The organism is Lacibacter sp. (genome assembly GCF_057361365.1).
In genome coordinates this window covers 346,030-403,700 of the sequence record NZ_JBMQSG010000011.1, presented here as the reverse complement: position 1 = coordinate 403,700, position 57,671 = coordinate 346,030, and the positions used below count along the sequence as shown (strand labels likewise).

Annotated in this window: 59 protein-coding genes (2 of these 59 only partly in view); 39 read left to right on the top strand and 20 right to left on the bottom strand. The window is 39.9% G+C overall.

Annotated features, from left to right (window positions below; genetic code table 11):
* The 3 genes from ACO1QW_RS11185 to ACO1QW_RS11175 form a co-directional block, all read left to right on the top strand.
* Window positions 1-655 carry the 3' end of a SusD/RagB family nutrient-binding outer membrane lipoprotein gene (locus tag ACO1QW_RS11185; protein WP_486258517.1) on the top strand. Its footprint begins 917 nt before the window's first position, so the window shows 655 of its 1,572 coding nt (coding positions 918-1,572); its start codon lies off the left edge, out of view; the stop codon is at window positions 653-655.
* Between the two features lie 23 nt (window positions 656-678).
* Complete coding sequence (locus ACO1QW_RS11180) at window positions 679-1,443, top strand: DUF4397 domain-containing protein (protein ID WP_486258515.1); 765 nt, start codon at window positions 679-681, stop codon at window positions 1,441-1,443.
* A 99-nt stretch (window positions 1,444-1,542) separates the two neighbouring features.
* Window positions 1,543-2,529, top strand: coding sequence for a cation diffusion facilitator family transporter (locus tag ACO1QW_RS11175; RefSeq protein ID WP_486258513.1), 987 nt, complete (start codon window positions 1,543-1,545; stop codon window positions 2,527-2,529).
* A gap of 4 nt (window positions 2,530-2,533) precedes the next feature.
* Here the strand turns inward: ACO1QW_RS11175 and ACO1QW_RS11170 are convergent, their stop codons facing one another.
* On the bottom strand, window positions 2,534-3,658 hold the full coding sequence (locus tag ACO1QW_RS11170) for a serine hydrolase domain-containing protein (RefSeq protein WP_486258512.1): 1,125 nt from the start codon (window positions 3,656-3,658) through the stop codon (window positions 2,534-2,536).
* 169 nt (window positions 3,659-3,827) lie between these two features.
* On the opposite strand from ACO1QW_RS11170, the gene serA reads away from it, so the two are divergent.
* The 7 genes from serA to ACO1QW_RS11135 all read left to right on the top strand — a co-directional run bounded on the left by serA (window position 3,828) and on the right by ACO1QW_RS11135 (window position 13,393).
* Complete coding sequence (gene serA, locus ACO1QW_RS11165) at window positions 3,828-5,066, top strand: phosphoglycerate dehydrogenase (protein ID WP_486258510.1); 1,239 nt, start codon at window positions 3,828-3,830, stop codon at window positions 5,064-5,066.
* A 130-nt stretch (window positions 5,067-5,196) separates the two neighbouring features.
* On the top strand, window positions 5,197-6,465 hold the full coding sequence (locus ACO1QW_RS11160; protein ID WP_486258509.1) for an NAD(P)/FAD-dependent oxidoreductase: 1,269 nt from the start codon (window positions 5,197-5,199) through the stop codon (window positions 6,463-6,465).
* Window positions 6,466-6,525: 60 nt separating this feature from the next.
* Window positions 6,526-7,230, top strand: a complete 705-nt coding sequence (locus ACO1QW_RS11155; protein ID WP_486258507.1) for a YqjF family protein — start codon at window positions 6,526-6,528, stop codon at window positions 7,228-7,230.
* Between the two features lie 390 nt (window positions 7,231-7,620).
* Window positions 7,621-8,088 (top strand): hypothetical protein, encoded by a 468-nt coding sequence (locus ACO1QW_RS11150; protein WP_486258505.1) that lies wholly within the window; start codon window positions 7,621-7,623, stop codon window positions 8,086-8,088.
* A gap of 56 nt (window positions 8,089-8,144) precedes the next feature.
* The gene (locus tag ACO1QW_RS11145; RefSeq protein WP_486258503.1) at window positions 8,145-8,714 is read left to right on the top strand and encodes a dihydrofolate reductase family protein; all 570 of its coding nucleotides are present in this window, start codon (window positions 8,145-8,147) and stop codon (window positions 8,712-8,714) included.
* Between the two features lie 90 nt (window positions 8,715-8,804).
* Entirely contained in the window at window positions 8,805-12,752 is a 3,948-nt protein-coding gene (locus ACO1QW_RS11140) for an ATP-binding protein (protein WP_486258502.1), read from the top strand.
* 110 nt (window positions 12,753-12,862) lie between these two features.
* Window positions 12,863-13,393: a hypothetical protein gene (locus ACO1QW_RS11135; protein WP_486258500.1), complete on the top strand. Its 531-nt coding sequence runs from the start codon at window positions 12,863-12,865 to the stop codon at window positions 13,391-13,393.
* Between the two features lie 32 nt (window positions 13,394-13,425).
* Here the strand turns inward: ACO1QW_RS11135 and ACO1QW_RS11130 are convergent, their stop codons facing one another.
* The gene (locus ACO1QW_RS11130; protein ID WP_486258498.1) at window positions 13,426-13,995 is read right to left on the bottom strand and encodes a hypothetical protein; all 570 of its coding nucleotides are present in this window, start codon (window positions 13,993-13,995) and stop codon (window positions 13,426-13,428) included.
* A gap of 103 nt (window positions 13,996-14,098) precedes the next feature.
* On the opposite strand from ACO1QW_RS11130, the gene ACO1QW_RS11125 reads away from it, so the two are divergent.
* The 5 genes from ACO1QW_RS11125 to ACO1QW_RS11105 all read left to right on the top strand — a co-directional run bounded on the left by ACO1QW_RS11125 (window position 14,099) and on the right by ACO1QW_RS11105 (window position 17,899).
* On the top strand, window positions 14,099-14,317 hold the full coding sequence (locus tag ACO1QW_RS11125) for a hypothetical protein (RefSeq protein ID WP_486258496.1): 219 nt from the start codon (window positions 14,099-14,101) through the stop codon (window positions 14,315-14,317).
* A 5-nt stretch (window positions 14,318-14,322) separates the two neighbouring features.
* Window positions 14,323-15,363, top strand: a complete 1,041-nt coding sequence (locus ACO1QW_RS11120; RefSeq protein WP_486258495.1) for an acyltransferase family protein — start codon at window positions 14,323-14,325, stop codon at window positions 15,361-15,363.
* Window positions 15,364-15,410: 47 nt separating this feature from the next.
* On the top strand, window positions 15,411-15,809 hold the full coding sequence (locus ACO1QW_RS11115; RefSeq protein WP_486258493.1) for an OsmC family protein: 399 nt from the start codon (window positions 15,411-15,413) through the stop codon (window positions 15,807-15,809).
* 67 nt (window positions 15,810-15,876) lie between these two features.
* Window positions 15,877-16,380, top strand: a complete 504-nt coding sequence (locus ACO1QW_RS11110) for a GAF domain-containing protein (RefSeq protein WP_486258491.1) — start codon at window positions 15,877-15,879, stop codon at window positions 16,378-16,380.
* Between the two features lie 211 nt (window positions 16,381-16,591).
* The gene (locus ACO1QW_RS11105; protein WP_486258489.1) at window positions 16,592-17,899 is read left to right on the top strand and encodes a proline and serine-rich protein 1 family protein; all 1,308 of its coding nucleotides are present in this window, start codon (window positions 16,592-16,594) and stop codon (window positions 17,897-17,899) included.
* An 85-nt stretch (window positions 17,900-17,984) separates the two neighbouring features.
* Here ACO1QW_RS11105 and ACO1QW_RS11100 read toward each other — a convergent pair whose 3' ends face one another.
* The 3 genes from ACO1QW_RS11100 to ACO1QW_RS11090 all read right to left on the bottom strand — a co-directional run bounded on the left by ACO1QW_RS11100 (window position 17,985) and on the right by ACO1QW_RS11090 (window position 20,372).
* Window positions 17,985-18,500 carry a hypothetical protein gene (locus ACO1QW_RS11100; protein ID WP_486258488.1) on the bottom strand — a complete coding sequence of 172 codons (516 nt, stop codon included), beginning with the start codon at window positions 18,498-18,500 and terminating at the stop codon, window positions 17,985-17,987.
* 27 nt (window positions 18,501-18,527) lie between these two features.
* Entirely contained in the window at window positions 18,528-19,256 is a 729-nt protein-coding gene (locus ACO1QW_RS11095; RefSeq protein ID WP_486258486.1) for a copper homeostasis protein CutC, read from the bottom strand.
* Window positions 19,257-19,337: 81 nt separating this feature from the next.
* Complete coding sequence (locus ACO1QW_RS11090; RefSeq protein ID WP_486258484.1) at window positions 19,338-20,372, bottom strand: glycosylasparaginase; 1,035 nt, start codon at window positions 20,370-20,372, stop codon at window positions 19,338-19,340.
* A gap of 135 nt (window positions 20,373-20,507) precedes the next feature.
* Here ACO1QW_RS11090 and ACO1QW_RS11085 point away from each other — a divergent pair, with 135 nt between their 5' ends.
* On the top strand, window positions 20,508-20,900 hold the full coding sequence (locus ACO1QW_RS11085; protein ID WP_486258482.1) for a hypothetical protein: 393 nt from the start codon (window positions 20,508-20,510) through the stop codon (window positions 20,898-20,900).
* Window positions 20,901-21,004: 104 nt separating this feature from the next.
* On the opposite strand, the gene ACO1QW_RS11080 is transcribed toward ACO1QW_RS11085, so the two are convergent.
* Window positions 21,005-21,616, bottom strand: a complete 612-nt coding sequence (locus ACO1QW_RS11080) for a MiaE family protein (protein ID WP_486258481.1) — start codon at window positions 21,614-21,616, stop codon at window positions 21,005-21,007.
* Window positions 21,617-22,005: 389 nt separating this feature from the next.
* Between ACO1QW_RS11080 and ACO1QW_RS11075 the strand changes: the two genes are divergently transcribed.
* The 5 genes from ACO1QW_RS11075 to ACO1QW_RS11055 all read left to right on the top strand — a co-directional run bounded on the left by ACO1QW_RS11075 (window position 22,006) and on the right by ACO1QW_RS11055 (window position 29,424).
* Complete coding sequence (locus ACO1QW_RS11075) at window positions 22,006-24,402, top strand: penicillin acylase family protein (RefSeq protein WP_486258480.1); 2,397 nt, start codon at window positions 22,006-22,008, stop codon at window positions 24,400-24,402.
* Window positions 24,403-24,443: 41 nt separating this feature from the next.
* Window positions 24,444-24,800: a hypothetical protein gene (locus ACO1QW_RS11070; protein WP_486258478.1), complete on the top strand. Its 357-nt coding sequence runs from the start codon at window positions 24,444-24,446 to the stop codon at window positions 24,798-24,800.
* A 67-nt stretch (window positions 24,801-24,867) separates the two neighbouring features.
* Window positions 24,868-27,324: a DUF5686 and carboxypeptidase regulatory-like domain-containing protein gene (locus tag ACO1QW_RS11065; protein ID WP_486258476.1), complete on the top strand. Its 2,457-nt coding sequence runs from the start codon at window positions 24,868-24,870 to the stop codon at window positions 27,322-27,324.
* A gap of 237 nt (window positions 27,325-27,561) precedes the next feature.
* Complete coding sequence (gene trhO / locus ACO1QW_RS11060; protein WP_486258475.1) at window positions 27,562-28,596, top strand: oxygen-dependent tRNA uridine(34) hydroxylase TrhO; 1,035 nt, start codon at window positions 27,562-27,564, stop codon at window positions 28,594-28,596.
* Window positions 28,597-28,644: 48 nt separating this feature from the next.
* The gene (locus tag ACO1QW_RS11055) at window positions 28,645-29,424 is read left to right on the top strand and encodes a M90 family metallopeptidase (protein ID WP_486258472.1); all 780 of its coding nucleotides are present in this window, start codon (window positions 28,645-28,647) and stop codon (window positions 29,422-29,424) included.
* A 59-nt stretch (window positions 29,425-29,483) separates the two neighbouring features.
* Here the strand turns inward: ACO1QW_RS11055 and ACO1QW_RS11050 are convergent, their stop codons facing one another.
* Both ACO1QW_RS11050 and ACO1QW_RS11045 read right to left on the bottom strand, forming a co-directional pair.
* Complete coding sequence (locus tag ACO1QW_RS11050; RefSeq protein ID WP_486258471.1) at window positions 29,484-29,795, bottom strand: RNA recognition motif domain-containing protein; 312 nt, start codon at window positions 29,793-29,795, stop codon at window positions 29,484-29,486.
* A gap of 273 nt (window positions 29,796-30,068) precedes the next feature.
* Window positions 30,069-30,317: a hypothetical protein gene (locus tag ACO1QW_RS11045; protein ID WP_486258469.1), complete on the bottom strand. Its 249-nt coding sequence runs from the start codon at window positions 30,315-30,317 to the stop codon at window positions 30,069-30,071.
* A gap of 370 nt (window positions 30,318-30,687) precedes the next feature.
* On the opposite strand from ACO1QW_RS11045, the gene ACO1QW_RS11040 reads away from it, so the two are divergent.
* The 9 genes from ACO1QW_RS11040 to ACO1QW_RS11000 all read left to right on the top strand — a co-directional run bounded on the left by ACO1QW_RS11040 (window position 30,688) and on the right by ACO1QW_RS11000 (window position 36,923).
* Complete coding sequence (locus ACO1QW_RS11040; RefSeq protein WP_486258467.1) at window positions 30,688-31,452, top strand: hypothetical protein; 765 nt, start codon at window positions 30,688-30,690, stop codon at window positions 31,450-31,452.
* Window positions 31,453-31,498: 46 nt separating this feature from the next.
* Window positions 31,499-32,935 (top strand): family 43 glycosylhydrolase, encoded by a 1,437-nt coding sequence (locus ACO1QW_RS11035; protein ID WP_486258466.1) that lies wholly within the window; start codon window positions 31,499-31,501, stop codon window positions 32,933-32,935.
* A gap of 147 nt (window positions 32,936-33,082) precedes the next feature.
* Window positions 33,083-33,508, top strand: coding sequence for a hypothetical protein (locus tag ACO1QW_RS11030; RefSeq protein ID WP_486258464.1), 426 nt, complete (start codon window positions 33,083-33,085; stop codon window positions 33,506-33,508).
* Window positions 33,508-33,819 (top strand): NAD(+)--rifampin ADP-ribosyltransferase, encoded by a 312-nt coding sequence (gene arr, locus ACO1QW_RS11025; protein WP_486258462.1) that lies wholly within the window; start codon window positions 33,508-33,510, stop codon window positions 33,817-33,819. Before ACO1QW_RS11030 ends, arr begins: the two co-directional genes overlap by 1 nt.
* 16 nt (window positions 33,820-33,835) lie before the next feature.
* Window positions 33,836-34,105 carry a VOC family protein gene (locus tag ACO1QW_RS11020; RefSeq protein ID WP_486258460.1) on the top strand — a complete coding sequence of 90 codons (270 nt, stop codon included), beginning with the start codon at window positions 33,836-33,838 and terminating at the stop codon, window positions 34,103-34,105.
* A gap of 58 nt (window positions 34,106-34,163) precedes the next feature.
* Window positions 34,164-34,676 (top strand): RDD family protein, encoded by a 513-nt coding sequence (locus ACO1QW_RS11015; protein WP_486258458.1) that lies wholly within the window; start codon window positions 34,164-34,166, stop codon window positions 34,674-34,676.
* A 29-nt stretch (window positions 34,677-34,705) separates the two neighbouring features.
* Window positions 34,706-35,332 (top strand): hypothetical protein, encoded by a 627-nt coding sequence (locus ACO1QW_RS11010; protein WP_486258456.1) that lies wholly within the window; start codon window positions 34,706-34,708, stop codon window positions 35,330-35,332.
* A gap of 30 nt (window positions 35,333-35,362) precedes the next feature.
* On the top strand, window positions 35,363-36,457 hold the full coding sequence (locus tag ACO1QW_RS11005; protein ID WP_486258455.1) for a Gfo/Idh/MocA family protein: 1,095 nt from the start codon (window positions 35,363-35,365) through the stop codon (window positions 36,455-36,457).
* 52 nt (window positions 36,458-36,509) lie between these two features.
* Window positions 36,510-36,923 (top strand): hypothetical protein, encoded by a 414-nt coding sequence (locus ACO1QW_RS11000; RefSeq protein WP_486258453.1) that lies wholly within the window; start codon window positions 36,510-36,512, stop codon window positions 36,921-36,923.
* Window positions 36,924-36,948: 25 nt separating this feature from the next.
* Here ACO1QW_RS11000 and ACO1QW_RS10995 read toward each other — a convergent pair whose 3' ends face one another.
* The 6 genes from ACO1QW_RS10995 to ACO1QW_RS10970 form a co-directional block, all read right to left on the bottom strand.
* Entirely contained in the window at window positions 36,949-37,899 is a 951-nt protein-coding gene (locus ACO1QW_RS10995) for a pyridoxal-phosphate dependent enzyme (protein WP_486258452.1), read from the bottom strand.
* 2 nt (window positions 37,900-37,901) lie between these two features.
* A complete protein-coding gene (locus tag ACO1QW_RS10990; protein WP_486258450.1) occupies window positions 37,902-38,282 on the bottom strand; it encodes a RidA family protein in 381 nt (126 codons plus the stop codon).
* 8 nt (window positions 38,283-38,290) lie between these two features.
* The gene (locus ACO1QW_RS10985; protein WP_486258448.1) at window positions 38,291-39,397 is read right to left on the bottom strand and encodes a lactonase family protein; all 1,107 of its coding nucleotides are present in this window, start codon (window positions 39,395-39,397) and stop codon (window positions 38,291-38,293) included.
* A 44-nt stretch (window positions 39,398-39,441) separates the two neighbouring features.
* Complete coding sequence (locus tag ACO1QW_RS10980; RefSeq protein ID WP_486258446.1) at window positions 39,442-40,071, bottom strand: hypothetical protein; 630 nt, start codon at window positions 40,069-40,071, stop codon at window positions 39,442-39,444.
* 150 nt (window positions 40,072-40,221) lie between these two features.
* Entirely contained in the window at window positions 40,222-40,659 is a 438-nt protein-coding gene (locus tag ACO1QW_RS10975) for an ABA4-like family protein (RefSeq protein WP_486258444.1), read from the bottom strand.
* 66 nt (window positions 40,660-40,725) lie between these two features.
* Window positions 40,726-41,655 (bottom strand): phosphoribosylaminoimidazolesuccinocarboxamide synthase, encoded by a 930-nt coding sequence (locus ACO1QW_RS10970; RefSeq protein WP_486258442.1) that lies wholly within the window; start codon window positions 41,653-41,655, stop codon window positions 40,726-40,728.
* A gap of 144 nt (window positions 41,656-41,799) precedes the next feature.
* Here ACO1QW_RS10970 and ACO1QW_RS10965 point away from each other — a divergent pair, with 144 nt between their 5' ends.
* The 7 genes from ACO1QW_RS10965 to ACO1QW_RS10935 are packed head-to-tail and all read left to right on the top strand — an operon-like array spanning window position 41,800 to window position 50,821.
* The gene (locus ACO1QW_RS10965; RefSeq protein WP_486258441.1) at window positions 41,800-44,499 is read left to right on the top strand and encodes a TonB-dependent receptor; all 2,700 of its coding nucleotides are present in this window, start codon (window positions 41,800-41,802) and stop codon (window positions 44,497-44,499) included.
* A gap of 22 nt (window positions 44,500-44,521) precedes the next feature.
* A complete protein-coding gene (locus ACO1QW_RS10960) occupies window positions 44,522-45,727 on the top strand; it encodes a fasciclin domain-containing protein (protein WP_486258439.1) in 1,206 nt (401 codons plus the stop codon).
* A 23-nt stretch (window positions 45,728-45,750) separates the two neighbouring features.
* The gene (locus ACO1QW_RS10955; protein WP_486258437.1) at window positions 45,751-47,016 is read left to right on the top strand and encodes a putative sugar nucleotidyl transferase; all 1,266 of its coding nucleotides are present in this window, start codon (window positions 45,751-45,753) and stop codon (window positions 47,014-47,016) included.
* A gap of 25 nt (window positions 47,017-47,041) precedes the next feature.
* The gene (gene tpiA, locus ACO1QW_RS10950; protein ID WP_486258435.1) at window positions 47,042-47,803 is read left to right on the top strand and encodes a triose-phosphate isomerase; all 762 of its coding nucleotides are present in this window, start codon (window positions 47,042-47,044) and stop codon (window positions 47,801-47,803) included.
* Between the two features lie 6 nt (window positions 47,804-47,809).
* Complete coding sequence (locus tag ACO1QW_RS10945; RefSeq protein ID WP_486258433.1) at window positions 47,810-48,280, top strand: hemerythrin domain-containing protein; 471 nt, start codon at window positions 47,810-47,812, stop codon at window positions 48,278-48,280.
* Window positions 48,281-48,310: 30 nt separating this feature from the next.
* Window positions 48,311-48,919, top strand: coding sequence for a glutathione-regulated potassium-efflux system oxidoreductase KefF (gene kefF, locus ACO1QW_RS10940; protein WP_486258432.1), 609 nt, complete (start codon window positions 48,311-48,313; stop codon window positions 48,917-48,919).
* A 3-nt stretch (window positions 48,920-48,922) separates the two neighbouring features.
* Window positions 48,923-50,821: a monovalent cation:proton antiporter-2 (CPA2) family protein gene (locus ACO1QW_RS10935; RefSeq protein WP_486258431.1), complete on the top strand. Its 1,899-nt coding sequence runs from the start codon at window positions 48,923-48,925 to the stop codon at window positions 50,819-50,821.
* A 66-nt stretch (window positions 50,822-50,887) separates the two neighbouring features.
* Here the strand turns inward: ACO1QW_RS10935 and ACO1QW_RS10930 are convergent, their stop codons facing one another.
* Both ACO1QW_RS10930 and ACO1QW_RS10925 read right to left on the bottom strand, forming a co-directional pair.
* Window positions 50,888-51,862, bottom strand: a complete 975-nt coding sequence (locus ACO1QW_RS10930) for an L-threonylcarbamoyladenylate synthase (protein ID WP_486258430.1) — start codon at window positions 51,860-51,862, stop codon at window positions 50,888-50,890.
* 1 nt (window position 51,863) lies between these two features.
* Complete coding sequence (locus ACO1QW_RS10925) at window positions 51,864-52,838, bottom strand: ion channel (RefSeq protein WP_486258428.1); 975 nt, start codon at window positions 52,836-52,838, stop codon at window positions 51,864-51,866.
* A gap of 122 nt (window positions 52,839-52,960) precedes the next feature.
* Between ACO1QW_RS10925 and ACO1QW_RS10920 the strand changes: the two genes are divergently transcribed.
* Both ACO1QW_RS10920 and ACO1QW_RS10915 read left to right on the top strand, forming a co-directional pair.
* On the top strand, window positions 52,961-54,283 hold the full coding sequence (locus ACO1QW_RS10920) for a lipopolysaccharide biosynthesis protein (RefSeq protein WP_486258427.1): 1,323 nt from the start codon (window positions 52,961-52,963) through the stop codon (window positions 54,281-54,283).
* Window positions 54,280-55,446, top strand: a complete 1,167-nt coding sequence (locus ACO1QW_RS10915) for a glycosyltransferase (protein ID WP_486258425.1) — start codon at window positions 54,280-54,282, stop codon at window positions 55,444-55,446. The genes ACO1QW_RS10920 and ACO1QW_RS10915 overlap by 4 nt, the downstream gene beginning before the upstream one ends.
* Window position 55,447: 1 nt before the next feature.
* On the opposite strand, the gene ACO1QW_RS10910 is transcribed toward ACO1QW_RS10915, so the two are convergent.
* From ACO1QW_RS10910 to ACO1QW_RS10895, 4 genes are all read right to left on the bottom strand, one after another.
* Window positions 55,448-55,705 (bottom strand): acyl-CoA-binding protein, encoded by a 258-nt coding sequence (locus tag ACO1QW_RS10910; RefSeq protein ID WP_486258424.1) that lies wholly within the window; start codon window positions 55,703-55,705, stop codon window positions 55,448-55,450.
* A 34-nt stretch (window positions 55,706-55,739) separates the two neighbouring features.
* Entirely contained in the window at window positions 55,740-56,249 is a 510-nt protein-coding gene (locus ACO1QW_RS10905; protein WP_486258422.1) for a GNAT family N-acetyltransferase, read from the bottom strand.
* Window positions 56,250-56,274: 25 nt separating this feature from the next.
* Window positions 56,275-57,312 (bottom strand): nucleoid-associated protein, encoded by a 1,038-nt coding sequence (locus ACO1QW_RS10900; protein ID WP_486258420.1) that lies wholly within the window; start codon window positions 57,310-57,312, stop codon window positions 56,275-56,277.
* Between the two features lie 124 nt (window positions 57,313-57,436).
* Window positions 57,437-57,671 carry the end of an amidohydrolase gene (locus ACO1QW_RS10895; RefSeq protein WP_486258418.1) on the bottom strand. 1,214 nt of this gene lie beyond the right edge of the window, so the window shows 235 of its 1,449 coding nt (coding positions 1,215-1,449); its start codon lies beyond the right edge, outside the window; it ends in the stop codon at window positions 57,437-57,439.

Genomic DNA, 57,671 nt, shown 5'->3' with positions numbered 1-57,671 from the left:
GAGAATGATCAATTACAATCCTACTGATTCTGTCTACAGAGGCATGATTCCAACTTATGGTGATCCTAATTCAACCAAACGTATACCGCACGTGTTAGGTTCTGTAGCAGCTCCCTTCCCAAGCAAATACATTTTCGCAGATAAGGCAAGATTTCCTCTTATGACTTATTCTCAATTACAATTTGCAAAAGCAGAAGCACTGTTTATTAAAGGAATTAAGGCTGGTGCACATGCTGCATATTTAAAAGGAATTGAGGGGCATATCCAATTCATTAATTTATATGGTTTGAATGGTGGTGCAACAGCAATAACTAATGCGCAGAAAAGTGATTACCTGGCAAGTTCTGAAGTAGCCCAAACGCCTTTGGATTTAACGATTGCCGATATCATGCAACAGAAGTATATAGCTCAGTGGGGCTGGGCGGGATTGGAACAATGGAGTGATCTCCGTAAGTATCATTACGACCCCGCAATATTTAAAACATTTTATCAATTAAGCACTTCGGAATTTTATACAACGAATAACAATAAGTACGCTTATCGGGTAAGGCCACGTTATAACTCTGAATACATCTGGAACAGAACTGAGTTGCAAAAATGGGGTGGTCTTGATCCGGATTACCATACAAAGGAAATGTGGTTCAGCCTGCCATGATCTTTTATTTTAAATTCTTAAACATGAAAAAAATATCAATCATATCATTACTGGCTTTGTTTGTTCTGCTTGGCTGTACTAAAAATGAAATAAAGTATGGCGATTTTGAACTCGTGGACAACAGCCAGTCTTTTTTGAAAATTAATTTTGCCTCGGCATATAACGCCAACCCAAGCGTTCAATTAACTATAAATGGTGTAAGAGTAAGCAATTTAATTACAGCTCGAACGCCTTTTCCGGGTGGCGGTTATAATACCAATGGTGGTTCAACACCTGATTATTTAGCGGTTAAACCAGGGCCATTAAGTTTTAAAGTAGTTATTCCGCAAAAGAATACAAATATTGATTCTGTGGTTCTCTATTCAACAGATATTAATGTTAAAGCAGGTGATTATAATACCTTACATATTACCGATACTTCCACCAGCACACAGTCAATACTTACTCCCGATACCAGGGTAAGTCCGGATTCAGGATATGCGAAGTTTCGAATAATTAACCTGATGCCAAATGTTGCGGCAATTGACTTGTATTATGGAACAACAGTAGTAGCAACAAACATTCCGTATAAGGGCATCAGTGATTATTTTACATTGGCCGTTCCTGCAACCGCTTTAACGTGGGCAATCAGGCCAGCAGGGGCTGCAGCCTCCACAACCGCATTAGCCACTTATTCGAGTGCATCCACAACAACAAATGGACGGAGTTATACCGCTTTTGCCATGGGTTATTCGGGTCAAACAAGTACAAGTAGGAAACCTTATATCTCGTTTTTCCTGATCAAATAAAAATAAAGTAGTCCGGTTTATTCAATCAACATGAGAAAAACAAAACTGCAGTAATGCAGTTTTGTTTTTTTATATCTTGCTGTTACTTAAAGAAGCATTTTGAAACGCAGTGATCTCTTCTACATCCGTCTCTCTTTCATCATCAGCACATTTATCTGCGCTGTAAAATTTATTGCCTGGTTTATTACAGGTTCGTTGGTGATTTTATCTGATGCATTAGAATCGATCATTAATGTTGTGGCAGCGGCGTTTGCATGGTATAGTATTTATCTCTCCAATAAACCAAGGGATAGAGAACATCCTTATGGTCATGGTAAGATTGAGTTTTTTTCTATTGGCTTTGAAGGCGCCATGATTCTCATTGCAGGCTTCGGTATTTTAATACAAGCAGTGCTTTTCTTTTTCAACCCACCCGAATTGCATGCATTAACAACAGGTATTTGGTTAACACTTGCAGGCGGCGCTGCAAATTTTTTATTAGGTTTCTTTTTGGTTAGAAAAGGAAAAGAAAACAATAGCCTCACACTACAGGGAAATGGCAAACATATTTTAAGCGATAGCTATTCAAGCATTGGGGTGCTCGTGGCCATTGTATTAATCATGCTTACTGGTTATAAATGGATCGACCCGATTGCTTCAGCAGTTGCTGCCGCCATTATTATTTTTACAGGCTTCAAACTCATGAGTAAATCTGTGCGTGGATTGATGGACGAGGTGGATATGAAAGTTGTAGATGAACTGGTGGCGATATTAAAAGAGCAACGTCAGCCAAACTGGATTGATATGCATAACCTGCGTGTGCAGCGCTATGGCAACTATTATCATGTCGATTGCCATGTAACCATGCCGTACTTTTTTTCGCTTGATGAAGTGCATGATGAGATTACCAAGCTCGATAAAGTACTCAACTCAAATTTTCAAAAAGGAAGCATAGAGTTTTTTATTCATACTGATCCATGCGTGAGTAGCAGTTGTTCGCATTGCCCGTTAACGGCTTGTAAAGTACGTAAGCATCCATTTATTCAAACCATTGAATGGAGCAGGGAAAATTTATTACCCAACAGGAAGCATTCATTTCCTGAGTAGTTATTTATTCATCATCGTAACTGAACTTCAGCGGTGTGAGTGCCTCAATCAATGGTTTCACTCTATAGATATTGCGGTTGAATTTATTTCCAAGTATAATGATGGTGAGCGAATCGGGGACCACACGATAGAATGTTGAGTTATTGCCGTGCCACCAACCATTGTGATAAATGATCTTGTTGTTGTTGGCCAACGTGTACATTCTCCAACCCAAACCATAATTATGAATTCCGGGTTTTTCAAAACTGTAAGGTTGAAATGCCGAATCAAGTGTTGACTGTTTAAACAGTTTGTTGCCATACAATGCCTGGTCCCATTTCAACAAATCCTTTACGGTGCTGTAAATGTTCTTATCACCATACGTAACATCAAGATAAGTGAATGCTTCCTCTACACCATTCCACATGTACGAAGGTGTAACAGTAGCAGAATCGTTACGACTAAATACTTTTGTACTGGTCATTTGCAGCGGCGTAAAAAAAACTTCCTGCAAATAATCTCCATATGATTTACCCGATACACGTTCAATTACCAGAGCGAGCAATACAAAGTTTGTATTTGAATAGTTGAAACGCCTGTTAACTGCATTCTGCAAATCGGGCTTATGTACAATTAATGTTTGCAAGACATCTTCATTCGTCACTTTTATATTTTTATCCCATTGCACTTTTTCCAGATAGTAAGCATAATTAGGTAAGCCACTACGTTGACTCAGCAATGTTTTCACCGTCATACCTTCATAAGGAAAGCCCGGGAAAAATTTCTGCAATGAATCGTTGATGTTGAGCCTGCCTTCTTCTGCCAGTTTCAACACAGCCATCGCAGTAAATGTTTTGCTGGTAGAAGCAATATGAAATGGAGTATTGGCTGTAATAGAATCTTTGCCCTTCAAATGTGCAAAGCCATTGTACTGTTCAAAAACAATCTGGCCTTTTTTTGCCACCAACATTGCACCATTAAAACCGGTGCGCTTTAATGATGAGTCATAAAAATCTTCGGCAATACGTCGGCATCTGTCTGCTTCCGCTTTTGAAAGTGTGTTGACTGCAGTGATGATGTTTGCAGTTGTTTCTCTATGTTTTTTTGAAGAGGAGGCTCCACAACCCGTTAACAACAGCGCAGAAGCCATATAAAAGAACGTTCGTTTTCTAATCAATATCATGCTTTATAATTCGATCAATTCAGTTTGGTAATTGAGTTATTGACAGCCCGTTTAGAAAAAATCCAATCAACCCGATTCTATTGCTCTTTGGTGGACTATCTTTGCGCTGCAAAATAAGCAAATCACTCATACGATCATGGCAGAAAAAAATACGACCAGTTATCCCAAAGACAAGATCAATATTTTATTGCTTGAAAATATCAGCGAAGCAGCTGTGCAAAATATAAAAGACAGCGGTTATGCAAGTGTTAAAAAACTCAGCGGTGCATTAAGTGAAGAAGAATTGATTAAAGAAATAAAAGATGTGCATTTGCTTGGTATCCGATCCAAAACACAGATCACTGAAAAAGTGTTGGAGGCTGCTAAAAAATTACAGGCCATTGGCTGTTTTTGTATTGGCGTTAACCAGGTGAATTTGAAAGCTGCCACAACAAGAGGAGTGGTGGTGATGAATGCACCTTACAGCAATACACGTAGTGTGGCCGAATTGGTGATTGGGTTAAGTATTGTGCTCATTCGCCGCATCATCGATAAAAACAAAGCGGCGCATGAAGGTATATGGAATAAAGAAGCAAAAGGCAGTTATGAATTGCGTGGTAAAACATTAGGTATTATTGGTTACGGCAACATTGGCAGCCAGGTAAGTGTATTAGCAGAATCGCTTGGTATGAAAGTGATTTATTATGATGTTGTAACAAAATTGCCTTTGGGTAATGCTGTTCAATACAAACAGTTGAAAGATGTGTTGAACAAATCAGATATTGTTTCACTGCATGTACCTGAAACAAATCAAACAAAAAATCTCATTAATAAAGCTGCACTGAAGCAATTCAAAAAAGGAGCAATCCTTCTCAACTATGCAAGGGGAGAAGTGGTTGATCTGGAAGCATTACGCCAGGCTTTACTGGATAAGCATTTGTCTGGTGCAGCAATTGATGTGTTTCCGTGGGAACCTGAAAAAAATGGCGATCGTTTTCAAACACCGTTGCAGGATTTGCCCAATGTTATTCTCACTCCACATATTGGAGGAAGCACTGAAGAAGCACAGGAAAATATTGGTGAAGATGTAAGTAACAAGCTGGTGAAATACCTGGAAGGCGGAACCACCATTGGTTCACATACTGTGCCTGAATTGGCATTACCGGTACAGGAAGGCACTCACCGTATTCTGCATATTCATAGAAATGTGCCGGGTGTGTTGAGCCAGATCAATACACAGCTGAGCAAGCATAATATCAACATTCTGGGTCAGTATTTAAAAACCAACGACCAGATCGGTTACGTGGTATTAGATGTTGATAGCAAACTTTCAAAGAAGGCTGTTGAACTGCTGAAAGAGGTAAAAGAAACCATTAAAGTAAGGATGGTTTATTAAGATTAATTGTGTTTTCATAAATAAGGCCCTGTTATTGCAGGGCTTTTTTGTGCACTTTTTAAATTGTTCCGATATTTTCAAAAAATACTGAAAACATCGTAACTTTGAGACATCAACCAATTAACTTAACATGAAACTCATCATACTTGGCGCAGGCTTTGGCGGTTTACGATTGGCACGTTTACTCAGCAATAAACAGGGAATCGACATTACACTCATTGATCGGTTTAACTATCACCAGTTTCAACCTTTGTTTTACCAGGTGGCAACAGCTGGCCTTGATGCTTCCAACATTTCATTCCCTTTACGTAAAGCATTTCAAAAAAGTAAGAACGTACGTATCCGCATGGCAGAAGTTGAACGTATTGATACATCGTCAAAACAGGTGATCACCAATGAAGACACTTACACATACGATTACCTCGTGATCGCCACCGGTGCTTCTACCAATTTCTTTGGTAATAAAAACCTGGAAGAACATGCATTTCCTATGAAGTCGACAGTGGAAGCATTGCAACTGCGGCACAAACTAATTCACAATTTTGAAGATGCGTTGCATGCCGATAATAAAGAAGAATTGCAACGACTCATGAATGTGGTGGTGGTAGGTGGTGGCCCAACAGGTGTTGAGTTAAGTGGCGCTATTGCCGAAATGAAAAAATATGTGCTGCCAAAGGATTATCCTGAACTCGATTTCAACATGATGAATATTTACCTGTTGGAAGGTACTGGCAAAACACTTGCTGCTATGAGCGAAAAGAGTAGTGCAGAGAGTTTGAATTATTTGAAGCGCTTAGGTGTTACGGTTATGACCAATTCATTGTTGCAGGATTACGATGGCAAAAATGTAACATTAAAGGATGGTACAACCATTCCATCAACGCTGGTAATATGGGCGGCAGGCATCAAAGGAAATATTCCTTTGGGTATTGACCCTTCACTCGTAGCAAGAGGCAACCGCATTAAAGTGGATGAGTTTAATTTTGTGCAGGGTTTCAACAATGTATTTGCCATCGGTGATATTGCTTACATGGAAGAAGAGCATTTTCCCAATGGTCATCCACAAGTTGCACCTGTTGCCATACAGCAGGCAACATTACTGGCAACAAATTTGCAGAATCTGCGACAAGGAAAAATTGCAGAACCTTTCCGGTACAAAGACAAAGGTGCAATGGCTACAGTTGGTCGCAACCTTGCTGTTGTTGATGTGCCAAAGCCTCGTTTACATTTTGGTGGTTTTTTTGCGTGGCTTATCTGGATGGGTTTGCATCTTATGTTGATCCTTGGTGTAAAGAACAGGTTCTTTGTTTTCAGCAACTGGTTGTATAACTATTTTACGTACGACCAGAGTTTGCGTTTGATTTTTAAAGAATTTTATCGTGAAGAACCTAAGAATTAAAAGAGGAAGGGAGATTGAAACGGGGAGCGATCTTTTACGTGGTATACTAAAACAATTTGAATGAGTGCATTTCTTACTGCTAAATGGCAAAACCTCGTGATGATGAATTTTGTGGTGCCTGAGCATGTGTTAAAAACTTATTTGCCAAATGGAGTGGAGCTCGATGCGTTTGATGGCAAATGTTATATCAGTTTTGTGGCTTTTCATTTTATGGATACCAAAATCAAAGGCGTAGGTATTCCTTTTCATAAAGATTTTGAGGAGATCAACCTGCGGTTTTATGTTCGTTATAAATCAGGTAATGGTATAAAACGTGGCGTGGTGTTTATCAAAGAGCTGGTGCCAAAACCAATAATCGCCTGGGTGGCGAAACTAATTTACCAGGAGAAGTACGCCTATTCACCTATAAAAAGTAAAGTTGAACAAACCAAACAACGTTACCTGCAATTTGAATGGGGCAAAGAACTTGAGCATGAATTGAAAGTTGAAACAACCATTCAAACACAGCCGATGATCAAAGGCAGCAAGGAAGAATATATTTTTGAACATCATTGGGGCTACACTGCGTTATCGGCTTTTCGTACAGCAGAATACCAGGTAGAGCATCCCCGCTGGAATATTTATTCTGTAAAAGGATTTTCTTACAAAATAGATTTTGAACAACTCTATGGTAGTGATTTCGCCTTCATGAATGATATGCAACCCGATTCTGTTTTTGTGGCCGAAGGATCGGAAGTAAGCGTGAATGAGCGCAAGGTGTTGTGACCCCGTCTTTTATTCAGGTCCGAAGACGTTCAGCTCATGAAATTATTTGACGTTTATTGTGTGGGCTGTTTGCTTAAACTAACCTTCTTCATATTGTTTAATATCTTTTTTTTCAACCGATTAAGCATTTGCTTATGCATAAGGCAACTCACGTAACATTGTAAAGAATAATTTCTTATTTAAGCACAGTTAAGGTTTCATGAAAACAGTTATTGCATGTTTGGACACAGTTATAAAAAATAAGGCGTACAGACAATAAAGAAGTGCAATAAACGGTAATAAACGCCGTGTTTACACGTTTTGAAATTTGGACGATGTTGCCTATAATAGCACTGAAAAGTGCGTGGAGTATTCTTTATTTAAACTCAATATAAACCCAAACTAAACCAAATGAGAAAACTATTATTAAGCACAATTGTATTAACAGCATTTTCTGCATCAATCATTGTTTTTCAGATGAGTTGTCAGAAGACCGCTGATGCTCAAACGACAGATGTTACGGGCTTTTCACCTGATAAGACACTTATCTCTAAGTCAGTTCAATTACAGATTGGGACTAAAACAGATTCTTCTGGCAGTCATCCGATTTACGTTAACGCAGGGGACTATTTTTTAATTAATAATGATGGAACTAACTTAACAAAAATTAGTATTCCTTTGTTGCCGGCGGGCGAATATCCTATGGCAGGACTGAATTCTGCATTGCTTAGTAATGACGGTAAAAAAATAATTTTTCAATCTATGTCAGGAAATTTTAAGGCTTCTATATATGCGTTAAATTTAACTAATGGAAGTCTTGTAAAGTTAATTGACAATAGTAGTTCATCAAATTCATACCAATTATTAGATACCAAATAAATTAAAAGCCAACCGTTCTCTCAGTAATAGCAAAACCTCAATCAATCAACAACCTCATGCGAAAAATAATTTCCTTCATGCACATATCCCTCGATGGATTTGTAGCAGGCCACAATGGTGAAATGGATTGGATAAAAGTAGACGAAGAACTTTTTGCTCATGTGGGCAAACGCATCAGTGGCGGCGATACTGCATTATACGGACGTGTAACTTTTGAAATGATGGAGGGCTACTGGCCAACTGCAGCCGATTCGCCCACCGCAACCAGACACGATATTGAACATTCGAAGTGGTATAGCCAAGTGCATAAAGTTGTATTGTCAAGAACAATGCCGGAGGAAGGTTTGAACAATACCACGATTATCAATGATCATCTTTCTGAAAAAATAAATGACATAAAGCAGGGTGAGGGTGAAGACATTTTGCTCTTTGGCAGCCCCACAGCCACTCATTCGCTTATTCAACAAAACTTGATTGATGGGTACTGGTTGTTTGTTAATCCAATTATTCTTGGGCAAGGTATTCCGTTATTTACAAACATAAAAGAGCACATAAAATTGAAGCTGCTGAACACACATCAACTTACCTGCGGTGTAACGGAACTGAACTATATAGTGGACAAGTGATAGCTGCCCGACGATTTTATTTTCAACTTTTAATGGCTAACTTCCACAACTTATATTCACCTTCACCCAAAAAGCTATTCATCATCAGTGATGATACCTGTTGTACGATTTTGCGTGCTGCTATTTTTGCTAACTATTGCAACAAGCCTGGTTGCACAACACCGGCTGTTTACTAATCAGCAATTGTTTACGGTAGAGGATGGTTTGCCACAAAATTTCATAAGCGGTATTATACAGGACGAAGATGGTTTTATATGGCTCTCAACAATGGATGGGCTTTCCCGTTACGATGGACGTGGATTTAAAAATATCCGTTACAATCCCAAAGACACGAATGGTCTTTTTGCAAATGTCATCAACAATATTGGAAGGTTTAGGAACAATATCATTACAGTACATTATGGTACAAACGAAGCCGATGATTTTAACCTGCGCACCTTCAAAGCAAAACGAAATAAAGTTGCGGAGCTGCTGAACAAAATTCCATTTGCACGCTGGCAACCTTATCACGTAAGTTATACTACCGATAATTGGCTTTTTATCCTGAGCAACAACAAAGGAATGGGTTGGCTCAATAGTAAAACAGGAAAGCTGTATTATGCTAACAAAGCAAATGGTTTATTGCAACAGGATACCATCAATGCTGTTGTTGAATCGAATGAAGGTCAGTTGTATGTGATCAGTAGAGATGGCGTGCATGTAAGCGACACTACTCGCAGTAAATTTCAATGGCACCGGTTTACAACACATGTAAAAAAGGAAGTATTGTTGTCATCGGAGTTAAGTGAACGGTTCTCCATTGCCTGTTTGAAAAATGATCGTTTAATTGTTGCGCAGGATGATAAGATCATCCTGTTAGAACTTAAAGAAAAAACAAGTCGGTTTATTACGCCTCCTGCAAATTTGAAAGCACCGTTCGTTTCTGTGAATTGCGAGTTGCAGGTTGATACCAAAGGAAGGGTTTATTTTGAAAATGGCGGACGTATTTTCAGGATCACGGAAAGTGGTGACATGAAAATGCTTTGGGAAAATACAATTAACCCTGCGTTACGTATCAGCGCTTTTTTTATTGATCGCTCAGATGTGTTGTGGGTGAGCATTAATGCGCAGGGATTATTAAAGATCGATCTGCAATCAGCACCATTTGAGTCGTATAAGTATCGTATGAATTTTATTGCTGATATTCTGCAATATGCCGGAGTAAAGTTGACGATGCCGCTAAACGAAAAGATAAAAGGAGAAGCCTCCTATTACTTCAGGCAAACCTTTGATAAAAAGAACAATCATTTTATTTACTCTGGATGGTTAGATGCTGGTAGTATTTTTCAACTTGCTCCTGCAAGCATTCATGCTGTTTTACATTTCCCTGTGCAGTATGATAATTCAGCGTTGATCAGCATGCCGGACGGTGCCTTGTGGGTGCTTAGTCAGCAGCGACCCGATTGGTATTTTTGGAAATCAAATTCTGCAGACCCTGAAAAATTATTGATTGATGCAGAGATATCGAGCCTGGTGGAAGTGAATGATGCAAAATATTTTGGGGGTTCTGTGTGGATGGCAACTTATAAACATGGTTTGTTACAATATACTCCATCCAAAAAAGTAAACAGGTTTTCAGGTCCATTAAAGAACGGAGTAATGCCCGAGAGTCTTACTGAGTTTTGTGCCGACCCGGTTGATGCAACAAAGTTCTGGATAGGTTCACGTGGCGGCGGTTTAATACTATGGGATCTACAGAAAGGATTGCAGAAAATTTACACCGAAGAAGATGGTTTGCCCAATAACACGATCTATTGCATATTGCCCGACAAAGCTGGCAATATATGGTGCAGTACCAACAAAGGCATTTTCCGATTTAATCAAACAACAGGGCAGGTAACAGCTTTTGAAAAAAAAGATGGCCTGCCGGGAAATGAATTCAACCGATCACACAAATTTATGTTTGCTGATGGACGACTGGCATTTGGAGGTTTAGATGGTTTCACTGTTTTTAATCCTGCCGATTTTAACAGTGATAATAAAAAAATAAACGTGCCGGTTATGCTAACAGGTCTGCAGATAAACAATCAACTGCAGGATTTTAATATTGCTAACGGCTTCGTAAAGGAACCATTGAATATCCTATCCCAAATTGACTTGCCCTACAATAAAAATAACCTGCGTTTTGAATTTGCAGCATTATTATACAATCAGCCGCAAAAAATAAAATACCGTTACCAGTTGAAAGGAGCGGATCATGATTGGATTGAAAACGGCACATCAAATGTTGCTTCCTATGCATCGTTACGGCCTGGCAATTATACGTTTCGTATCAATGCATCAGATCATAGTGGAGTGTGGAGTGATACGATAAAAGAAATAGGCATTAAAATTCATCCGCCGTTTTGGGCTACATGGTGGGCTTATCTTGTTTATACATTGTTGGTGCTTGCTTTAGTGAAATGGTATTTCAATTTCAGGGAAGGAAAGTTAAAAGCCGAACAAAACCTGGCATTTGAAAAAAGAGAAGCACTTCGTTTAAAAGAAGTGGATGAATTAAAAGACCGATTCTTCAGCAATATCACACACGAGTTCCGTACACCACTCACTCTCATCATTACACCCTTAGAAAAGTTAGAACTTGATCAGTCCCTTTCCCCAGCAGCCATCAGCAGTGTAAAAACGGCACAACGAAACTCAAGGCAGTTGTTGCGGCTCATCAATGAATTTCTTGATTTCTCAAAACTAAATGACGGGCAACTCAAATTAAAATTATCTACGGGTGATCTTACGTTGTTTACCAGTGAGTGTGTTCAGTCATTTGAAGAAGCAGCTAAAGAAAAAAACATCACACTCACTTTTTCATCCAATGCTGTAGAAGGGTTTTATTTGTTTGATGAAGAGAAATGGAATAAAGTTGTAACAAACCTTTTGAGCAATGCCTTAAAATTTACTCCTGCAAACGGTGAAGTTTCTGTTTTGCTTTCTGTTGAAAATAATCTTATACATCTGCAGGTGACAGACAACGGTTCTGGCATCCCTGCTGATCAGCAACAAAAAATATTCGATCGGTTTTACCAGGTCGATGATTCGTCTGTACGAACGTATAGCGGCACAGGTATCGGTTTGTCATTGGTAAAAGAATTGATCGAGCTCATGGGTGGTACTATTGAGTTACGAAGTGAGCCGGGAATAGAAACTTGTTTCACCGTTTCAATTCCCATGCAACGAATGCTGATGAAAGAAGCACATGTTGCAGCTGACGTAATGAATATTGAAATGCCTGGTGCTGCCAACGGACAAGAACTGCCCTTGTTGCTGGTAGCTGAAGATAATGATGAGTTACGAGCGTTTTTAGTGGAAGCGATGAGCAGCAGTTACCGTGTAATAGAAGCTGCCGATGGATTGAAGGCATGGGAAATGATACTGAAGGAACTTCCGGATATTATTATCAGCGATGTAATGATGCCGGGGCAGGATGGTTTTGATCTTTGTCGTAATTGCAAAGCCGATAACCGTACTTCTCATATTGGTTTTATACTGCTCACTTCAAAAGCTGCTCATGAAGCCCGCTTAAAAGGATTGGGTACCGGTGCCGATGACTACATTACCAAACCTTTTCACCTGCAGGAGCTTGAATTGCGGACTGCTAACATTTTGCAAATGCAGCAAAAGCAAAGAGTATGGTTACAGGCGCAGTTGATCAGTTCCGCTCCAAAAGAACAATTACGCGAAATTACTGATCCGTTTTTGGTCTCTCTTTATGAAGCAATGGATGCCAGGCTTGATGATGCTGATCTGGGTGTCGACTATTTGTGTAAGGCCATGGCCATGAGCCGCAGCACACTCAACCGGAAATTAAAATCTCTACTCGATATTTCACCCAACGATCTCATTAAACAGTACCGTTTGCAACAGGCATCGCAACTTATTTCTTCAGGGCTCGACATTGCCAGTGCTGCATACCGGGTGGGGTTCAGCAGTCCTTCTTATTTCAGCCAGTGTTTTAAGGAACAGTACGGAATTACGCCAACAGCCTATGTTTCAGGGCTGAGTTGACGCAAAATTGATAGTCTTTGAACCGATCCTTATAGCCTCCCGGCATGTGGGGAATGTAGTTTTATGCCATCAGAAATCACCTGTATTCTTCACAAACCAAACACACGCAAATGAAACAATTTACCAGGATCGTTGCGGCCTCCCTCGTTTTTGCTGCAATAGTAACCAACACTACAAATGCCCAACAGTCAACAATCAATTCGTCAGCCGACGCTGCGTTTGTAAAAAACAACATTCCTTCTACTACCGATATTGTTAGCTCTGCTGTGCCGGCGGCCAATCCCAAAATCGAAGCCAGGTTTGCGGCTTTATTTCCTAACGCTACAAATCTGCAATGGGCCGCAGGTGCAGATCATTACTGGGTTTCTTTTTTAAATGATGGTCGAAAGGCCAGCGCCAGTTTTACGCCAAAAGGTAAAATGAATTATGCCATCACCGTTTGTGATATGGCCCATTTGCCCGAAGCCTTATGTAAGATGATTCAAAAAGAATACACCGCTTACAGCCTGCTCCAGGCTATTGAAATAAAAGCACACGATGCTGTTGCTTACCAGGCAATTTTAGAAGATGCCAACGGTTATGTTACACTTAAGTGCACAGCTGATGGTATTGAGAAAATAAAGCTGGTGGCAAAACAGTAATGGCTAAGGACTTTTGGTAGAAGTTACCCGCTTTACAAATAAGGATGTTTGAATTGCGGGTACTTTTTCTTTCGTTCATTTAATTCCTGCAGGTAAAGTTCCATGCCTGAGGGATCATAAATGTTATCCTTTGCAAAGTGCAACTGTCCTTCATGGTAGTTAAACACACACCAGTTGCAAGATGGATCAAATATCATTGCGTCGCCGATAATAAAAATATCGAATGCATATTTGATCAGCATTTTCCATGTCATGTATAAGGTTTCTCTATCGCCCAGTACAAATACATAATGGCTGAAGGGAATACCCCTGCTATATAGCCATTTTTTCAGTAGGGGAATATTTTCCTGCAGATCAACTGCATGTTCATACTGTTCCACTGTTTTAAAAATTCCTGTTGAGAAAGGTGCCCAGCCACCATCCGAGATTAATCGGGCATTGTCGACAAATTCAAGGAGAAACTTTTCTGCATTTTTATCAAGAAAAATGATCTGAGCTTTATGCGTTTCGGGCAGTGCATCAAAATCTGCTGCAGAACCAAACAAGGTTCCGTTTTGTGGCGGAGGAATGCTGTGCAGGTGGATGTTAGAAAAATCGATCAAAGGCTTGTTGATTTAAAGCCGTAAGATAAATTGTTTTCATATTTCAAATCATCTTCGTTTTCAACTGTTATGTATATTGATGTCTATAAGATAATTTAAAACTATGCACATTTCAGCTTCAGTTCGCAATGCGGCACAATTACACGAAGTGTTTGTTACTACTAATGATGTATCCAAACAAGTGGCCATTCCGCCCAAAACAACGGGAATGGGTTCATCCGTAAATGGTGGTGAATTGGTGTTTTTAGCGCTTGCCACTTGTTTTTGTTTACAGGTTGGCTTTGGTAATTTCGTAATGTTGCGTTCAAAGAAGCAAATTTAGACCTTATGACGACGTATAATAAAGAACGGTTTAAGGAGTTAGATGCATTACGAGGTGCTGCTGCGTTGCTGGTTGTGTTCTTCCATTTTACAATGGGGAGGCCAGAATATAATCAATTTTTCAAACTCGGAACTACCGGTGTTGACCTTTTCTTCATCATCAGCGGATTTGTAATATCAATGAGTTTACAGCGTTTATCACGAGCATCTGATTTTGTAATTAACAGGGTTAGCAGATTATACCCGACTTATTGGGCGATTGTGACTTTCACCTTTCTTCTAGTTAGTATTCATGCGATTTATAATAGTACTTTCGTTGCCACTGATCTAATTCGATATCTTGGCAATTTGACGATGTTTCAATTTTATTTAAGAATATCAAATCTGGATGGCCCATATTGGACAATGATAATTGAGATGCTTTTTTATATCTCGATGCTTATTCTTTTCCGGTTGAAACTACTAAATCATTTGAACTTTATTGGCATATTTCTCTGCTGTATTATAGTCGCAGTCTCTAATTTATTGGGGGATATCAAATTGGTCAAACTAATTATCGGAGGAATACCTTTGTTCCAATTTTTACCGCTCTTTTTTGTTGGGACCGTTTTTTATAAAATTTATTCCATCAAAAAAAAACTCCTTGCCAATTACTCGATTGTCTTTTTTTGTTTATTAAGTCAAATTTTACTTTTTCCTTACGCTGGTCATTCACATGTATACATCGGCCAGGCCGAATACAATCTTGTGCTTTCTATTTATTTTCTCCTCTTTATACTTTTTGTAAACAATAAATTGAAATTTATTGTAAACGACGTAACCCTTTTTTTAGGTAAAATATCATATGCGTTGTATTTAGTCCATCAGTACATCTCACTTAAGTTCATCATTCCTTTTTTTTACCAGGAGCTTGGTGCAAATTTTTGGGTAACTGCCGTCCTAATAGATTTGCCAATAATTATCGGCATAGCTGCCTTTGTTACATATAAAATAGAAATACCCTTTTCACGAATAATGAAAGAAAAACTGCGCCTAGCCTATGCGTAGAGAAATTTGGCAGCGGTATATTGACAGTTAACAGATAATTTACACCCATGCACATTTCAGCCTCAGTTCGCAATGCGGCACATCTACACGAAGTGTTTGTTACTACTAATGATGTATCCAGACAAGTGGCCATTCCGCCCAAAACAGCGGGAATGGGTTCATCCGTAAATGGTGGTGAACTGTTGTTTTTAGCGCTTGCCACGTGTTTTTGCAATGATGTATATCGGGAAGCCGCAAAGAGAAATTTGAAAATAAATTCGGTGGAGGTAAATGTATTAGGTGAGTTTGGTGCAGAAGGTGAACCTGGCAGGAACATTACATATGATGTGAATATAAATGCCGATTTAGAAGATGAAGTAATTAATGAACTGATTGCATACGTTGATAAAATTGCTGAAGTGCACAATACACTTAGGGTGGGAACTGAAGTTAAACTAAAACGATAAGTGACGCATTGAACAGAACCTGGGCCGGCCCCAAGGCCGTTTTTTTGATTTTCCCTATTTTTGCCAGATGCTAAACACCTTAATTGAAACCACCGTAAACGACGCTGAAGCGATGTTGAAAGGGGGCGTTGCTAACCACAAAATTCTCACACATCTTGTTTTTGCCGCCCAGAAGGCCATTGGCAATAACTGTGTTTCTTCTATTCTTATACTTGATAAAGAAGGTTTACTTCGCAATGGAGCTTCGCCAGGTCTTCCCAGTGATTATCTAAATGCCATTGATGGATTAAGACCATCGCCGGCAGTTGGTACTTGCGCCGCCGCAGCCGCCACTGGTACAATGGTAATCACCACCGATTTTTTGCATGATGATAAATGGGCCGAGCTACGTCATTTGCCACTTGCGCTTGGCTTCGAAAGTGCATGGAGCGTTCCTATTATGTCAGACAAAGGGAAAGTATTAGGCACATTTGGTACCTATTTTCGTGAAAAGAGAGGCCCCGAACAAAAACATATTGATGCCGTTCATTCTCTTGCTCAAATGGCCGCAGTTATATTAATGGGTGGGTAATCGTTTTCCTGATTTGTTTTTTTAATATTCCAACAAATGAAAAGCAGTAAGGGTAATAAATCATCGGTGTAAATAGTAAAAGATGATTGACGGGGCTAATACCAGGAAATGAATGCTTTCATTGGGTTAGTTCTTGCTAAACAATCATTTATTCTACATAAATGATTGGCACGATATTCCCATCGTCTCATTGAACAAACACCTTTAATTTATGAAAAATATTTTCTTACTGCTGTCATGCGTTATGTTAATTGGCAGCATACAGGCACAAAACAATCAGTCGCAAAGAATAGGAGCAGTGTATATCACTGTAAATGGAAACCGGAATCTTCAGGTTGCTATTGACGGCGATGTAAAAACTTTTCTAACTAATACCAGCACAAGTACGGTTTATAAAACATCTCCCATTACAAATCTTGAAGCAGGGAGACATACTCTCACTTTTACTGTAACAGGCAATAACCGCATGGTTGAAAACATGACAACTGAGTTTAACCTGCGCCGGAATTTTGATATGTATATCAATGTGAATGCAGATGGTAGTCTTGAACTAATAGAAAAACGAAAAGTTGGTAGCGGTAACAATGTTGCACAATTCAATACTGTTCTTAGGAATCTGAAAGCACAAACCAGTAATCAAAGCAGGAATACCTACTTGAATTCAGTATTTAGTACGCCCAACACTTATTTTACATCTATACAAGTTGTGCAATTGTTGCAACAAATACGCCTGGAGGCCGACAGACTTCCTTTGGCTAAATTATCTTTCCGTACAGTTTCGGATCCGGATAATTTCAGTCCTGTGTATGGTTTGTTTAACGTGCAGGCTAATAGGACGGAACTCGAAAACTATGTAGATTATTATGACGGCGATGGAGCTGTTTCCACAACAACAACCACTGGTACAGCAATGTCAAATAGTTCGTTCAGCAACTTGTATCAAACAATCAGGAATCAATCATCTGTTTCAACACAAGTAACTTCTATAAATAATGCTTTTAACAACAGCGGAAATTATTTTACATCAAGCCAGGTAGTGCAGTTGTTGCAATTGATCAGTTCAGAGACAAGCAGGTTGCAATTGGCAAAAGCATCTTATAGAACTGTGGTTGATCCTATTAATTTCACATCTGTTTCTAACTTATTGTATTCGCAAAACAGTCGTGATGAACTTGCAGCTTATATAAACAATGGTGGCTCATCAACAACAAATGCTGGAGTCGCTATGTCAGATGCTGATTATGCAACGTTGCATCGTAACATCAGCTCTCAATTTTTGCCTTTTTCAAAAATTACATTGCTGACAAATACATTTAATAACACATCTTATTATTTTACCAGCAGCCAGGTGAGAGGACTGTTGCTGTTAATCAGTAGTGAATCGAACAGGTTGCAATTAGCCAAAAAAGCATATCGCAATACGGTCGACCGCTCGAATTATACTCAGTTAAACGATTTATTTACCAGCACAGCTTATAAAGATGATTTAACTGCTTATATAAATTCATATAGAGATTAAACAGGGCGATTTGCTTTATGAAATAGTCATTCTTTTTTTGATGAAAGAGAATGACTATTTTTTTGTTGATAGCAGGCCGAGCATTTTACTTTCTGCTTTTCTTCAAAATTTTTCTCGCCCTTGAATGAAACGCAGCTGTTTCATAATCCCACCGTTCTTCAATAACTGTTATTATTTCAGGCAATATCTCTGGGTATTCTTGTGCCAGGTTTTCCAGTATGCTTAAAGAAAATGCTTTTACGGCTGCCTTTTCCTGCACATCGCAAATAAAAGAAAAACAGGCGTCCATTACATCGCCTTTTAATTTTTCGGGAATTGAAATGTATTGCAGCAATCGTGTAATGTTTCGGCGAACAGCATTGTGCAAGCCAGGCTTTCGTAATAATGACACGAATGTGGGTAAATGTTTTTTCAATAACAGCGGATGTGTCTGACCAATAATGCCGATAGGCCATGCGGCCCGTTGCACCACACGATACTCATCATGCAAAAATAATTTCACCAATTCATCAAAACGTTTTTGCGAGGCGCCGATCCATGCGATAATCTTATTTGTTTGTTCCCTTGAATGTTTGGCTAATATTTCTTCACGAAGATTCAAACAGAAAAAATTAGAAAGTATATGATTTTATTGCAGTTTCTTAAGTTCTGCAAGACAGGCAGCTACCTCAACTGTATCAACGTTAACTGAAGACATTGTTTCATTCATTTGATCGTTGCTGTATACCATGCCTGTTGCAATATTTGTTCTTGCTGATGTATGAAACTCAACGGCACCGGTGTAATTCGCCAGTTCAGCAAGATTAGTATGTCGTACGCCACTGCCCGGCATAATAAAGATGCGGCTGTCGGCAGCAGTTACTAATTCTTTCAATAAATGCTTGCCTCCGCTTACATTGGGCATCAATCCCGAAGTAAGTACACGTTCGCAACCAATCTCAACGATTACCTCCAGCGCTTCAAAAGCATCACGTGTACGATCGAATGCACGATGAAAAGTTACACCAAGCGGATAAGCCAGTTCAACTAATTGTGCTGTGCGTTTTTTATCAACTGTACCATCTGCATTTAATAAACCAAACACCACACCGTCGCAACCAAGTTGCTTGCAGAGTTTAATGTCTTCTTTCATAGCATCAAACTCATCAGCATGGTATAAAAAATCGCCGCCACGAGGGCGAATCATTGTGTAGAGCTCAATGGACGCAAGCTCTCTTGCTTTTTTGATCATACCGTACGATGGAGTAGTGCCGCCTTCGCCCGGATTATCACATAGCTCAATGCGATGTGCACCTGATTGTTGTATCAATGCACACGATTCAATAGAAAAAGCAATTACTTCGAGTTTATAGTTCATTGTAAAAGGTAGAAGGGTTAAGATGGAAGCTGTAAGATGAATGATATATTGACTTTACGCACCAGGCTTTTTGCCTTTCTGTTAAAACCAACTCTTCACATCAACTGCAGTTTCCATTTTGTTATTACGCACGGCCATAGAAAAATTCTTCATGACTGAAAACGCTCCATACTCGCCTTTTTTATTAATAGCAATAAAACCTCCCTGCACATTTTTTGCTTTGTCGCCGTTATTTTTTACAATTCGTCGCACGGCTTCTTTACAAGCTTCTTCAGGCGTTGCACCATGCCGCATCATTTCAACAATGGTATGAGCACCGCAAATTTTTACAATTTCTTCTCCAATACCGGTGCATGTGGCAGCGCCAACTTCATTGTCAACAAATAATCCTGCACCTATAATGGGTGAATCACCTACACGACCTCTCATTTTAAAAGCCATTCCGCTAGTGCTGCAGGCCCCACTCAGGTTGCCTTTTGCATCAATAGCAATCATGCCAATAGTATCATGGTTTAATGTTTCTGCAGGCCATTTGTGAAGCATTGCTCCATCATTATTTTTTTCACGTTTTATTTTTTCTTCAAGGTCCCGCATGGTGCGCATAGGATCATAATTTGAAGTTTTCAACCACTCTTTCCATGCTTTCTCCGATTCAGGTGTAAGCAGGTTCGTTCGTTCAAAACCTTTGCTTAATGCAAACTGCAATGCGCCTTCGCCAACAAACTGCACATGTGGAGTTTGTTCCATTACCAGTCTTGCTACTTGCACGGGATGCAAAATTTCTTCCAACCCCATTACCGATCCACATTGTCCTTTTTCATCCATAATGCAGGCATCAACCGTAACACGGCCATCACGGTCGGGCAAGCCTCCATAACCCACACTTGTATCAGTAGGATCAGCTTCCGGGATCATAACACCGGCTTCCACCGCATCAAGTGCACGACCTCCCTTGCTTAGCACTTCCCAGGCGGCCTTATTAGCCTTTACGTTTGGCGACCAGGTGCTTATTACAGTGGGGCCTTGGAATTGAGCTGTTGATGCCAGGCAACTTTGTGTTGATAATAAAGCAGTTGAAAGACCGGTAAGCTGTATAAATTTTCTTCTGTCAAGCATAGGATCGTATGTTAATGAGCGGTGAATGTAAGATGATTTTAAAATTTTCCAAGCTTCACATTAAACCTTCTTTTTAGGCGGCCGTCTGTTATTACGTACCTGAAAACAAAAAAATAAAACTTTAAAAATCACCACATGAAGAAGCTTATCATTTTAACCGTAGTTGCAGTAGCATCAGTTACTTTATCCGTTAATGAGTCTGCTGCGCAAACAAGGCGCAAGCTTGACCGTAAAGAAAACCGTGTTGACCGCCGTGAAGATGTTCGTGATCGCAGAGAAGATTTGCGTGATCGTCGTGAAGATGTGAAGGATCGCAGAGAAGATGTTCGTGACCGTCGGGAAGATGTGCGTGATGCAAAACACAACGGCGGACGAAGAGATCGTATAGAAGATATTCGTGATCGTCGTGAAGATGTTAAAGACAGGAAAGAAGATATTCGTGACCGCCGTGAAGACAAACATGACCGTAGAGAAGATGTTCGTGACCGTAAGGAAGACCGCAGGGATCACAAACGTGGCCGTTTCTAATCTTACAAAACCCTATGCTAAAGAACTCTTCCCACATACCCGGGGTAACATGCAAATGTTACCCTTTTTTATTTCGTCGGCACGGAAATTCAGACGAAATAAAATCAATGAATTCGATCTCCCCGTATCTCCATCCTCTGCATCAAGTCTTTTTCAAAGGCCAACCATTCCTTCCAACGATCACGCACTTTCTTTTTAGGCAGGTAATGTTCAGCCATGGTGATGAATAAGGTATAATGCCCGGCTTCGCTTTCCATAAACTTGCGGTAGAACTTGCGCAGGTATGCATCATTCAATCCTTCACTTAGTCGTTTAAAACGTTCGCAACTACGTGCTTCAATTAAGGCCATAGTTAGCATTTCATCAAGAAAACGATCATCTATATGCCCGCCTTTTTTCTGGAAGGAAAGCAACTCATTTACATAAATGTCTTTTCGCTGACGGCCGAGTTTTAATCCTCGTTTATGGAGCTCTGCAAGCACTGCACGGAAATGTCCCCATTCTTCAGTAACAATTGGAGCCAGTTCTGTTATCAGTAATTCGTATTGGCTATAACGTTGAATGAGTGTAATGCAGGTAGTGGCAGCTTTTTGTTCGCAATAAGCATGGTCGGTTAAAATATCTTCCAATGAAATTGCTGTAAGATCAACCCAACGGGGATCACTGGGTAGCTGTAATCCAAGTATATTTTTTACATCAACAGTTTCTTTCTCCATGCAGCAAAAATAAAGCTCTCTTTAAAAGAGAGCTTACTTACTTTAAAAAACCTGAAGATGATAAGGTGCCTGTCATAGGTGCGCAACAGACCACGAATTAGAAAAGGTGTTTGTTAGCTGATTTGATGCAGCAAAGTGAAGGAATATTTCAGTATAGAACAATACCTCAAAGCGGGTATGTTGTGCTAAGTTTTTGTTAAGTGACTTGTGGATGAGCGGTGAAATTGCAGCGTTAAAAATGAAAAGCACCTAAGCTGAATTTTCGTTTAGGGCCCATGGCGATGAACACGACCCGTTGCTAATGATTTTTTTAGTTATTTTACTCTTTTATACCCCTGACTATGCGATTGATCCCTTTCCTGATTTCAATAACAATAACTATTGTTCTTGTGGTTGTACTTAACACAAGAATTGGCCCGGCACCGGCATTTGGAAAATTTTTAAGTCCGCAACATGGGTTTTGGCAAAATGCTGACGATGCTGAACAAAGTTTTACTGAAGAGTTAAGCTTTACTCAACTAAATGGTACAGCTCATGTTTATTTCGATGAACGTTTGGTGCCGCATGTGGTAGCGGAAAATGATGCTGATGCTTATTTCATTCAAGGTTACCTGCATGCAAAATTTCGTTTGTGGCAAATGGAATTTTCAACACGGGCTGCAGCAGGCCGCATTAGCGAAGTGATTGGTGAGCGTGCAATAAATTTTGATAAAGAGCAGCGACGAATAGGGATGGTATTTGCAGCAGAGAACATGCTGAAAGAAATGGAAGCCAATGAATTCACTAAACTTTCAGTTGATAATTACACAAAAGGGGTGAATGCTTACATTGAAACACTCACTGAAAGCGGAATGCCCATCGAGTATAAAATACTCGGCTATCAACCGGAGAAATGGAATAATCTTAAGACAGCCTTGTTCATCAAACAAATGACAAAAACACTTGCCTTTTCGGTAGATGATCTTCCATTAACAGCTTTGCGTAAGGTATTCAGCGATGATCAGATAGAAATTCTCTGGCCGCAATTGCAGGATTCGTTGGATCCTATTGTGAGTAAAGGAACAACATTTGATCCACCTGCTGCAACTGCTGCTGCACCTCCAAGTGTTGATTCGCTTTATCTTCTTAAAAAAGATTCAGCATTAAAAGTGGCAATGGTTGAGCAGCCATCAAAAGATAATGGTAGTAACAACTGGGCAGTAAGCGGTGCAAAAACAAAAAGTGGCGCCCCCATTCTTTGTAACGATCCGCATTTGGAATTGAGTTTGCCCGCCATTTGGTACGAAATGCAGATCACTACAAAAAATATGAATGCGTATGGTGTATCGTTTCCAGGTATACCAGGAGTTGTCATTGGTTTTAACGATAGTATTGCATTTGGTTTCACCAATGCGGGAAGAGATGTGCGTGATTTTTATGAGATCAAATTCAAAGACGAAAACAAAAAACAATATTGGTTCAATAACCAGTGGCAAACTGCACCTCAGCGTGTGGAGGAAATAAAAATAAAAGGTAAGCCTTCGGTTTTTGATACAGTTGCATACACGGTGTTTGGTCCGGTTACGTATGATGAAAGTTTTTCTACACCACTCACAAATAAAAAAGCAATTGCAACGAGATGGATCGCTCATGATCCCAGCAATGAATTGTTGATGTGGCATTACCTCGATCGTGCAAAGAATTATGATGATTATTATAATGCCATCAAATACTTTACGGTGCCGGCCCAGAATATGATTTTCGCCAGCAAACGTGGCGATATTGCCATTTGGCAACAAGGTCATTTTCCTTTGCGGTGGAACAGGCAGGGTTTATATGTAATGCCGGGCGAAGACAGTAGTTATATGTGGCAGGGTATTATTCCCTTGGCTGAAAATCCCCACCAGGTAAATCCTGAACGTGGTTTTGTAAGCAGCGCTAATCAACGACCTGTTGATGGAACTTATCCGTATTTTATTCCGGGTGGTTATGATGTCTATCGTGGCGTGGAAATCAACCGTCTCTTAACAGCGATGAATAACATTACTCCGCAGGATATGCAGCGTTTACAGAATGTAAATTATAATCCGCTGGCAGAAGTAGTAACAAAACTGATGAAGAAGTATACCAACGAAGCGGATCTTGGTGCCGATGAAAAGCGTTTCTTCAACATGATCAAAACATGGGATTTGCAGAACACAGTAAATTCAAAAGCTGCTACCGTTTTCCAGGTTTGGTATGATAGCCTTGAACGAAATGTTTGGTATGATGAATTAACGCAACAGGATTCTGTAGTATATGAATGGCCATCTGAATACACACTTGCTGATGCTTTGACAAAAGATTCGTTGTTTACATTTATAGATGATGTACGCACACCAGCAAAAGAAACCATCTTTCAATTATTTGCTTCTTCAATAAAAAATGCTACGGTGGAATTACTGAAGATGGAAAAGGAAAACACATTGGAATGGGCTGTGCATAAAAACACAACAGTATACCACATACTGAAAGATGCTGTGATGCCTTTTGCAAGAAAGGGTTTGCAGATAGGTGGTGGCCGACATATCATTAACGCCACACAACATAGTCATGGCCCGAGCTGGCGCATGATTGTTCATCTTACAAATGAAACAGAGGCTTATGTTGTTTATCCCGGAGGACAAAGTGGAAATCCCGGAAGTAAATATTACGATCAGTTCATTGACAAATGGGCTGCCGGTGAATATTACCGAGCATGGATCATGAAGAAAGGAGAGGAGAAGAACGAAGAAGTTAAATGGACAATGACGTTTAAAAAAGCATAATCTTCGTCCTGCACCCGTGTAGGACGGATAAAAATAATACGATGAAATTTTTTATAGCCCTTTTTCTTACTGCATTATTGAGTTACGCTGCTGGTTTTTTCCTGCCTTGGTGGAGCATTGCACTCACATCATTTTTAGTTGCTGTTGTTATTACGCAAAAACCATTGAAAGCTTTTCTTGCAGGTTTTCTTGCAATGTTTTTATTATGGATCACCCTTGCCTTGTACATCGATATGGGCAATCAGCATATTCTATCGATGAAGATCGCTGAGTTGCTATTCAAATCACATTCGCATGCACTTATAATGAGTGTTACGGGCTTAGTAGCAGGATTGGTGGGAGGTTTTGCGGCGTTGAGTGGAGCTTATTTACGGCAACCTAGCAAAGCAACCGCATAATTGATTCATCAATGCCCTTTGAAGAATTAGTTTTTTCCTAACAACAGCGCAAGTATTTTCGTGTACCATGCGCATACTATTACTGCTGTTCACTGTTTGCATTTCCTTATCATCTTTTGCCGGTAAAATTTCGGGCACTATTACCAACGAAAAAGGCGAACCGCTGCCTTATTCTTCGCTCACAATTAAAGGAACAAAAGAAGGTACATCAGCCAATAGCCAGGGGCTTTATTTTTTTCAATTGTCCGCTGGTACTTACACAATTATTTGCAGGCATGTTGGTTTTGAGCGGCAGGAGAAAACTATTACAATATCAAACGAAGATGTGCTGCTCAATTTTGTTTTGAAAGAACAAACAGTGAGTCTTGGCGAAGTAGTTGTAAAAGCAGGGGCAGAAGATCCGGCTTATGCCATTATACGCAAAGCCATCAAACAACGGAAGAATTATCTCAACGAAAATGATAGCTATACCTGCGAAGTATACAGCAAGGGCACAATGAATCTTCGTGACTTTCCAAAGAAGTTCATGGGAGAAACAGTTGATTTTGAAGATGGCGATACCAGTAAAAAGAAAATGATCTATCTCTCTGAAACCGTCTCGAAACTTTCAGTAGATAAACCCAACAAACTAAAGATCGATGTGCTTAGCACAAGAGTGAGCGGACAAAGCGATGGTTTTGGTTTTGCGGGTGCCCGCTATTTTTCCTTCTACGAAAACAATGTGCAGATTAGTAATTCACTTAACCCTCGTGGTTTTGTTTCACCCATTGCAGAAAATGCGTTACACTTTTATAAATACAAATACGAAGGCGCATTTAGTGAAGAAGGAAAACTCATCAGCAAAATAAAAGTAATACCCAAACGAAATTATGAGCCTTGCTTTAGTGGTTATATCAATATTGTGGAAGATGAATGGCGCATTCACAGCCTTGAATTAACGCTCACCAAGCAAAGCCAGATGAACCTGGCAGATACTGTTCGTGTTGAACAGTTGTATCGTCAGCTTGGTACTAATTTTTGGGTTATACAAAGTCAACTATTATATCCAGCAGTAAAGTTTTTTGGTTTTGATGCTTATGGCAGTTTTGCCAATGTGTACCGCAATTTTGATACGGAGCCATCATTCGATAAAAAATATTTCGGCAACACAGTTCTCAAGTACGAGAAAGGCAGCAATAAAAAATCCATCAACTATTGGGACAGTATTCGTCCGCTTGCTTTAACTAAGGCTGAGCAAATCGATTATATTAAAAAAGATAGCCTTGAGCAATTGCGAAAAGACCCGGCTTATCTTGATTCAATTGACAAACGAAATAACAAGATCAAATTCAATCATCTTTTAACTGGCAAAACATTTAATAAGCAAACAAAAAAACTAAGCATTGGTTTTCCTGGCTTACTGAGTGCCGCCAGCTTTAATACAGTGGAAGGGTTTGTGCTTGATGTGCCCATTACTTTTCGCAAAGAAATAACGGATCGAAAGAGTGTCACATTCATTCCTCATTTTCGTTACGGTTTTAGTAACGAGCGATTCAATGCATGGGCAACTGCCAGGTATAATTTCGGCAATACTTTTCTTTCCTCGTTCAGCATCAGCGGAGGTAAACGTATATTTCAATTGAATAATGAAGAACCGGTAGAGCCATTGGCAAATACTATTGCTACATTATTTTATAAAAACAATTTTATGAAGTTGTATGCCGCTGATTATGCACGCATCAACTTCAGCAAAGGATTAGGCGGAGGTGTTACTGTTAATGCATCAATGCAATATCAAAACCGGCAACCGTTAGAAAATACAACCGATTATACATGGGCCAATAAAAGCACCAAGCAGTACAATCCTAATTATCCTATTGAATTAATGTCGCAGAATTTTGATGCTCACCAGGCTGCAATTGTTTCTGTTGGTATAAGTGTGCAGCCGGGCGCCAGGTATATTGAATTCCCGGATCGTATTGTGACTGCGGGAAATAAATGGCCGGTATTTAACCTGCAATACACAAAAGGATTAAAGAATGTTTTGAATAGTGATGTTGATTACGACAAATGGCAGCTGGCTGTAAGAGATAATATCAACTTTAAAATGATAGGTAGGTTTAACTATCGTGCACAGGCGGGAGGTTTTCTCAACAGCAACAGTGTATTTGTACAAGACATGAAACATTTTCCCGGCAATCGTTTTATTCGCTCAACTGATTTCATGACTACTTTTCAGCTTCCGCAATATTATCAATACAGTAACGACGACAAGTTTTATGGAGCTGTGTTTTCCGAACATCATTTCAATGGCTTTATCACAAATAAAATTCCAGGCCTTAAACAATTGAACTGGCATTTGGTAAGTGGGGTAAGCGCATTATGGCTGCCGAAGCATACCTATGCTGAGTGGCATGTTGGACTTGAAAATATCTTTCGCTTTTTCCGTGTAGATGTAGTTACCGGCTACCAGCAAACGATGAAGCCAAGAATGGAGGTCAGGTTAGGAACTATAATAAATGTGGGAGGGAATAGTTCTGATTAAAGTTCTGCAGTTCTAAGTTGAAATAGTTCTATAGTTCTGAGTTCTGAAGTTGTGAATTGTGAGTTGGAAATTGTTTTACCCCTTATACCTTTTGCCTTTTGCCAATTGCCCTTTGTTTCTTGTGCCTTTCTTTTTTATCTTTACCGCCAGAATTTGGTTCAGCCTGCAACTGTCCAATTGATTATTAATTACCAGGAGCATCATTTTATCAATGTCATCCCGGTTCAAATTCAAACAATGGCCGCATTACACAATCGTATCTCCCGCAAGGAGCTTAAGGAGCGTATCATTAACGATGCTACAGCCCGCACTACCATTTCCTTTTATTGTTATTTTAAAATTGAAGAGCCCAAGACTTTTCGTGACCAGCTGTACAAAGATTTTACAGCGATAGGCGTGTTGGGTCGCATTTACCTTGCCCATGAAGGTATTAATGCACAGATCAGTTTGCCCACAGCAAATATGGATTCATTCCGGAATTATTTATACGCAATAGAACCTTTGAATGGATTGCGATTGAATGTTGCCGTGGATGATGATGGTAAAAGTTTTTATGTATTAGATATTAAAGTGCGAAACAAGATTGTTGCTGATGGTATTGATGATCCTGCATTCGATATGGCCAACAAAGGCAAATATGTAAATGCAGAACAGTTCAATCAACTCACCAATGATCCAAATACCGTAGTGATCGATATGCGTAATCATTACGAATTTGAAGTGGGACATTTTGAAAAAGCCATTGAAATTCCCAGTGATACTTTCCGGGAACAATTGCCGATGGCTGCAGATATGATGAATGAAGATAAAGAGAAGAACATCATCATGTATTGCACCGGCGGTATACGTTGTGAAAAAGCGAGTGCATACATGCTGCATAAAGGATTTAAGAATGTGTTTCATCTCGAAGGCGGCATCATCAACTATGTAAACCAGGTAAAAGAAAACGGACTCGATAATAAATTTCATGGAAAGAATTTCGTCTTCGATCAACGTTTGGGTGAACGTGTAACAGAAGAGATCATTGCTCATTGCCATCAATGCGGTAAACCTGCCGATACACATGTGAACTGTGTGAACGATGCCTGTCATCTGCTATTCATTCAATGCGATGAGTGCAAAGAAAAAATGGAAGGCACTTGTAGCAAAGAATGCTTCGATTTTATTCACCTCCCCGAAGAAGAACAAAAACGTTTACGAAGTGGTATTGATAAGGGTCGAAATGTGTTTAATAAAGCAAAGTCGAGATTGAAGGATTTGAAAGTGGAGTAGTGATTTTTTGATTCTTGCATCTAAAGGAAAGAATTCTATCTTCATCTAATGGTCGTTGTATTCCAGATAATCACCGTATTGTTGCTGCTTGTGCTCATCATTCTTATTGCAATGCGGATAAGAAGAACAAAGTTTCAAAGTCAGCTGCCGGATAATTATAAAGAGTTGCTGGCCGACTATGTAAAATTCTATCAGCATTTAGATGAAGAAGGTAAAGTAATGTTCGAGAAAAGGGTAGAGCAGTTTTTAGCTGCAGTAAGAATTACCGGCGTTAATGCTGAGGTGGAAGATCTCGACAGGATTTTAATTGCAGCTGCCGCTATCATTCCCGTGTATTCCATTCCTGATTGGCAATATATTAACCTGCACGAAGTATTATTATACCCCGGTACATTTAATAACGAGTTTGATCAACATGGCGATGACCGAAACATTGCAGGCATGGTGGGCACAGGTGCTTTGCAAAATGTAATGGTGATCACGAAATGGCAAATGAGGCAGGGCTTTATCAATCAGAATAATGCACACAATACCGCCATACATGAGTTTGTGCATTTGGTTGATAAAATGGATGGCACTGTGGATGGGGTGCCGGAAATTATTTTAGAAAGGAAGTATACGGGTAAATGGAAGAACCTGATGGAATCCACTATTCAGCAAATGAAAACATACGGGTCGGATATCGATATGTATGGCGCAACCAACACAGCTGAGTTTTTTGCAGTGATCTCCGAATATTATTTTGAGCAACCGGAATTATTGCAGCTCCGTCATCCGGATTTGTTTGAGATGCTTGCACTAATCTATCGATCCGCCAAACATCGGTAAGCTATAAACAATAAAGCCTCACAATTGTGAGGCTTTATTGTTGAAAGGCATATAATAAATTAATACCTGTTTCTGTTGTAACCGCCGCCGCCGTTATTGAAGCCGCCGCCGCTGCGTGCAGGACGATCTTCTTTTGGCTTAGCTTCTACTACTTTAATAGCACGACCTTCAACAGTTGCGCCATCAAGTTCAGCGATTGCTTTTTTAGAAGCAGCATCATCACTCATTTCAACAAAACCGAAACCACGTGAGCGGCCAGTTTCTCTGTCGTTAATGATTTTAGCTGAAGTTACTTCTCCGTAAGGAGTAAAAAATTCTCTTAAGTCTTCATCTTGTACGTTGAAGCTCAAGTTTGAAACATAAATGTTCATGTTCTTGAAAAAATTAAAATTGAAAATGCTTGAGGCACAAGAAGTAAAAAACTAACTAAGATGCAGATTACTGAGCAGACTAATTAACTATACTGATGCGAGACTCAAATTAACCCTGCAAAGATAGGGGTTCTTTGCATTAGAAGTATTAAATCTTTCACTTATCTCCATATCATTTACTGTTTGCAGTAATATAACTGCAACGTACCAGTTCCTGAAACGTAAACTAACTGCCGCAGGCTAAGCCTGTTACAACCTAACCTGCAGCAATTGTTAATTTAATAAATGCCGCAATGAAATTTCTTTCAAATAAGGTTCCAGCGGGGCAGTGCCATCAAACACACGGTATTCGGTAACCGCTTTGTTGGTGTAACTGCACCAGGTTTCCACATAATAACGATCGAGCTGAAACAGGAAGATCATACAACTGCTTTGTTTACGCTTGGCAATTAATACGCCCCTGTGTAAAACAGTGTGTTGCTTTTCCACTTCATTTAACAGAATAAATTCAGAAAGCTTCATCGTACAATTGTTTAAAAGTGTGAACTGATAAATACAATACTGACGCTAACGATGCTAAACTGATAACCTGACTAAACTGAATGTAATACTGATGCTGAACTGAGCACTTACCGGCAACATTGTAACAAGAATCTGTGAGGCAGTTGCTTGCCGGCTTTATTTAAGACATGGTGAAGATAAGGAATCTGGAAAACAAAAGGCAAAAAACACCATACAAGGTTTAAGATGCAAGGCAAAAACTAAGATGCAATAAACAGGATTGTTCATAATTATTCGCCGGTTTTTGTTGTACATAAACTACTATTTCGTTTTGTAGGTTTGTTTCATATCATCAATTTCAAAAACAACCATCAATAACCAGAAATCTGCTATGAACAGAAAATACACACGCTTGTTGCCAGCTAAGGTTTTGTTCTTTGTATTCTTATCCCAGGTAGCTGCCATTGCTGCTCTTGCCCAGGCGCCTGCGCCGGGACCACGGCCGGCACCATCACTGCCACCAATTCCTCCTAAAGGCGACACCACGCATACTCTTTCCAAACATTTTAGTGTTGCTTCTGCTGCAAAGAAAACTCCGAACGGCAAAGGATTTATTCAACGTTGGCTTGTGCTTGAACCTGTGCGGAAAGACATTGCCCGCAATAATATTTTCACCGACAACTATCTCAGGACAACTTTTTCAGCCGATAATTTTTCCAGCGATTACAATACTGTTCCGAAGCATGGTGACAAGGCAAAAGTGGGAAACCAGGAATTGCAATGGCATGCACTGGAAAGTAAAACATTCAACTTTAATTTATACCATTTCACATACGCCATTAACAAACCGCCATATGGTATACTTGTTTGGCTCGTTACCGTTATCGATAGCCCTGAAGAAATGAAAAATGTACGGATGACTGCGGGATGTAATTCAGGAAGCATATGGTGGTTGAACGGACAGGAAGCGCTTTTGCTATCAGGCGACAGAGATATGATTGTTGATAATGTCACCTCTTCACGTTTAACACTTAAAAAAGGAAAGAACATTATACGTGGTGCAGTAATAAACGGACCGGGCATGGCTAACTTCTGCGTTCGCTTTGTAGATGAAAAAGGAGCACCCATCAAAAACTTCAACATCAGTTACCAATAATATTTACCGCTTGTTTAAAGCGATCAATTATTCTGAAATCATCAATATGAAACGAATGAAAATAACGATAACTGCATTGTGGGCAGTAATGACACAAATAGCAATAGCACAGGTTGGAAAACCATTTATTCATGATCCGTCAACCATTGTTGAATGCGAAGGAAAGTACTACACGTTTGGTACCGGCGGTGGCGGATTAATATCAGCTGATGGTTTGACATGGTATGGCGGTGCTGTGAGGCCCGGTGGTGGAGCTGCTCCCGATGCCATCAAAATCGGCGACCGCTACCTCGTAATATATGGAGCCACAGGTGGTGCAAGTAATCATAAAGGTGCTATTCTTACTATGTGGAATAAAACACTGGATCCAACATCACCCGACTTTAAATATTCTGAACCAATTGTAGTTGCTACTTCCGACGGTTATGAAGAAAATGATGCCATCGATCCCGGTGTAATGTTAGATCCAACTACAGGACGTCTTTGGCTTACATACGGAACTTACTTTGGCTTCACTCGTCTTATTGAACTGGATCCAAAAACAGGGAAACTCAAAGAGGGAAATAAACCGGTTGATGTAGCAATTGTTTGTGAAGCCTCCACATTAATGTATCGTGATGGTTGGTATTACCTGCTTGCCACGCATGGCAGTTGTTGCGATGGTGCCAATTCAACTTATAACGTAGTGGTGGGTCGTTCAAAACAAATAACAGGGCCTTACCTCGATAACGTGGGAAGAAGTATGCTGGAAGGCGGCGGCAAAATGGTTGTTGCCACACGTGGAGGATTAATAGGCCCCGGGCATTTCGGACATATCAATCTGGAGAAAGGAGTGGAGAAAATGTCCTTGCACTACGAAGCAGATCTTGAGCAGGGTGGTCGCAGTGTATTAGGAATTCTTCCATTGGTCTGGAAAGATGGTTGGCCCGTGGCCGGAGAGAAGTTTAAAGAAGGTACTTATGAAATTGAATCGGTGCGGAGAGGATATGCTTTAGAGCTGGCTGTTGATTTTACAAGAATGCCGGGTGGCCCACGTGGCTTTGGCCAGCCCAACAATGAACCAATAAAACCTGTTGCGCCCCAGGCACTGGCCGATGTAATAAAAAACTGGCCAACAGGAAATATCAATTTGAGAATAGGCGATTACATGAGTCGCCCTCACCAGCAATGGACCATTACAGATGCTCCTGATACAACAGGATATTTAGGCGCACCTTATTATAAAATTGTATTGGCAGGAACAGAGCGCACATTAGCTGCAACAGCCGATGGAGAAGTAATAACAGTACCTGCATTTACCGGCGCTCCTGAACAGTTATGGCGCATCGATCAGTTGACTGATGGCACTTACCGGATAATACCAAAGATAGTTCCCAATTCAGGAAAAAAGTTAGCACTGGTATCGTCAGGCGATAGTACACCAACACTTGCCGAATTTGATTTCACGAGTGATAATTCGAAATGGAACCTTAAGCCATTATAATAACAAGGAGTAAGTGTAAGGCATAAGGCTTAAGGCTTTTTCTAACTTAGAACTTGAGAACTCAGAAATATAGTTGGAACTTTGAATTAGAAATTTTGTGTTCATCGGCACAGTCTTGGCTTGTTTTATTTTACAAAAAGTAAAACAATGAAGATTGAATCAAGCAATTTCAAACGATTAATTGGTACTTGGAATACTCAAGGGAAAATTTATAGTGAAGAGAATACTTTAGTCCTGGCTGGCACCGATAGTTATGAATTTATTCTTAACGGCAATTGTATTTTGCACAAGGCAGAGGTCAAAATGGGTGATGAAGAAGTGGAGACCTTTGAATTAATATTGCTGGATACTTCTCTTGAAAAGGTGGCGATGCACTATTACAATTCAAAAGGGGAGACTGGAGCAATGAAAGGTACCCTGGAAGAAAATGAATTCAATATTGAAAATGAATCACTGAAATTTGACGGCCGCATTAACGAAGAGAATTCAGAACTTGTTGGTAAGTGGTACCGGATAGCAGACGACGGCAGATGGGTAGTGTTTATTGATCTGAAACTTACAAAGCAATTATAATGGAAAACAACAGCAGCCAAAGCCAATCAACAAATGCTGCAGCTTTTGCCTTTATACAAACATACTTCCACGGCACAAAAGCTGATCTTAAATCTGGTGACTTAATTCAAACAGGAATTAAGTCAAATTACGGACAGAGAAAGGACGCAAAATATATTTATCTCTCTGCAACACTTGATGCAGCAGTGTGGGGTGCTGAGCTCGCCGAAAGCGACGCACCCGGAAGAGTTTATGTTGTAGAGCCAACCGGATACATTGAAGACGATCCTAATTTAACCGATAAGAAATTTCCAGGGCCCAACGGAGGATGATATTTTCTTCGGCATTGTGCAGCGTGGTGCTGCCATGATCATGATAAAAGATATTGGAGTTGATCCCGTGCCCAACTACACAAGAGATATTCAAAAGGGTATTGCCCGTTGGGATGCTTACCTGCATGTGCCGGACCCGGATGCATTGGCGCAGGAATTTCAACAACGTAACGTTGAGTTTTTTACTCCACTTAATAGTAACGATGATGGTTTGCGTGGTTTTGAAGTAAAAGACGCTGACGGATACCTGTTGTATTTCGGTTGTCCTCAAAAACAAGTGGATTAATAATTTCAGGTAAGAATCATGTAACAAACTTATCGGCAAGCTTTTCTTATTTTCGATTATGAGTGCTTCTAAATATCATACCGGTCTCAGGCGCCTGGCTGCTGCTATAATCGACAGTATTATTTTTACTCCCTTGCTGTTTGCTGATCTATGGGTGTTAAATCAAACAGATAATGTGTGGATCGTTTTTGCGTGGACGGTTTTCAATGCTTCGCTTTATTATTTGTACAGTATTTTTTTTCATTACAGGTTTGGCAGAACAGTAGGTAAGTGGATCGTAGGAATAAAAGTGGTCGACTTGAGCGAAACAAGGTTGCTGAGTTTAAAACAATCTTTCCTTCGTGATTCGTTGTATGTAATTCTGCAGGTACTTGGTTTTATTTATTTTCTATATCGTGTAGCCCAAACCGGCGATATTGACATTATCATTATGGACTATCGCAATTTTATCGACTATAGTTTTTTAAGTTGGATGGCCATAGAATTGCTCTCCATGTTAATGAATGAAAAACGAAGAGCTATTCATGATTTGCTGGCGGGCTCGGTTGTTATTGTTACCCGGGGTTCTTAATTTAACGATCCATATATAAAAAACAGAAAATGAGAAACCTGATTGTTGCATTGCTTTGCCTCATTTCATTCAATTCTTATAGCCAGGAAATATCAAAAGAGTTTGATGGACATAAATGGGAAGCACCTTATGATTTGATGATACCAGCAGGATGGACGATTGAACGTTTTCTTGTGCCTATCAGTTTTGCTCCGCAAATAAAATATAAGGGAGTAGAGGATATTCGCTTTGCGCCAGGTTGGGCAAATACAAAAAGCGAAGAGTATTGGACCTATGCTTTTTTATGGTACTTAGATGCACAGCCGCAAACCAATGAAAAAATTATTGCGGATAATTTAAAAGCGTATTACACGGGTTTGATCCAAGTCAATTCTGTTCCGGCGAAAACTTCAAAAGAAAAACCATTGCCCGTAGCAACTTCATTCAAGAAAACAACGACGTTTAAAGACGACGTCGAAACATACACCGGGAAAGTAATGATGCGGGATTATATGCAACGCAAACCAATTGTGCTGAACTGCATTGTTCATTTAAAAGTTTGTGCTGAAGATAATAAAGCTTTTTTGTTTTATGAATTATCGCCCCAGCCTTTTACACATGGCAATTGGAAAAGCCTCGATGAGATGTGGCAAACTTTCAAGTGTCGTAAGAGTTAAATCCTAACTTTATTCTTCAACTCCTTTGCCATGCCACGTATTTATCTTTTCCTTTTGTTCATCTGTTTGCATTTCTCGGTTTATGCTCAACAACCTTTGCGTATTGGAGTTGTTGGTTTAACCCATACACACGTGCACTGGATATTGGGCCGTGCAGAAAGAGGTGACATAAAAATTGTTGGCATTGTAGAAGCGAATAAAGAGCTGGCAGAACGGTATGCCAAACAGCATGGTTATTCAATGAGCATTGTGTTTAACACGATGGAAGAAATGATTGCTGCAACTAAACCTGAAGCAGTTACTGCTTTTGGAACTATCTATGAACATTTAAAAGTTGTTGAAATTGCGGCACCAAAGGGCATTCATGTAATGGTTGAAAAACCTTTGGCAGTAAGCGTTGAACATGCACAGAAAATGGAAGCTCTTGCAAAAAAGCACAATATTCATTTGCTTACGAATTATGAAACAACCTGGTATCCGTCAAACAAAAAGGTAAATGAACTTTTGCAAAATGGAACAGTGGGAAGTCTTCGAAAAGTAGTTGTGCGTGACGGACACAGAGGACCAAAGAAAATCGGAATCAACAAAGAATTTCTTGAATGGTTAACCGATCCTGTGCAAAACGGGGGTGGTGCACTGATCGATTTTGGTTGTTACGGTGCCAACCTTGTCACATGGATGCAGCAGGGCAAGCGACCAAGTTCCGTAACAGCCGTTACGCATCAATTGCAAAAAGAAAATAATCCTTTGGTTGATGATGAAGCAACGATCATTTTAAATTACGATAGTGCGCAAGCCATCATCCAGGCTTCATGGAATTGGCCCATTGGCAGAAAGGATATGGAAGTGTATGGATTAACAGGCGCACTCTACGCCGATAATAGTTCAACAGTCAGGTGGCGAAAAGCAGATGGTTATGATGGATACAAAGAAGAAACGTATCTACTCAAACAAAATGAAACACCTTATGATGATCCGTTTGCATTTTTTACCGCTGTGATAAGGAAGAAGATCATGTTGAAACCATATGATCTTTCATCGCTTGAAAACAATTTGCTTGTGGTTGAAATATTGCAGGCAGCGAGGGAAAGCGCCAAAAGCGGCCGCACTATTCAAATGAAGTAATGATTGTAGGAACTGCTGCCGGTTTTTCTTACCTTGTACAAAATATCAACGTATGAATTGCTATAAACTGTTGCCTGCCTTGGTTTTCCTGTTGCTTTTAACTGCTTGTGGAAATGGTCTTGAAGAAGGCAGTAATAAAACTCAAACAACTACAACTCCGCCTCCTGCTACAATACAACCTGCAACACAACAGACAGCACCTGTTGCTACAACTTCAACTACAAATACAGCGGGTCTAAATCCGGCGCATGGCCAACCGGGTCATCGTTGCGACATACAGGTTGGGGCTCCATTGAACAGTGCACCAGCAGCAACCACAACGGCAACGCCACAACAACCACAAACAATTACATTGCCACCGGCAACAACAACACCAGTTACAACTAATGCAGCAGGAAAGAATCCGCCGCATGGTCAACCCGGCCACCGTTGCGATATTGCCGTGGGAGCTCCATTGCCGAAATAATTTTGGTTTGAAAAGCGGAGGGAGGTTAATTAAACCACTCACTAAATTTTTTAAGATCAACATTGCCGCCGGATACAATAATTCCAATGCGTTTACCTGCAAACAATTCTCTGTTTCTAAGTACTATTGCTAATGTTACTGCACTGCTTGGTTCAACAACAAGTTTCATGCGTTCGTATACCAAACGAAGAGCGGCGATAATTTCTTGATCGCTTGCAGTAAATACATCTGAAACATGTTGTTGAATAACGGGGAATGTTTTGTTGCCGAGTTTAGTTAACAACCCATCAGCAATGGTATTAATATAAGGAGCAGTTTCTATTTGCCCGCTTTTGAAAGAAAGAATTGCATCGGCCGCACCTTCAGGTTCTGCTGCATAAACTTTTGTTGATGGGGAAAAATAATGAGCACTTAACGAAGTGCCGCTTAACAATCCGCCTCCACCAACCGGTGCTGCAATAATATCAAGTGATGGAATTTCTTCAATCAATTCTTTCGCACAAGTTGCCTGTCCCGTCATTACACGTTCATCGTTGTATGGATGAATAAATTCAGCACCTGTTTTGTCAACTATCGCCTGCAATGTTTCTTCTCTTGCCTGTTGATTGTTTTCACAAAAAGTAACTTCTGCACCATAGCCTTTTACCGCATTCACTTTAACCGAAGGAGAATTGTTGGGCATTACGATATATGCTTTTGTACTCAACTCTCTTGCAGCATATGCGATAGCCTGTGCATGATTGCCTGATGAATGCGTTGCAATTCCATTCGCCATTTTTTCTTTTGGTAAACTTAATGCTGCATTCATGCCGCCCCGTATTTTAAATGCTCCGATCTTTTGGAAGTTCTCACATTTAAAAAATAATGTTGCACCTGCCAGTTCATTAATTGTCTTGCAGGTTAATACCGGCGTTTGGTGAATAAATGGTTTTATTCGCTCGTGTGCCTGTTCAATATCTGTTTTGGTAATACTCATTGTTATTGTTCTGCTGTTGCTGCAATACAATCAATTTCAATTCCGCAACCATAGTTGAGCTGATTGCATGGTACTACAATTCGTGCAGGTTTATGTTCACCCATGATCTCGGCAAACACCTGGTTGAATTTTGGCCAGTTGCTGATGTCAGCAATAAACACATTTACTTTCAGAATATGATGTAAACTGCTGCCGCTTGCTTTCAGAATTGTTTCAATGTTTTTCATGCATTGTCTCACTTCATCTTCAATACTCCCAATTTGCGGCTCACCATTTTCATTGATCGCTAATTGTCCGCTAACGTATACTGTTCCATTGTGTACAATAGCAGGTGAATAGTAACCTTTTGGTGTTGGCATTGTTTCGGGATAAATCTTTTTCATTTTTTATACTATTTAGTAATGATCCATTTGATACAAACAGGTTTCGATACTTTAATACGCTTCTTGGTATCTTCTAATAAACCAGTCGATTTATCTATCTTGAATATTACGATCTCGTCTGAATCACGATTAGCTACCAGTAAAAAATTTCCTGAAGGATCGAAATTGAAATTGCGTGGATGAATACCAAGGGCCGGTTGAAAGCCTACAGGTTGTATCATCCCTGTTTCCTGATCGATCCTGAAAATAGCAATGGAGTTTGCATCACCACGATTGCTGGCGTAAAGAAAATTTCCGTCAGGTGATACATGAATATCGGCAGAACCATAAGCTCCCTGGTAACTGATAGGATGCGCAGAAGTATTTTGTACCAGCGTCATTTTGCCATCATTATATTTAAATACACTGATGGTTCCCGTCAGTTCTTCAATGAGATAAGCAAAATCTAATTTCGGATGAAAATCAATATGACGGGGACCAGCACCTGCATTCACCTCAACAAAGGGATCTTCTGCTGGCTGAAGGGCTCCACTCCCTGGAGTAACTTTGTAGATCATCACTTTATCGCTGCCCAGGTCGGGCACAAAAAGAAAACGGTAATCGGGTGAAAAAAGTGTTGCATGTACATGTGCTTTCTCCTGCCTGCTGCGGTTTACACTGCTTCCTTTCAATTGAATGATTTGCTTTGGCTGGTTCACCTGTCCATCTTGCCGTACTTCCATTACTGCAAAATTTCCTCCGGCATAATTTCCTGCAACAAGAATATTTCCTTTTTTGTTAATGCTGATGTAGCAAGGATGAGCGCCTGCAGTACTAACCTTGTTCAAAAATTTAAGCGAACCATCCTGTTTATTAAATTGAAATGAACTAACCATTCCTTGTTCGTCATGATTGGCTGCGTACACATATTTGTTATCGGGTGAAACTACAAGATAAGATGGGTTGGATGTTTTAACCGAACTGGCAAGAACAGCATCACCCGTTTGCGAATTGAATTTGTAGGTGTAAATTCCATCGCTGACAGCATCGGTAAACGTACCAACAACCAAATGATATTGTTGAGCTATAGACGACGTGGTTAACAGCATGCAAAGAGGAAGCAACAGTTTACGCATGATAGAAAATTTAGAATGAACAGGTTGCAACAATGTATTTTCTGTCATTTTTGCAACGGCACTAAAGGTAAGGCATTCAATGCCTGGAACAAAAGAGCTGTTACAGCAGCGGCATAAATTAAGCTTAAAAGAATAACCTGTTGTTTATTGCGTGTGACATAAAATCCAAGCAGTGGTAATAATTGCAATGCATGCATTCCGAAAAAATGCGCAATGCGCAGGTCGCCCGATTCTCTGCTCCAGTTTACTACCGGCAATACTTTTACCGTGTCCATTGCGGCGCCTACATTATGACTCAGTCTGGCCGCCATCATTCCGCCTGAAAAAGCAAACACGACGAACAGCACAAGTCCAAAACGAATACCCCAAACATAAGCAGGAGGCAATTGCGGAAAAGATCGCTTCCAGAACAGAAAGGCAACAAAAGCTGTCCACAATGTGATGATAACAATGGCCAGGCCCATTAAATTAAACATGAGGGCGTTGAACGAAGTAGAGATATTGAAATGTGATAATTGTCCTTGTGAAGCACGAAGGGTGATATAGATTAATTCGAATGAAAGAGTGATGATGAGCGTCCAGCTATAGAACAAAGTGTGCAATGGTTGTTTGAGATAATACATAAACCAACCCATGGTACAACTGAAAATAAAAGTAGAGAGAAAAAATTTCATTGGTTTGTACCATGCATTAATGCCCAGCACAACGGTGTTGCTTGCAAAAATCATAACAAGACAAACCATTGCGCCGATAAAACATAGGCAGCTAAATAAATATAATGGGTGGTTTCTTTTTTTTAGTTCGATGAGAAAGTAAATCATAGCTTAATAATTGTCGGCGAAGTATTGTTTAGTGTAAACAAACCGAATGATAAGATAGAGTAACAGTCCAACAGGGCCGAACATAAATGTAAAAAAGAGGCATGGAATGAGCAGCCAATGATTGATGCCGTGTTTCTGTGCATTTTTCTTGATCCAGATGCCCGTCATAAGATCAAACGCCAGGTAGTGCACCCAGCCAGCAGCAACAGCAGTTTTGTTTGTGAAGAGTAGCATTACTCCATCGAGTGTATTGAACTTTTCAATATCTCCGAAAGTAAAACCCTGGAAAATGAGCCATGCATATACAATGGCGAATAGCGTGATGACTACCCCGATCAGCAATTTGTCAACAGAAGGCCAAAAAGGACTTGTGATCAATAAAAGCAACCATGCCAGCAAAGCGATGGTGCTGCATAATTGAAAAATAGAATCGGGGCTCATGCAGGAAGTTTTTTGAAAGATAAAGATTTTCCCGGCTGTTCTTTCGTCCCGTCTATATCAATAAAACTATGCTTTGAGTTCAGCGAGTGAGGTCATAATACGTGACTGCGTTTCTTCATCACTTAATTCTTCAGGCACAAATGGTTTACCAATTACTTTTTCATACAATTCAATATAGCGTTTGCTGATAGTATTGATCCATTCATCGCTCATTTGCGGAACTGTTTGTCCTTCCTTGCCCATGAAATTATTTTCGATCAACCATTCACGCACAAACTCTTTACTTAATTGCTTTTGACGTTCGCCGGTTTGCTGACGTTCTTCAAAACCATCGGCATAAAAATAACGTGATGAATCAGGAGTATGTATTTCATCCATCAGGTAAATGGTTTCACCTATTTTACCAAATTCGTATTTGGTGTCAACAAGAATCAAACCTTGTTTAGCTGCAATTTCTTTTCCACGGTTAAACAGTTGCAATGCATAATTGCTCAACTGCTGCCATTCTACTTCGGTACAAATGCCTTGCTTAATGATTTCAGCTGGAGAAATATCTTCATCGTGACCTGCATCAGCTTTTGTTGAAGGCGTAATGATAGGAGTAGGGAAGTAATCGTTTTCTTTCAAACCATCGGGCATTGCGGCGCCACAAAGTTCTCTTTTTCCCGACGAATAAATTCGCCATGCATGGCCAACAAGATTACCCCGAACGACCATTTCTATTTTAAAAGGAACACAACGTTTGCCGATACTTGCATTAGGAGCTGGCACATCTACCAGCCAGTTGGGGCAAATATCTTCAGTTGCGTGTAACATGTAAGCAGCAATCTGGTTCAAAACCTGTCCTTTATAGGGTATAGGACGTGGCAGAATAACATCGAAAGCGGAGATACGATTACTGGCGATCATTACCAGCCAGTCGGCACCAATACTGTACACATCTCTAACCTTGCCTTTATAGTAGTTTGTTTGATTGGGAAATTGAAACGAATTCATGCGCTAAAGTAAAACGGGCAAACATGTCTGCCAAGTTTTAAACTAAAATTCAAAAGAATCGTTCTTAATTGGTTAGAAAGAAAATTTTTCAATAATACTAACAATCACTATTTTGCTAATTACTTAACCAAAAACGACTTGATTATGCCAAAAAAACTGTCAGTTTTATTACTGCTGTTAACGTCCTGCCTTATTTCCCTTTCTTCTTATGCACAGTCTGTTACCATAAAAGGTAGTGTAAAAGGCACCAGCAACGGAGAAGTGTTGCCAGCTGTTTCAGTAACAGTGAAAGGCACATCCGCCGGCGTTTATACAAATGACAGAGGTGAGTTTAGTATCTCTGTTCCTTCGCTTCCCGTAACGCTTATTATTTCTTCAGTGGGTTTTGAAACGAAGGAAGTAGCTGTTAGTTCTGCATCACAGTCTGTTGATGTAACACTGGCTACAGCGTCTTCGTTGGGGCAGGAGATTGTTGTATCGGCTACGAGGGTGGCAACACGCATTTTAGAATCGCCGGTAACCGTAGAAAGAGTTGGAGCAGTTGCTATTCAAAATGCTCCTGCTGCATCCTATTATGATATCATCGCCAATTTTAAAGGAGTGGATGTACTTGCATCGTCACTCACGTTTAAAACTCCTACCACAAGAGGTTTTCTTGGTAGCGGTAACGTACGTTTTAACCAGATTGTTGATGGCATGGATAACCAGGCACCCGGTCTTAACTTTTCAGTAGGTGGCGTTATTGGTTTATCGGAACTGGATGTTGATAATATGGAATTACTGCCAGGCGCATCATCTGCACTATATGGTCCGGGAGGTATGAATGGAACGTTGCTGATCAACAGCAAAAATCCTTTCAAGTACCAAGGCCTATCGTTCCAGGTGAAACAAGGAATTATGCATACCGACAGAAAGTTCAGAGATCCATCCGGCTACAGCAACTGGACTGTACGCTGGGCACAAAAAGTTTCTGAACGCTTTGCTTATAAAGTTACAGCCGAGTTTGTGCAGGCTAAAGATTGGGTAGCTGCTGACTATCGCAATTATAATAAAGGCACTGGTAAATTCATTGGTGGCGATAGAACCACAAACCCTGATTACAATGGTGTAAACGTGTATGGTGATGAAGTTGCACGTGATATTCGTCCTATCCTTAATAGTATTATCGCTAATGTGCCTCCTGTTGGTACAATGCTGGGGACACTGCCTGCATCAATGCCTGTTTCAAGAACAGGGTATACTGAAAAAGAATTGATTGATCCTAATACTGTAAACTTTAAACTCGGTGGGTCATTAAACTATAAGATCAATAACAATACAGAAGCTATTTTGAGCGGTTTCTGGGGAACTGGTAATACTGTTTATACAGGTAGCGACCGTTATAGTTTGCAGGACTTAAAAATGGGCCAGGCGAAATTTGAGATCAATAACAAGAACTGGTTGGTTCGTGCTTACACAACTCAGGAAAATTCTGGTAACTCATATAATCTTACTGCAACTGTTTCTTATTTTAACGAGTTATGGAAGCCAACTGAAGTTTGGTTGCCTGAATATGTAGCTGGCTATATTACCGGTCGTTCAAATGGTATGAATGATCAACAGGCGCACATCGCCGCAAGAGCATTTGCGGATCAGGGTCGTCCAGTTCCAGGTACAACTCAATTTGCTCAACAATTTAATTTCATTAAAGGCGTGCCAATTGGTAAGCCGGCGGCCGGTGCCAAATATGGTGGTGGTCGTTTCCTCGACAAAACAGATTTGTACGCTGTAGAAGGTCAGTATGATTTTTCTCATCTAACCAATGGCTTTATGGATGTTTTGGTTGGAGCAAACTACAAACGCTATGTACTGAACTCGCAAGGAACATTGTTTGCTGATAGCACTGGTCCTATCGGTATTAACGAAATGGGTGCATATGCTCAGCTTGCAAAAGAGTTGTTTAATGAAAAAGTTCGTTTAACAGTTAGTGGACGTTTTGATAAAAACCAAAATTTTAAAGGACGTTTTACACCCCGTGCCACTGCATTAATTCGTTTGGCACCAAACAACAATCTGCGTTTTTCTTATCAAACAGCTTATCGTTTCCCAAGTACACAAATGCAATGGATCAACTTATTTGTTGGAAATGATTATTGGCTGATTGGTGGTGTTCCTCAATTCAGGGATTATTACAACTTCAACAGTAATCCGGTTTATGCTGTTGAGAACGACATCGTAACTGCAAATAAAGTAACTGTTGTTGATTTAAAACCTGAATCGGTAACCTCTTTCGAATTTGGTTATAAAGGGCTCATTGCTTCTAAACTTTTGATAGATGCATATGGATACTTTGGTAAATACCAGGACTTCCTTACAAGAAGAATGGTTTACCAAACCTCCAGTAGCAGAAAATTCTCAATTCCAGTAAACACTACCAATACTGTTAACAGCTTTGGTTATGGTATCAGTCTCGATTATCGTTTGCCCGCTAACTTTATTGTAGGTGTCAACTTTGCGAGTGATGAATTAACGAATGTGCCCCAGGGCTTCGAATCTGGATTTAATACGCCGAAGTATAAAACAAACATCAAATTAGCGAACACAGGTTTTGGAGCTAAAAAGAATTTTGGATTCAGCCTTGTTTACAAATGGATGAGTGATTATAATTTCGAAAGTGATTTTATTGATGGTAACGTTCCTGCCATTCATACAATGGATGTGCAGTTCACTTACCGGAAAACAGCCAGTAAATTCATTTTCAAACTAGGAGGCAGTAATATTTTCAATGAATATTATGTGCAGGCACCAGGAAATCCTGCGGTGGGCGGTTTATATTATGTAAGCCTTGGTTATAACATCTTTTAATTAAATCACTAAAGAAATTACTATGTTGAATAAAAATTTCAATATATCACGTTTTGCACTGCTTGCCTCTGTTGTTATGGTGCTTGGTGCATGTAACAAATTATATGAACCGGTGCCGTACACGGCATATACCGAGGGCGATGTAGCAAATACATTAGCAAAGAAAATTGCTGCTAATTCAAGTTATTCGGTTTTTAATACGGCACTTGTTCGCACCGGACTTGTTGCAGACTTAGATGTAGCGAATGCAAATTTTACCGTGTTTGCGCCCGATAACACAGCTTTAGCTGCGGCCGGCATTACCTCTACAACAGTTAGTGCTATTCCTTTAGCTCAACTGAGTGCTGTTATTAGTTATCATATTATTCCCAACGAACGCATTACGGCTGCGCAAATACCAACTACATTTCCAAACGTTGAGAAAAAAACGAAACTGAATATTACTGCGGTACCATTTGTTTCAACCATTCCCACAACAAGTATTCCGCTGCGTATGTCCATTTTTCCTTCGAAACGTGGCTCAGTTGCATGGGCAAACAATATTCCTTTGGCAGCAACGGATGTAATAACCGGCTCTAACGGTGTTGTTCATCGTGCAGCTGCCGTTATTGCACCGCCTTCTAGAGTATTGCTTGATACCATTAGCCGTGACCCTGATTTCGCATACCTCGTGGCAGCTATTGTACGTGCAGATTCGGGGTTAGTTACCACTGCGTCTCCAAGCCTGCAGTATGCACTGGCGCAACCGTTTGCTAACCTTACTGTATTTGCACCAACAAACGCAGCTTTCCAGGCCACTCTAACAGGTGCAATAACGCTTGGATTAATTAACATGGGTGTTCCGCCCGCTACCGCTGCAGCTCAGGCAGCAGTATTAGCATCATCGCCAACTGTTTTTTCTAATCCGGCATTATACCCCGTGCTCACTGCTCAAGTAGTGCGTGGAATTGTAGTGTATCACCTTTTAGGTGTAAGAGCATTTTCTGTAAACTTTGGTGCAACGGCAGCTAATTATCCAACGTTATTAAATGCAGCTATTCCGGCTCACCCTGGACTGACCATTTCATCAACGCTGGTTACAAATCTTGGCGTTGGACTTTCTGTTAAAGGGGCTGCAAATGCAACTGCTGCTACAGCAGCAGCTACTTCACCAACTAATCCGTTGGTTGATCGCATTGCAGTGAATGGAAATTTTTTCAAAATAGACCAGGTACTGATGCCTCAATAATTTTTCGCTACTGATAATTAAGAATGAAAACTGCTCCACTTTGGAGCAGTTTTCGTTTATACAAGGGTGGTAAAGATGATTGCTGTATTTTTACAGCTATCCAATTTAACCGGCAGATGCAGATCATTCTTTTTGATACAGAAACAAGGACAGCATTTTACCCGTTTTCACTTGTGAGACCGATATCTGCATTTCGTTGCGGAATTTTTACTGCGCAGGAACGTTGGGCCATTGTTTTACAGAAGAACGTTTTTACTCTTACAGAAGATTATTTAGCAACTGCTTTTCCATTTTCAATTAACCGGGGAGAAGATTTTTTATACATTAACGCATCTGTTGTTTTTTCAAATGAATTGCTGAATGAAGTGCACACACTTCAACCAGAAACTAGTCTACTCAGGAATAATCATCTTGTGGCTGTGAGAACAAAAAACAGGTTATTGTTTCCAATATCAACAGACCAGATAAAGCATTGCAAGCAAGTTAAATTAAATGCAGCGGTTCGTTTTTTATATTATCCCCATGATCTTGTGCTTGCAAACGACCGGCTTATAAGAACAGATTTTGAATTAATACGTTCAAAAAAAATAGCGACAGTTATTTCGTCAACCAATCAACTTATTAATCCCGAAAATATTTTCATTGAAGAAGGTGCGGTAGTAGAGTATTGCACACTTAACGCTTCAGCGGGTCCAATTTATATTGCTAAAGATGCATTACTGATGGAAGGGAGTATGATTCGGGGGCCTTTTGTTGCTTTAGAGAGTGCCGTTGTAAAAATGGGTGCGAAAATATATGGAGCAACAACAGTAGGGAAAAAGTGTACAGTTGGTGGCGAAATCAAGAATGCCATTTTCTTTGACTATTCTAATAAAGCACATGATGGTTATTTAGGCGATGCAATTATCGGGTCGTGGTGTAATATTGGCGCCGGTGCATCTTGTTCTAACGTAAAGAATACTGCAGGCGAAGTGAAGCTTTGGAATCCGTTATTGCATCAGTGGATAAGTGCAGGAACAAAATGTGGTGTGATGTTGGGCGATTATTCAAGAGTTTCGATCAATGCTTCTCTAACAACAGGAATGGTAAGCGGTATTTGCAGTAACATATTAACGACAGGATTATCACCCAAGTTTGTTGCTGATTTTATCTGGAATATTCACACCGGTGAAAAATATTTATTGGAAAAAGCATTGCAGGATATTGAGAACTGGATGCAGATGAAACAACAAAGTTTAACTAACAACGATAAGCAGATACTGGAATATATTTACGCCCTACAAAAATAAACTACGAATAAAAAACAACTAGATTATGAGACAGCAAGTAGCAGCAGCAAACTGGAAAATGAATTTAACTTATCAACAGGCCGAAGAATTAATTAATGGTATCATTCACACCCCATTTGAATTAGGAAAAGACCAACGTGCAGTATTTGCAGTTCCGTTTCCTTACCTGACAATGGTGGTTGATAAGTTGAAAGACAAGATCAATACAGGAGTGGCTGCACAAAATGCTTATACAAAAACATCAGGTGCCTATACAGGTGAAACTTCTGTTGACATGTTAAAGTCGATCAATGTGGGTTATGTGGTATTGGGACATAGTGAACGTCGTGAGTATTTCAACGAAAGCAATCAGATGCTGGCAGAAAAAGTGAACACCGCTTTGGCAGCAGGCATTACTCCAATTTTTTGTTGTGGTGAAGCGTTGGATATTCGTGAAGCAGGTACACAAAACGATTATGTAGGTAATCAACTGAAAGAAAGTTTGTTTCATTTAAGCGCCGATGAGTTAAAGAAAATCATCATTGCATATGAACCAATCTGGGCCATTGGTACAGGTAAAACAGCAACATCTGAACAGGCACAGGAAATGCATGCTCACTTGCGTAGCGTTTTAGCCGCACAATACGGAACAGAAGTTGCCAATGAGATTTCCATTTTATATGGCGGCAGTGTAAAAGGATCGAATGCAAAAGAAATTTTCGGTCAGCCCGATGTTGATGGCGGCCTTGTTGGCGGGGCCTCTTTAAAAGCCGATGAATTTGTTCAGATCATTCAGTCATTAAAATAAAATGGTATGAAGCGTGATGAACAGTTGCAACCACTTTCGCATCAACATCACAACGGGTTAATGGCTGCATTACTTCTGAAGAAGGGAGTAGATAAACAAGCCGATCCAGCGGTGATGAACGACTTTATTGTATCTGTTTGGAATGGTGAACTAAGAAATCATTTTATTAAAGAAGAGGTGTATCTGCATCCGCATGTATTGCAGATACCTTCTTTGATGGAGAAATACGAGCAGATGAAGAATGAGCATCACCAGATTCGTCGTGTTGTTGATGCAATACGTAGCGGCGATGCAGATGCAGCGCTGATTACCGAATTTCATACCCTTCTTGAGAAGCACATACGTTTTGAAGAACGTGACCTGTTCCCGTTTATTCAGGACAATATTCAACCGGAGCAGCTAAACGACCTTGGCAAAAATTTGCATGATCTTGAAAGCAAAGCTTGTTCTGATTACCCGGTAAAATTCTGGGAATAATGGTTTGATCATTTTTAAAACACCGTTGCTATGGCAAAAGTTCTAATTCTCTTTGCACATCCTGCAATGGAAAAATCAAGAGTGCACAAAAGGCTTGTGGAACACATTCCAAGATCGCCTGATATACGTTTTCATGATCTGTATGAGCGTTATCCCGATTTTGATATCGATGTGCCTTATGAACAACGTTTACTGTTGCAGCATGATGTAGTGATCTTTCAACATCCGTTTTATTGGTACAGTTCGCCGGCAATTATTAAACAATGGCAGGATCTTGTGCTTGAACATGGGTGGGCTTATGGTACAGGTGGAAGGGCACTTGCCGGCAAAAAATTTATGCATGCGATCTCTGCCGGCGGTTCTAAAAATTCATACAGTTCTGAAGGAAGAAATAAATATTCACTTGCAGATTATATGTTGCCGTTTCAACAAACTGCTTATTTGTGCGATGTTGATTATCTTCCGCCGTTTGTAATACATGGCACGCATCGTTTACCCGAAACCGATATGGATTTGCATGCGTTGCAATATGAACAAATGTTGATTGCTCTCACGCAAGACCGAATCAGCAAGCCGGAAATTGAAAGCTGTATTTATATGAACGATCTTGTTCCTATTCCTAACGCAATTCAATCATAAGCCATGGACAATAATTCATTTCTTTTCCAGGCTATGGTTTATTTGGCCGCCGCTGTTATTATGGTGCCTCTTGCAAAGCGTTTAGGCCTTGGCTCTGTACTTGGCTATTTACTTGCGGGTATTTTAATTGGTCCAACAGTATTACAATTTATCGGAACGGAAGGGCAGGACCTAATGCACTCTGCTGAGTTCGGAGTAGTAATGATGTTATTTCTCATTGGACTGGAACTGGAGCCAGCATTGCTTTGGAAATTGCGGAAAGCAATACTGGGGTTAGGTGGCTTGCAGGTACTTATTACTTCCATTATTATTTCTGGCATTGCTTTATTTCTTGAATTGCCGTGGCAATCATGCCTGGCTATAGGTATGGCATTGGCATTAAGTTCAACAGCGTTGGTTTTGCAAACTCTGGCTGAAAAAGGAATCGATCGAACAACAGCCGGGCGAAGCGCCTTTGCTGTTTTGCTTTTCCAGGATATTGCAGTAATTCCAATGCTAGCGTTATTTCCGCTGCTTGCAATTGCGGGACTCACCAACAACGAAGTATCAACACATGATGCCGAAGCCTGGATCGAAAGTCATAGCGGCTGGATGCGTGCTTTAATTGTTTCCGGTGCTGTCATATCAATTATCATTGCCGGACGTTATATTATTCCGCCAATTTTTCGTTTGGTAGCTTCCACGCAGTTGCGTGAAATGTTTACAGCCACAGCATTGCTGTTGGTTGTCGGAATTGCTGTGCTTATGTCAACAGTGGGATTGAGCCCGGCATTGGGCACATTTCTTAGCGGCGTAGTGCTTGCAAACAGTGAATACAAACATGAGCTTGAAAGCGATATCGAACCATTTAAAGGATTGTTGCTTGGTTTGTTTTTTATTGCTGTTGGTGCATCTATCAATTTTGAATTGATCATGAATCAGCCCGTGTTGATCTTAGGGCTGGTATTGGCATTGATGTTTGTAAAAGCAGTTGTGCTGTTAGTACTGGGTAAAATTTTTAAACTCCGTGTTGATCAGAATATTATTTTTTCTTCTTCTTTATCGCAAGTAGGAGAGTTTGCATTTGTGCTGCTTAGTTTTTCATTGTCGGAAGGTATTGTTGAACGCCAATATGTAGAGATATTAATGGCGGTGACAGCTATCAGCATGGCACTTACACCCATTGCTTTTTTCCTGAATGAAAAAATTGTGCTTCCGTTTATTGATAAGCGTTTGGCGCTAAATGAATCAGAAAAGCAAGCTGATACAGTAAGTGAAAAAAATCCGGTGATCATTGCAGGCTTTGGTCATTTTGGAAATACGATCGGGCGTTTTTTACGTGCACATGGTGTAAATACAACGGTATTGGATATCGACAGTAATCGTGTTGAGTTTTTGCGCAAGATGGGCTTTAAAGTTTATTATGGCGATGCAAGTCGTTATGATATTTTATTGGCAGCAGGTGCAGCAGAAGCCAAGATGATCATTATTGCTGTAGATGATGCGGAGAAACGATTACAAATGATTGATACAATCAAAAAACATTTTCCCGATTTGCAAATGCTGGTGCGCAGCAGTACGAGGGAAGATACATACGACCAGATGAATGCAGGTATCCTGCACATTTATCGTGAAACGATTGATACGTCGTTGCGCATGGGAGTCGATGCGATGAAATTATTAGGGCATCGTTCTTATACGGCCCAACGCGCAGCACGAACATTTTTTCGTTATGATGAACAGAAGCTAAAAGATCTTTCAAAATTGCGAGATAATGAAAAGGAATACATCAACCAGGCAAGAGAATATATTGAAGAGTTAGAAGAGATCATCAAAGCCGATACCAAGCAACTCCACTTGGTAAAAGATTTTGGTTGGGATGAAGATAGTTTGATCGCCGATGAGAAAGTGAAGAGTGAATAAGTTCTAAGTTTTATATTAATTCGTTTCGCCTGACGCCTTGGTTTGACGGAACAAGTTTGCATTAAATCAACTTTTCATGCTATGCTGTGCTCTTTCTAACCGATCGTTCACTGCTTTTCCCAAACCCTCATCAGGCAATAATTCGGCTAGTATTACATCTGCATCAAGATTATCGGCTTCACGTAACACACGAAAAAGATTTTTTGCTGCTTCATTGGCATTGCCATCGGTTGATAAAACAAACTGATGTTCCTTTTTAACAGTCGGGGAATATTCTTTAAAATTGATAAGAATAATTTTTTTGCCTGCAAATTGTTGTTGCAGTTCAACTGTATTTCCTAAATACAAAGCTGTGTGCGTTGCATAATGACTTTTTAATTGTCCGGGCGCTGTTGGATTATCAGTAATCTTTTTATGATGCCTGATTTTCTTGCCGATGATATGTTCAATCTGTTCGACAGCAATACCACCTAAACGATATAATTCTAATTCATCTTCTTCATTCCATCCAACAATTGTCGATTCAACTCCCACACCGCATGCGCCACCATCAAGTATATAGGGAATTTTTCCATCCAAACCTTCGAGCACATGTACCGAAGTTGTTGGACTTACATAACCTGAAGGGTTTGCACTAGGTGCTGCAACCGGGAATGTGAGTTGAGAAAGTAGTTTCAATGTCAATGCATGATTAGGCACACGAATAGCCACTCTTTTACTACCTGCTGTTACAAGATCAGGAACGTTTTCTTTTTTGTTGAACAAAATGGTTAGTGGGCCAGGCCAAAAAGCGGTAGCTAATTGTTCCGCTTCTGCAGGGATATCTTTAATATATTCCTTTGCCTGTTCAAATGATGCCACGTGCATGATCAACGGATTAAACTGCGGTCGGTTCTTTGCTGCGTAAATTTTTAATACCGCATCTTCATGTAAAGCGTTTGCTGCAAGCCCGTACACTGTTTCAGTAGGTATTGCAACCAATTCGCCATTTGAAAGATAGTCAGCTGCTGTTGATATGTCTGCACCTATTTCTGTCTTCATCTTAAATGCTTACAGGTAATTTTTCTTCGTGATAACTATCTATCTTATCCATATGCAGCAAAGTTGTGCTTTTATCTTCGCTGGCCTCGTACATCATATTAAATTTCGCTCCGTAAATAAATTCGCTGGCAACGTATGAACTTCTGCTTACCACTGTGTTCGCATATTCTTCATCATAGCCTTTTACAAAGGCAAGTATCTCCGTTTCAGCTTCTTCAATTTCTTTTCTTGTAAGTTGGTAAAGCGGGCTGTTCTCATTTATTACATGCACAATCGTCCAGTTGCTGGCTAATGAGTTTGCTCTTGACAATTCGAGGTTAAGATTGTAAAAAGTATTCCTGCGTTCGTTGTCATTTTCTGTATATCGCATAACGCAGGTAACTTTTACTTCAACATCTGTTAAGAAATGTTGTTTAAATGGAGCAAAGCGAAACATTAATGCATAGCCATCTTTAAAGGGAGAGAACAAAGCAATGCTACTGTATTTAATATATGCTTTTGGTTGCGAAAACCGACCATAGATCAAGCCCGTTGCTAAGGCAAGCATTAAAATTCCCATGAACGATTCTATTGCCGCAATAGTGTTTGATGTAAGTGAATCGGGGAATACGTGTCCGTAGCCAACTGTTGAAAGTGTTTGCGTACTAAAGAAAAAAGCTTCCCAAAACTTACCAAGCACAGTTATTTCTTCCATACCACCCAAGTGATGCACACCTACAAAAAAATAAACGCATGCAAAAAATAGATTCACCACTGTATAAGCGATTGCGATGAATAAGATAAATTTCCACGATGGGATTTTAAGCATGTATTGAAAAACACTGAAACGCTGCAGGAGAGAGATACCACGGAAACGAACATTGGGTCGGCCATCTTTTTGAAAAAAGCGACCCCCGCTTTGCTTGCTGTTTACGCTAAGCCCGGTTTCTTTATTTTCTGTTGCCTTACGATTATGGCGGCTTCGGGATGATACCATGAGTCAAATATCAGTAAAACTACAGAAATGAATGCATCGCAGATTTGCCGCAGTTGTTAAAGGGCAAATATTGTTTTTTGTACAACCTATTCGCTATATATTTGAAACTGACTATCCTGAATATGAAACTTGCTACTGCACTTTCCAAGAGTATTTTATGGCGTGGGTTTTACTTTCTTTCGGTGATGTTACTCAATGTCCTGGTGGCAAGACACTTTCAATCGGATGGCAGCGGTCAGATCTACTACATTATAAACCTTCTTGCTTTTACGCTCATCATCATCAGCCTTTGTTTGGAAGCACCGATGGGCTACTACCTTTCGCAACAAAAATTAAATGAAACACAGCTGGCTTCTATTTCCATTTTATGGACTGTACTTATCATGTTGCCTGGTTGGTTCATTATACGTACCCTGGAAGTCCCAAAAGAAGGGTTGTTGCAATTGGAAGGTTTCCATCTGTCTGCTGTGGCTTTTTTAACTGGAAATTTACTCATCAGTTTTTTTATTTCTTTGTTTTACGCAAAAATGGATTTTGTATTGCCTAACCTGTTATTGGTGGCAGTTAACTTATTTCTGATTGTTTTTGTACCGAATAATGAATGGATGAGTAGTTTGATCAGCAATGAAAAGTATGTGCAGCTTTATTTTCTTGGTTTTTTTGCACAGGGTTTGTTGTTGATGATTGCTTTTCTTGTTCGTTATTTTAAAGTGGGTGATCTGAAACGAATTCCTGCTGAGCTTGTAAAGCCATTCACATCTTTTGCATTCATTGCCGTGGTTACAAACTCAATGACTTTTTTAATGTACAGGATTGATTATTGGTTTGTGAATAAATTTGTTGCAAACGATGCCGACCTGGGCAATTATATACAGGCATGTAAACTGGCCCAATTATTTTTTATTGTTCCGTCAATTCTTGCTGCGGTTGTTTTCCCGATGACAGCATCGGGAAGGAGGGAGGAGATGAATGAAAAAATGCAATTAATGTCACGTGGACTGATCTTATTTTACTGTATTGCCTGCGCAGGTTTGGTTCTGTGTGGTTACTGGTTGTTCCCGTTTGTGTTTGGCGAAACATTTAATAATATGTACTGGCCGTTTGTTTTACTGGTGCCTGCAATCCTTTCTTATTCGGTTATTCATTTGCTCGCAGCTTACTACAGCGGTAAAAAAGTACTAAGCGTAAATTTCAAAGGGAATCTCCTTGCATTGGTCATTATCGTAGGAGGTGATATGCTGGTGATCCCTTATTTTGGAATCAGGGGAGCTGCAGTGGTGAGCAGTGTTGGTTATATCTGTTACATGAGTTTTATTTTGCTGATGCATCGTAAAGAATATAATAGCAGCTTCGCTGATTTTTTATTCTTTCGGAAAAAAGACCGGCAGCTTTTTTATAAACTGTTGACAGAAAAAATATCTTCACGTAAATCGGAAGCTTCATGAAAGTATTATGGCTTTGCAGCTGGTATCCGCATTCTACTGATCCTTTTGATGGTGATTTTATTGAACGGCAGGCAAAGGCTTTATCATTGCACACAAAAGTTGATGTGATACATGTAGTGCAGAATGTCAATTTCCTTAAAGGTGAACTTACTCTGAGAAAAGAAGAAAATAGAAAAGATCAATTACATTCATCCGTTTATTTCATGCCCTTGCCAAAAACAACTATTGCATTTTGGCAAAAAATCCTATTTAATAATCAGTATCAAACTTTTTATAAAAAACTGATCAAAGATTATTTAGATAATAATGGCAAACCCGACCTTATTCATGTTCATGTTCCCGTAAAAGCTGGAGGAATTGCTATAAGAATTGGAAAGGAATACGAAATTCCATTTGTCGTTACTGAGCACAGTTCCGCCTACTTTCAACATATACCGGAAAACTATTTCAGCCGTAGCAGCTATTTCCGCTTTGTTACAAAAAGAACATTTGAAGAAGCATTGGCGGTAAGCTCTGTTTCTAATTGGTTACTTCAGCGTCTGAATTCGTTGTTCACGATCAAACAAACCAAACTAATACGCAACGTTGTTGATACAAATGTTTTTTATCCGTCAGAAATCACCAATAGGATTAAACGGTTTATTCACGTGTCAATGATGCATCCTTTGAAAAATGTGCAGGGAATTTTGCAGGCACTTGCTTTATTAAAAAAGAAAACAGCTGATTGGGAAATGTTGTTTGTTGGTCCTGTATTAAAGGAAAATGTAGAGTTGGCTGTGCGAATTGGTGTTGCTGAGAATGTCAGCTGGAGAGGGGCGTTATCCTACAACGAAGTTGCTGCATGTGTTCGTTCGGCCGATGCGCTTGTTCATTTTAGTCATTATGAAAATCTGCCTTGTGTTATCAACGAAGCTTTATGTTGTGGACTTCCCGTTATTTCATCCAATGTGGGCGGTATTTCAGAATTGGTCAATTCAACAAACGGAGTATTAATAGCCCCGGGCGATATAAATGCCTTAACAAATGCCATGCATGATTTTCTTCAACAAAAAACAAACTATAATAAAAAAGAAATAGCTGCATCGGCAGCTAATCATTTTAATCAAAATACTATCGGTAAACAATTGCAGGATTGGTACCAGGAAATGCTCGCTAAAAAATAAATCAGGATTTCAATTTTGCAACAAGTTCAACATATTCATGCATAGCCGTTTCTTTGCTCTTGCCTTTTATTGCTTCCCATGCTTCGTATTTGGCTTTGGCAACAAAATCAAAGGGATTGGTAGGAGCGTCAACATTTACATCACCTTCGCTGGCTTGCTTGTACAGTGAATAAAGTTGCAGCAGTGTGTCGTTGCTTGGTTTTTCGCTGAGTTCTTTACTGTCGGCCACTGCCTGTTCAAATTGTTGATGTAGATCCATAAGTTGTAAGTTTTTACGAAAATAGGTGAATCTCCTAAATATTTTTTTCCAAAATTATGAATTCGAGCTTTTGCAGGTGCTTACCTGTAACCTCATCCTGTTCAAAGGCTTTACGCTCACCTGTTTCGGAATAACCGTGCCGCTTGTACCAATCGATTAATTCTTTGCGAACTGATACTACCGACATATAAATAGTTGCAACACCAACTTCTTTTGCATACCCATCAGCAGCTTTTAATAGTTGTTTACCGATGCCGCCGCCTTGCAATGCTGGTGAAACAGCAAACATTCCAAGATATAAACCACGGTCATGTTCCTGCAGGTTTACAGTTCCAATGATCTTATTTTTTTCATCGGTATATTTCAGGATAACGCTGCCGGGTTCGTTCATCACTTTGTTAACAGAGGCCATATCTGTTCGTTGGTCGCCAGCAATAAGATCGGCTTCTGTCGTCCAACCTTGTTTCGAACTTTCACCACGGTAAGCACTGTTGAGTAAAGCAACAATTTGTGGAATATCTTCTAAAGTGGCTTTTGAAATCATACAAAGAATTTTACGACCTGTAAATTTACATTTCCTCGTCGAAGTAAATTTTATAAAATCTTTTTCCTGTTATCTCATCATAGCCTTGCTCAATCAACTCCCTGTTGCCATGAATGTAAATATGAAAATTACGATCAAGCTTTATTACACTTTTAAATACCCTTGCCTGTTTTTTTACCGCAGAAGCGGAGATGGTAAAAGAGTCAGCAATTTCAATATTATGTTCGTGCAGGTAACTTGATCCGAACTGCTGAAAAGATTCGATTAGTTCCGGTTCCTGAAATACTGCTTCCTGGAAATTATTGATATTAAAATTTTCGTTCTCTTTAAAGTAGGCAACCGATTTGTTGAGCAATCCCGCCTGGTCGGCCTTAGAAGTTTCAAAGGAAGCTGGCATATTGTTCACTATAAATTCTTTTGCAACGGATAAAAAGTTTTTAGTGAATGCAAAACTGTCAGCACATTCTTTTACGTTCAAAAAATTTTCTTTCCAGTAAATTGCTTCGTTGCCTTTGTTGGTATGATCGGTCAGGAACAAACGATAACCATCTTGTAATTCTGTATTAAGTATTACACAGGCTTTATCGGCTTTATTAGGATCTAGTCCTTGCTGCGATCGTATTTCAAGTTGATCCCGCATAAGGTCAACAAGGAGAAAATCTTTTTTGTTTTCTGCTTTAATGAGAATGATTCCGTCAACAATATTATTATCGAACTGCAGATTTTTAAAATAAGCTGTAAATAATTCGCCCGGTTTTATTCCCGGATGTGAGCTGGCAGCTGCAAGATGTTTTGCAATGGCTATAGATTGTTCATGTAAATTATTCGGCTTTTGAAATATGGCTTTGCAGTAGGCATACATTTCGTTGTACTTCAAATCCGTTTCATGTGCAAACTGGTATTGCTGTTCATCTTTAAAAGCAGATAAAAAGAATTTGCTCAGCAGGTCACGCAGGTCAGCATCTGCCAATGAAAAACCTTCTTCTGTTAAAACCGTTTGACCTTCCTTTTCGATATAATGTACGGAAAGTGCCTCAAGACTTGAATCAGTGAATGTAAACATGAACGACAATTAACTAAAAGGCCGCAAGATAAATGAATGTCGAGAATGAGATGTAGATAAGTATGCCATTCCTATATACGTGTTTTATTCAATCAGAAAGTAAAACAGGTATGGCATAGTTTGGTTAGTCCCTGTAATTCAGCGCAGGCTTACGATCACCCAATAATGCTTTGTATTGATAAGTACCAAGCTGTTGTTTAAATTCTACTTTAGCTTTTTCAATCAATTCCGGGTGAAGAAATAAATCAATTGCAGTCATCGCCATTGTCTTGGCCGATACCATCATTCCTTTTGTGCCAATCTCTGTGCCACCACATGCAACTGCCTGCCAGCTGTGTGCAGCTGTTCCAGGCACCCAT

Bases quoted from the DNA above. Each gene is read 5' to 3' on its own strand.
- ACO1QW_RS10995 (WP_486258452.1), bottom strand. From the start codon at position 37,899: ATGAGTATTACCAAAACAGATATTGAACAGGCACACGAGCGAATAAAA.
- ACO1QW_RS11160 (WP_486258509.1), top strand. From the start codon at position 5,197: ATGAAACTCATCATACTTGGCGCAGGCTTTGGCGGTTTACGATTGGCA.
- ACO1QW_RS11095 (WP_486258486.1), bottom strand. From the start codon at position 19,256: ATGAACTATAAACTCGAAGTAATTGCTTTTTCTATTGAATCGTGTGCA.
- ACO1QW_RS11170 (WP_486258512.1), bottom strand. From the start codon at position 3,658: ATGGCTTCTGCGCTGTTGTTAACGGGTTGTGGAGCCTCCTCTTCAAAA.
- ACO1QW_RS10985 (WP_486258448.1), bottom strand. From the start codon at position 39,397: ATGCGTAAACTGTTGCTTCCTCTTTGCATGCTGTTAACCACGTCGTCT.
- serA (WP_486258510.1), top strand. From the start codon at position 3,828: ATGGCAGAAAAAAATACGACCAGTTATCCCAAAGACAAGATCAATATT.
- ACO1QW_RS11120 (WP_486258495.1), top strand. From the start codon at position 14,323: ATGACGACGTATAATAAAGAACGGTTTAAGGAGTTAGATGCATTACGA.
- ACO1QW_RS11140 (WP_486258502.1), top strand. From the start codon at position 8,805: ATGATACCTGTTGTACGATTTTGCGTGCTGCTATTTTTGCTAACTATT.
- ACO1QW_RS11150 (WP_486258505.1), top strand. From the start codon at position 7,621: ATGAGAAAACTATTATTAAGCACAATTGTATTAACAGCATTTTCTGCA.
- ACO1QW_RS11065 (WP_486258476.1), top strand. From the start codon at position 24,868: ATGCGCATACTATTACTGCTGTTCACTGTTTGCATTTCCTTATCATCT.
- ACO1QW_RS11000 (WP_486258453.1), top strand. From the start codon at position 36,510: ATGAATTGCTATAAACTGTTGCCTGCCTTGGTTTTCCTGTTGCTTTTA.
- ACO1QW_RS11040 (WP_486258467.1), top strand. From the start codon at position 30,688: ATGAACAGAAAATACACACGCTTGTTGCCAGCTAAGGTTTTGTTCTTT.
- ACO1QW_RS11135 (WP_486258500.1), top strand. From the start codon at position 12,863: ATGAAACAATTTACCAGGATCGTTGCGGCCTCCCTCGTTTTTGCTGCA.
- ACO1QW_RS11155 (WP_486258507.1), top strand. From the start codon at position 6,526: ATGAGTGCATTTCTTACTGCTAAATGGCAAAACCTCGTGATGATGAAT.
- ACO1QW_RS10955 (WP_486258437.1), top strand. From the start codon at position 45,751: ATGAAAACTGCTCCACTTTGGAGCAGTTTTCGTTTATACAAGGGTGGT.
- arr (WP_486258462.1), top strand. From the start codon at position 33,508: ATGGAAAACAACAGCAGCCAAAGCCAATCAACAAATGCTGCAGCTTTT.
- kefF (WP_486258432.1), top strand. From the start codon at position 48,311: ATGGCAAAAGTTCTAATTCTCTTTGCACATCCTGCAATGGAAAAATCA.
- ACO1QW_RS11015 (WP_486258458.1), top strand. From the start codon at position 34,164: ATGAGTGCTTCTAAATATCATACCGGTCTCAGGCGCCTGGCTGCTGCT.
- ACO1QW_RS10960 (WP_486258439.1), top strand. From the start codon at position 44,522: ATGTTGAATAAAAATTTCAATATATCACGTTTTGCACTGCTTGCCTCT.
- ACO1QW_RS10925 (WP_486258428.1), bottom strand. From the start codon at position 52,838: ATGGTATCATCCCGAAGCCGCCATAATCGTAAGGCAACAGAAAATAAA.
- ACO1QW_RS11110 (WP_486258491.1), top strand. From the start codon at position 15,877: ATGCTAAACACCTTAATTGAAACCACCGTAAACGACGCTGAAGCGATG.
- ACO1QW_RS10910 (WP_486258424.1), bottom strand. From the start codon at position 55,705: ATGGATCTACATCAACAATTTGAACAGGCAGTGGCCGACAGTAAAGAA.
- ACO1QW_RS11090 (WP_486258484.1), bottom strand. From the start codon at position 20,372: ATGCTTGACAGAAGAAAATTTATACAGCTTACCGGTCTTTCAACTGCT.
- ACO1QW_RS11145 (WP_486258503.1), top strand. From the start codon at position 8,145: ATGCGAAAAATAATTTCCTTCATGCACATATCCCTCGATGGATTTGTA.
- ACO1QW_RS11035 (WP_486258466.1), top strand. From the start codon at position 31,499: ATGAAACGAATGAAAATAACGATAACTGCATTGTGGGCAGTAATGACA.
- ACO1QW_RS10970 (WP_486258442.1), bottom strand. From the start codon at position 41,655: ATGAATTCGTTTCAATTTCCCAATCAAACAAACTACTATAAAGGCAAG.
- trhO (WP_486258475.1), top strand. From the start codon at position 27,562: ATGGCCGCATTACACAATCGTATCTCCCGCAAGGAGCTTAAGGAGCGT.
- ACO1QW_RS11030 (WP_486258464.1), top strand. From the start codon at position 33,083: ATGAAGATTGAATCAAGCAATTTCAAACGATTAATTGGTACTTGGAAT.
- ACO1QW_RS11115 (WP_486258493.1), top strand. From the start codon at position 15,411: ATGCACATTTCAGCCTCAGTTCGCAATGCGGCACATCTACACGAAGTG.
- ACO1QW_RS11080 (WP_486258481.1), bottom strand. From the start codon at position 21,616: ATGGAGAAAGAAACTGTTGATGTAAAAAATATACTTGGATTACAGCTA.
- ACO1QW_RS11070 (WP_486258478.1), top strand. From the start codon at position 24,444: ATGAAATTTTTTATAGCCCTTTTTCTTACTGCATTATTGAGTTACGCT.
- tpiA (WP_486258435.1), top strand. From the start codon at position 47,042: ATGAGACAGCAAGTAGCAGCAGCAAACTGGAAAATGAATTTAACTTAT.
- ACO1QW_RS10930 (WP_486258430.1), bottom strand. From the start codon at position 51,862: ATGAAGACAGAAATAGGTGCAGACATATCAACAGCAGCTGACTATCTT.
- ACO1QW_RS11045 (WP_486258469.1), bottom strand. From the start codon at position 30,317: ATGAAGCTTTCTGAATTTATTCTGTTAAATGAAGTGGAAAAGCAACAC.
- ACO1QW_RS11180 (WP_486258515.1), top strand. From the start codon at position 679: ATGAAAAAAATATCAATCATATCATTACTGGCTTTGTTTGTTCTGCTT.
- ACO1QW_RS11125 (WP_486258496.1), top strand. From the start codon at position 14,099: ATGCACATTTCAGCTTCAGTTCGCAATGCGGCACAATTACACGAAGTG.
- ACO1QW_RS10990 (WP_486258450.1), bottom strand. From the start codon at position 38,282: ATGAAAAAGATTTATCCCGAAACAATGCCAACACCAAAAGGTTACTAT.
- ACO1QW_RS11055 (WP_486258472.1), top strand. From the start codon at position 28,645: ATGGTCGTTGTATTCCAGATAATCACCGTATTGTTGCTGCTTGTGCTC.
- ACO1QW_RS11050 (WP_486258471.1), bottom strand. From the start codon at position 29,795: ATGAACATTTATGTTTCAAACTTGAGCTTCAACGTACAAGATGAAGAC.
- ACO1QW_RS11085 (WP_486258482.1), top strand. From the start codon at position 20,508: ATGAAGAAGCTTATCATTTTAACCGTAGTTGCAGTAGCATCAGTTACT.
- ACO1QW_RS10905 (WP_486258422.1), bottom strand. From the start codon at position 56,249: ATGATTTCAAAAGCCACTTTAGAAGATATTCCACAAATTGTTGCTTTA.
- ACO1QW_RS10915 (WP_486258425.1), top strand. From the start codon at position 54,280: ATGAAAGTATTATGGCTTTGCAGCTGGTATCCGCATTCTACTGATCCT.
- ACO1QW_RS10980 (WP_486258446.1), bottom strand. From the start codon at position 40,071: ATGAAATTTTTTCTCTCTACTTTTATTTTCAGTTGTACCATGGGTTGG.
- ACO1QW_RS10975 (WP_486258444.1), bottom strand. From the start codon at position 40,659: ATGAGCCCCGATTCTATTTTTCAATTATGCAGCACCATCGCTTTGCTG.
- ACO1QW_RS10965 (WP_486258441.1), top strand. From the start codon at position 41,800: ATGCCAAAAAAACTGTCAGTTTTATTACTGCTGTTAACGTCCTGCCTT.
- ACO1QW_RS11105 (WP_486258489.1), top strand. From the start codon at position 16,592: ATGAAAAATATTTTCTTACTGCTGTCATGCGTTATGTTAATTGGCAGC.
- ACO1QW_RS10920 (WP_486258427.1), top strand. From the start codon at position 52,961: ATGAAACTTGCTACTGCACTTTCCAAGAGTATTTTATGGCGTGGGTTT.
- ACO1QW_RS11010 (WP_486258456.1), top strand. From the start codon at position 34,706: ATGAGAAACCTGATTGTTGCATTGCTTTGCCTCATTTCATTCAATTCT.
- ACO1QW_RS10935 (WP_486258431.1), top strand. From the start codon at position 48,923: ATGGACAATAATTCATTTCTTTTCCAGGCTATGGTTTATTTGGCCGCC.
- ACO1QW_RS11005 (WP_486258455.1), top strand. From the start codon at position 35,363: ATGCCACGTATTTATCTTTTCCTTTTGTTCATCTGTTTGCATTTCTCG.
- ACO1QW_RS10945 (WP_486258433.1), top strand. From the start codon at position 47,810: ATGAAGCGTGATGAACAGTTGCAACCACTTTCGCATCAACATCACAAC.
- ACO1QW_RS10900 (WP_486258420.1), bottom strand. From the start codon at position 57,312: ATGTTTACATTCACTGATTCAAGTCTTGAGGCACTTTCCGTACATTAT.